The organism is Amycolatopsis sp. NPDC104775 (genome assembly GCF_055583325.1).
The window spans coordinates 85,670-140,450 of the sequence record NZ_JBVJOE010000013.1 but is presented as its reverse complement, the minus strand read 5'-3'; the positions used below and the strand labels follow the sequence as shown (position 1 = coordinate 140,450).

General features: G+C 68.1%; 54 protein-coding genes and 2 pseudogenes (1 of these 56 only partly in view). 29 read left to right on the top strand and 27 right to left on the bottom strand.

The window, feature by feature from the left end:
• The 4 genes from ACZ63D_RS38925 to ACZ63D_RS38910 form a co-directional block, all read right to left on the bottom strand.
• A protein-coding gene (locus ACZ63D_RS38925; RefSeq protein WP_465359334.1) for a PDR/VanB family oxidoreductase crosses the window boundary here: on the bottom strand, positions 1-520 show its 5' portion. The gene continues 479 nt to the left of window position 1, outside the view; only the first 520 of its 999 coding nucleotides appear in the window; the start codon lies at positions 518-520; its stop codon lies off the left edge, out of view.
• Positions 517-1,377: a metal-dependent hydrolase gene (locus ACZ63D_RS38920; protein WP_465359333.1), complete on the bottom strand. Its 861-nt coding sequence runs from the start codon at positions 1,375-1,377 to the stop codon at positions 517-519. Before ACZ63D_RS38920 ends, ACZ63D_RS38925 begins: the two co-directional genes overlap by 4 nt.
• Positions 1,374-2,843, bottom strand: a complete 1,470-nt coding sequence (locus ACZ63D_RS38915; protein WP_465359332.1) for a flavin-containing monooxygenase — start codon at positions 2,841-2,843, stop codon at positions 1,374-1,376. The genes ACZ63D_RS38920 and ACZ63D_RS38915 overlap by 4 nt, the downstream gene beginning before the upstream one ends.
• 75 nt (positions 2,844-2,918) lie before the next feature.
• The gene (locus ACZ63D_RS38910; RefSeq protein WP_465359331.1) at positions 2,919-3,686 is read right to left on the bottom strand and encodes a helix-turn-helix transcriptional regulator; all 768 of its coding nucleotides are present in this window, start codon (positions 3,684-3,686) and stop codon (positions 2,919-2,921) included.
• Between the two features lie 68 nt (positions 3,687-3,754).
• Between ACZ63D_RS38910 and ACZ63D_RS38905 the strand changes: the two genes are divergently transcribed.
• Positions 3,755-4,804, top strand: coding sequence for a zinc-binding dehydrogenase (locus ACZ63D_RS38905; protein WP_465359330.1), 1,050 nt, complete (start codon positions 3,755-3,757; stop codon positions 4,802-4,804).
• Here the strand turns inward: ACZ63D_RS38905 and ACZ63D_RS38900 are convergent.
• The 3 genes from ACZ63D_RS38900 to ACZ63D_RS38890 all read right to left on the bottom strand — a co-directional run bounded on the left by ACZ63D_RS38900 (position 4,801) and on the right by ACZ63D_RS38890 (position 7,170).
• On the bottom strand, positions 4,801-5,274 hold the full coding sequence (locus ACZ63D_RS38900; RefSeq protein ID WP_465359329.1) for a pyridoxamine 5'-phosphate oxidase family protein: 474 nt from the start codon (positions 5,272-5,274) through the stop codon (positions 4,801-4,803). The two genes, ACZ63D_RS38905 and ACZ63D_RS38900, sit on opposite strands and share 4 nt — an antisense overlap.
• A gap of 8 nt (positions 5,275-5,282) precedes the next feature.
• Positions 5,283-6,176 carry an SDR family oxidoreductase gene (locus ACZ63D_RS38895; protein ID WP_465359328.1) on the bottom strand — a complete coding sequence of 298 codons (894 nt, stop codon included), beginning with the start codon at positions 6,174-6,176 and terminating at the stop codon, positions 5,283-5,285.
• An 82-nt stretch (positions 6,177-6,258) separates the two neighbouring features.
• Positions 6,259-7,170, bottom strand: coding sequence for an aldo/keto reductase (locus ACZ63D_RS38890; RefSeq protein WP_465359327.1), 912 nt, complete (start codon positions 7,168-7,170; stop codon positions 6,259-6,261).
• 62 nt (positions 7,171-7,232) lie between these two features.
• Between ACZ63D_RS38890 and ACZ63D_RS38885 the strand changes: the two genes are divergently transcribed.
• From ACZ63D_RS38885 to ACZ63D_RS38875, 3 genes and pseudogenes are all read left to right on the top strand, one after another.
• Positions 7,233-8,054 (top strand): LLM class F420-dependent oxidoreductase, encoded by an 822-nt coding sequence (locus ACZ63D_RS38885; protein WP_465359326.1) that lies wholly within the window; start codon positions 7,233-7,235, stop codon positions 8,052-8,054.
• 104 nt (positions 8,055-8,158) lie between these two features.
• Positions 8,159-9,190 (top strand): class II fructose-bisphosphate aldolase, encoded by a 1,032-nt coding sequence (gene fbaA / locus ACZ63D_RS38880; RefSeq protein ID WP_465359325.1) that lies wholly within the window; start codon positions 8,159-8,161, stop codon positions 9,188-9,190.
• An 89-nt stretch (positions 9,191-9,279) separates the two neighbouring features.
• Positions 9,280-9,932: pseudogene (locus ACZ63D_RS38875) on the top strand (MBL fold metallo-hydrolase).
• A 43-nt stretch (positions 9,933-9,975) separates the two neighbouring features.
• Here the strand turns inward: ACZ63D_RS38875 and ACZ63D_RS38870 are convergent.
• Positions 9,976-10,869: a DUF4365 domain-containing protein gene (locus tag ACZ63D_RS38870; protein WP_465359324.1), complete on the bottom strand. Its 894-nt coding sequence runs from the start codon at positions 10,867-10,869 to the stop codon at positions 9,976-9,978.
• Positions 10,870-11,227: 358 nt separating this feature from the next.
• Between ACZ63D_RS38870 and ACZ63D_RS38865 the strand changes: the two are divergent.
• Positions 11,228-11,437, top strand: a pseudogene (locus tag ACZ63D_RS38865) (MBL fold metallo-hydrolase); the annotation flags it as partial.
• A gap of 40 nt (positions 11,438-11,477) precedes the next feature.
• Here the strand turns inward: ACZ63D_RS38865 and ACZ63D_RS38860 are convergent.
• Both ACZ63D_RS38860 and ACZ63D_RS38855 read right to left on the bottom strand, forming a co-directional pair.
• Entirely contained in the window at positions 11,478-13,349 is a 1,872-nt protein-coding gene (locus ACZ63D_RS38860) for a UvrD-helicase domain-containing protein (RefSeq protein WP_465359323.1), read from the bottom strand.
• A 143-nt stretch (positions 13,350-13,492) separates the two neighbouring features.
• Positions 13,493-14,662 (bottom strand): hypothetical protein, encoded by a 1,170-nt coding sequence (locus ACZ63D_RS38855; protein WP_465359322.1) that lies wholly within the window; start codon positions 14,660-14,662, stop codon positions 13,493-13,495.
• A gap of 234 nt (positions 14,663-14,896) precedes the next feature.
• Between ACZ63D_RS38855 and ACZ63D_RS38850 the strand changes: the two genes are divergently transcribed.
• Both ACZ63D_RS38850 and ACZ63D_RS38845 read left to right on the top strand, forming a co-directional pair.
• Positions 14,897-15,307 carry a DUF3151 domain-containing protein gene (locus tag ACZ63D_RS38850; RefSeq protein ID WP_465359321.1) on the top strand — a complete coding sequence of 137 codons (411 nt, stop codon included), beginning with the start codon at positions 14,897-14,899 and terminating at the stop codon, positions 15,305-15,307.
• 108 nt (positions 15,308-15,415) lie between these two features.
• The gene (locus ACZ63D_RS38845; protein WP_465359320.1) at positions 15,416-16,312 is read left to right on the top strand and encodes a helix-turn-helix domain-containing protein; all 897 of its coding nucleotides are present in this window, start codon (positions 15,416-15,418) and stop codon (positions 16,310-16,312) included.
• Here the strand turns inward: ACZ63D_RS38845 and ACZ63D_RS38840 are convergent.
• The 3 genes from ACZ63D_RS38840 to ACZ63D_RS38830 all read right to left on the bottom strand — a co-directional run bounded on the left by ACZ63D_RS38840 (position 16,293) and on the right by ACZ63D_RS38830 (position 19,639).
• Entirely contained in the window at positions 16,293-16,790 is a 498-nt protein-coding gene (locus ACZ63D_RS38840) for a GNAT family N-acetyltransferase (RefSeq protein WP_465359319.1), read from the bottom strand. The genes ACZ63D_RS38845 and ACZ63D_RS38840 overlap by 20 nt on opposite strands.
• Before the next feature lie 81 nt (positions 16,791-16,871).
• On the bottom strand, positions 16,872-18,056 hold the full coding sequence (locus ACZ63D_RS38835) for a GGDEF domain-containing protein (protein WP_465359318.1): 1,185 nt from the start codon (positions 18,054-18,056) through the stop codon (positions 16,872-16,874).
• A gap of 323 nt (positions 18,057-18,379) precedes the next feature.
• On the bottom strand, positions 18,380-19,639 hold the full coding sequence (locus ACZ63D_RS38830; protein WP_465359317.1) for an MFS transporter: 1,260 nt from the start codon (positions 19,637-19,639) through the stop codon (positions 18,380-18,382).
• Positions 19,640-19,955: 316 nt separating this feature from the next.
• Between ACZ63D_RS38830 and ACZ63D_RS38825 the strand changes: the two genes are divergently transcribed.
• Positions 19,956-21,833: an FAD/NAD(P)-binding protein gene (locus ACZ63D_RS38825; protein ID WP_465359316.1), complete on the top strand. Its 1,878-nt coding sequence runs from the start codon at positions 19,956-19,958 to the stop codon at positions 21,831-21,833.
• Here ACZ63D_RS38825 and ACZ63D_RS38820 read toward each other — a convergent pair.
• The 3 genes from ACZ63D_RS38820 to ACZ63D_RS38810 form a co-directional block, all read right to left on the bottom strand.
• Positions 21,823-22,722 (bottom strand): glycosyl hydrolase family 18 protein, encoded by a 900-nt coding sequence (locus ACZ63D_RS38820; protein WP_465359315.1) that lies wholly within the window; start codon positions 22,720-22,722, stop codon positions 21,823-21,825. The genes ACZ63D_RS38825 and ACZ63D_RS38820 overlap by 11 nt on opposite strands.
• A gap of 49 nt (positions 22,723-22,771) precedes the next feature.
• A complete protein-coding gene (locus tag ACZ63D_RS38815; RefSeq protein WP_465359314.1) occupies positions 22,772-23,410 on the bottom strand; it encodes an HNH endonuclease family protein in 639 nt (212 codons plus the stop codon).
• A 152-nt stretch (positions 23,411-23,562) separates the two neighbouring features.
• The gene (locus tag ACZ63D_RS38810) at positions 23,563-24,234 is read right to left on the bottom strand and encodes a hypothetical protein (protein WP_465359313.1); all 672 of its coding nucleotides are present in this window, start codon (positions 24,232-24,234) and stop codon (positions 23,563-23,565) included.
• 76 nt (positions 24,235-24,310) lie between these two features.
• Between ACZ63D_RS38810 and ACZ63D_RS38805 the strand changes: the two genes are divergently transcribed.
• Together ACZ63D_RS38805 and ACZ63D_RS38800 are read left to right on the top strand one after the other, a co-directional pair.
• A complete protein-coding gene (locus ACZ63D_RS38805) occupies positions 24,311-25,597 on the top strand; it encodes an adenylosuccinate synthase (RefSeq protein WP_465359312.1) in 1,287 nt (428 codons plus the stop codon).
• A gap of 39 nt (positions 25,598-25,636) precedes the next feature.
• Positions 25,637-26,860: a pentapeptide repeat-containing protein gene (locus tag ACZ63D_RS38800; protein ID WP_465359311.1), complete on the top strand. Its 1,224-nt coding sequence runs from the start codon at positions 25,637-25,639 to the stop codon at positions 26,858-26,860.
• A 10-nt stretch (positions 26,861-26,870) separates the two neighbouring features.
• Here the strand turns inward: ACZ63D_RS38800 and ACZ63D_RS38795 are convergent, their stop codons facing one another.
• On the bottom strand, positions 26,871-27,368 hold the full coding sequence (locus tag ACZ63D_RS38795; RefSeq protein ID WP_465359310.1) for an OsmC family protein: 498 nt from the start codon (positions 27,366-27,368) through the stop codon (positions 26,871-26,873).
• 149 nt (positions 27,369-27,517) lie between these two features.
• Here ACZ63D_RS38795 and ACZ63D_RS38790 point away from each other — a divergent pair, with 149 nt between their 5' ends.
• Complete coding sequence (locus ACZ63D_RS38790; protein ID WP_465359309.1) at positions 27,518-28,420, top strand: TIGR03564 family F420-dependent LLM class oxidoreductase; 903 nt, start codon at positions 27,518-27,520, stop codon at positions 28,418-28,420.
• On the opposite strand, the gene ACZ63D_RS38785 is transcribed toward ACZ63D_RS38790, so the two are convergent.
• Both ACZ63D_RS38785 and ACZ63D_RS38780 read right to left on the bottom strand, forming a co-directional pair.
• A complete protein-coding gene (locus ACZ63D_RS38785) occupies positions 28,401-30,038 on the bottom strand; it encodes a Na+/H+ antiporter (RefSeq protein ID WP_465359308.1) in 1,638 nt (545 codons plus the stop codon). The two genes, ACZ63D_RS38790 and ACZ63D_RS38785, sit on opposite strands and share 20 nt — an antisense overlap.
• 880 nt (positions 30,039-30,918) lie before the next feature.
• Positions 30,919-32,454: an amino acid permease gene (locus ACZ63D_RS38780; protein WP_465359307.1), complete on the bottom strand. Its 1,536-nt coding sequence runs from the start codon at positions 32,452-32,454 to the stop codon at positions 30,919-30,921.
• Positions 32,455-32,691: 237 nt separating this feature from the next.
• Between ACZ63D_RS38780 and ACZ63D_RS38775 the strand changes: the two genes are divergently transcribed.
• On the top strand, positions 32,692-33,075 hold the full coding sequence (locus tag ACZ63D_RS38775) for a hypothetical protein (RefSeq protein ID WP_465359306.1): 384 nt from the start codon (positions 32,692-32,694) through the stop codon (positions 33,073-33,075).
• A 136-nt stretch (positions 33,076-33,211) separates the two neighbouring features.
• Here the strand turns inward: ACZ63D_RS38775 and ACZ63D_RS38770 are convergent, their stop codons facing one another.
• Positions 33,212-34,348 (bottom strand): glycerophosphodiester phosphodiesterase, encoded by a 1,137-nt coding sequence (locus ACZ63D_RS38770; protein WP_465359305.1) that lies wholly within the window; start codon positions 34,346-34,348, stop codon positions 33,212-33,214.
• A gap of 253 nt (positions 34,349-34,601) precedes the next feature.
• Here ACZ63D_RS38770 and purD point away from each other — a divergent pair, with 253 nt between their 5' ends.
• The 10 genes from purD (at position 34,602) to ACZ63D_RS38720 (ending at position 43,189) form a co-directional block, all read left to right on the top strand.
• Positions 34,602-35,861, top strand: a complete 1,260-nt coding sequence (purD, locus tag ACZ63D_RS38765; RefSeq protein WP_465359304.1) for a phosphoribosylamine--glycine ligase — start codon at positions 34,602-34,604, stop codon at positions 35,859-35,861.
• Positions 35,862-35,960: 99 nt separating this feature from the next.
• Complete coding sequence (locus ACZ63D_RS38760) at positions 35,961-36,350, top strand: PE domain-containing protein (RefSeq protein WP_465359303.1); 390 nt, start codon at positions 35,961-35,963, stop codon at positions 36,348-36,350.
• Positions 36,331-36,933 (top strand): DUF3558 domain-containing protein, encoded by a 603-nt coding sequence (locus ACZ63D_RS38755; protein ID WP_465359302.1) that lies wholly within the window; start codon positions 36,331-36,333, stop codon positions 36,931-36,933. The genes ACZ63D_RS38760 and ACZ63D_RS38755 overlap by 20 nt, the downstream gene beginning before the upstream one ends.
• 9 nt (positions 36,934-36,942) lie before the next feature.
• The gene (locus tag ACZ63D_RS38750; protein ID WP_465359301.1) at positions 36,943-38,559 is read left to right on the top strand and encodes a PPE domain-containing protein; all 1,617 of its coding nucleotides are present in this window, start codon (positions 36,943-36,945) and stop codon (positions 38,557-38,559) included.
• Entirely contained in the window at positions 38,556-39,314 is a 759-nt protein-coding gene (locus ACZ63D_RS38745) for an ESX secretion-associated protein EspG (protein ID WP_465359300.1), read from the top strand. Before ACZ63D_RS38750 ends, ACZ63D_RS38745 begins: the two co-directional genes overlap by 4 nt.
• A gap of 212 nt (positions 39,315-39,526) precedes the next feature.
• Complete coding sequence (locus ACZ63D_RS38740; protein WP_202506357.1) at positions 39,527-39,814, top strand: hypothetical protein; 288 nt, start codon at positions 39,527-39,529, stop codon at positions 39,812-39,814.
• 22 nt (positions 39,815-39,836) lie between these two features.
• Complete coding sequence (locus ACZ63D_RS38735) at positions 39,837-40,973, top strand: transglycosylase SLT domain-containing protein (RefSeq protein WP_465359299.1); 1,137 nt, start codon at positions 39,837-39,839, stop codon at positions 40,971-40,973.
• A 41-nt stretch (positions 40,974-41,014) separates the two neighbouring features.
• Entirely contained in the window at positions 41,015-42,181 is a 1,167-nt protein-coding gene (locus tag ACZ63D_RS38730) for a pyridoxal phosphate-dependent aminotransferase (protein WP_465359298.1), read from the top strand.
• A gap of 94 nt (positions 42,182-42,275) precedes the next feature.
• Positions 42,276-42,869 carry a VOC family protein gene (locus tag ACZ63D_RS38725; RefSeq protein WP_465359297.1) on the top strand — a complete coding sequence of 198 codons (594 nt, stop codon included), beginning with the start codon at positions 42,276-42,278 and terminating at the stop codon, positions 42,867-42,869.
• A 134-nt stretch (positions 42,870-43,003) separates the two neighbouring features.
• Positions 43,004-43,189, top strand: coding sequence for a hypothetical protein (locus ACZ63D_RS38720; protein ID WP_409184305.1), 186 nt, complete (start codon positions 43,004-43,006; stop codon positions 43,187-43,189).
• A 70-nt stretch (positions 43,190-43,259) separates the two neighbouring features.
• Here ACZ63D_RS38720 and ACZ63D_RS38715 read toward each other — a convergent pair whose 3' ends face one another.
• Complete coding sequence (locus tag ACZ63D_RS38715) at positions 43,260-43,841, bottom strand: HAD family hydrolase (protein ID WP_465359296.1); 582 nt, start codon at positions 43,839-43,841, stop codon at positions 43,260-43,262.
• Between the two features lie 16 nt (positions 43,842-43,857).
• The gene (locus ACZ63D_RS38710; RefSeq protein WP_465359295.1) at positions 43,858-44,874 is read right to left on the bottom strand and encodes a threonine aldolase family protein; all 1,017 of its coding nucleotides are present in this window, start codon (positions 44,872-44,874) and stop codon (positions 43,858-43,860) included.
• Between the two features lie 141 nt (positions 44,875-45,015).
• On the opposite strand from ACZ63D_RS38710, the gene ACZ63D_RS38705 reads away from it, so the two are divergent.
• Genes ACZ63D_RS38705 through ACZ63D_RS38695 form a run of 3 tightly spaced genes read left to right on the top strand, consistent with a single transcriptional unit; the run spans position 45,016 to position 46,856 of the window.
• Complete coding sequence (locus ACZ63D_RS38705; RefSeq protein ID WP_465359294.1) at positions 45,016-45,525, top strand: SigE family RNA polymerase sigma factor; 510 nt, start codon at positions 45,016-45,018, stop codon at positions 45,523-45,525.
• Entirely contained in the window at positions 45,518-46,207 is a 690-nt protein-coding gene (locus ACZ63D_RS38700; RefSeq protein ID WP_465359293.1) for a hypothetical protein, read from the top strand. The genes ACZ63D_RS38705 and ACZ63D_RS38700 overlap by 8 nt, the downstream gene beginning before the upstream one ends.
• Before the next feature lie 37 nt (positions 46,208-46,244).
• Entirely contained in the window at positions 46,245-46,856 is a 612-nt protein-coding gene (locus tag ACZ63D_RS38695) for a TetR/AcrR family transcriptional regulator (RefSeq protein ID WP_465359292.1), read from the top strand.
• A gap of 6 nt (positions 46,857-46,862) precedes the next feature.
• Here the strand turns inward: ACZ63D_RS38695 and ACZ63D_RS38690 are convergent, their stop codons facing one another.
• Both ACZ63D_RS38690 and ACZ63D_RS38685 read right to left on the bottom strand, forming a co-directional pair.
• Positions 46,863-47,276 carry a RidA family protein gene (locus tag ACZ63D_RS38690; protein ID WP_465359291.1) on the bottom strand — a complete coding sequence of 138 codons (414 nt, stop codon included), beginning with the start codon at positions 47,274-47,276 and terminating at the stop codon, positions 46,863-46,865.
• A 13-nt stretch (positions 47,277-47,289) separates the two neighbouring features.
• Positions 47,290-47,946 (bottom strand): HD domain-containing protein, encoded by a 657-nt coding sequence (locus ACZ63D_RS38685; protein ID WP_465359290.1) that lies wholly within the window; start codon positions 47,944-47,946, stop codon positions 47,290-47,292.
• A gap of 72 nt (positions 47,947-48,018) precedes the next feature.
• On the opposite strand from ACZ63D_RS38685, the gene ACZ63D_RS38680 reads away from it, so the two are divergent.
• Positions 48,019-48,951, top strand: coding sequence for a GlxA family transcriptional regulator (locus ACZ63D_RS38680; protein WP_465359289.1), 933 nt, complete (start codon positions 48,019-48,021; stop codon positions 48,949-48,951).
• On the opposite strand, the gene ACZ63D_RS38675 is transcribed toward ACZ63D_RS38680, so the two are convergent.
• From ACZ63D_RS38675 to ACZ63D_RS38665, 3 genes are read right to left on the bottom strand one after another with little or no spacing between them, the layout of a single operon-like run.
• The gene (locus tag ACZ63D_RS38675; protein ID WP_465359375.1) at positions 48,927-49,637 is read right to left on the bottom strand and encodes a FadR/GntR family transcriptional regulator; all 711 of its coding nucleotides are present in this window, start codon (positions 49,635-49,637) and stop codon (positions 48,927-48,929) included. The genes ACZ63D_RS38680 and ACZ63D_RS38675 overlap by 25 nt on opposite strands.
• The gene (locus tag ACZ63D_RS38670) at positions 49,634-50,620 is read right to left on the bottom strand and encodes a lactonase family protein (protein ID WP_465359288.1); all 987 of its coding nucleotides are present in this window, start codon (positions 50,618-50,620) and stop codon (positions 49,634-49,636) included. Before ACZ63D_RS38670 ends, ACZ63D_RS38675 begins: the two co-directional genes overlap by 4 nt.
• On the bottom strand, positions 50,617-51,231 hold the full coding sequence (locus ACZ63D_RS38665; RefSeq protein ID WP_465359287.1) for a bifunctional 4-hydroxy-2-oxoglutarate aldolase/2-dehydro-3-deoxy-phosphogluconate aldolase: 615 nt from the start codon (positions 51,229-51,231) through the stop codon (positions 50,617-50,619). Before ACZ63D_RS38665 ends, ACZ63D_RS38670 begins: the two co-directional genes overlap by 4 nt.
• Before the next feature lie 79 nt (positions 51,232-51,310).
• On the opposite strand from ACZ63D_RS38665, the gene ACZ63D_RS38660 reads away from it, so the two are divergent.
• The 3 genes from ACZ63D_RS38660 to purB are packed head-to-tail and all read left to right on the top strand — an operon-like array spanning position 51,311 to position 54,610.
• On the top strand, positions 51,311-51,991 hold the full coding sequence (locus ACZ63D_RS38660) for an SDR family NAD(P)-dependent oxidoreductase (RefSeq protein WP_465359286.1): 681 nt from the start codon (positions 51,311-51,313) through the stop codon (positions 51,989-51,991).
• Between the two features lie 8 nt (positions 51,992-51,999).
• Positions 52,000-53,148 (top strand): galactonate dehydratase, encoded by a 1,149-nt coding sequence (gene dgoD / locus ACZ63D_RS38655; RefSeq protein ID WP_465359285.1) that lies wholly within the window; start codon positions 52,000-52,002, stop codon positions 53,146-53,148.
• A 34-nt stretch (positions 53,149-53,182) separates the two neighbouring features.
• The gene (gene purB / locus ACZ63D_RS38650) at positions 53,183-54,610 is read left to right on the top strand and encodes an adenylosuccinate lyase (protein WP_465359284.1); all 1,428 of its coding nucleotides are present in this window, start codon (positions 53,183-53,185) and stop codon (positions 54,608-54,610) included.
• Positions 54,611-54,781: the final 171 nt, after the last annotated feature.

The window sequence follows — 54,781 nt, the reverse complement described above, 5'->3', positions numbered from 1 at the left end:
CGTTCGCTTCCGCGCGATGGACCATCGGCAGGATGGGCGTGATCCCGATTCCGCCCGCGACGAAGTGGTACGCGGGCGCTGAGACGAACGGAAAAGCATTGCGCGGCCCGCGAACCGTGACGCGGGTTCCGGCGGTGAGCGCGTGTACCTCAGCGGACGCGGAACCGATGCGCCGCACCGCAATCCGGTAGTGCGAGAGGTCCGAAGGCGAACCGCACAGCGAGTATTGCCGCACCATTCCCGAAGGCAGCATCAGATCGATATGCGCGCCGGGACGCCAGGCTGGCAACGGTGTCGAGTCGGGTCGCGTCAGGCGAAGGCTCACCACGCCGTCGGCCTCGGTGCGCACAGCTTCGACGACCAACGGCAGCCGACGATCGACGTCCTGCACTGGCGGACGTCGTCGGCCGGAAATCTCCGCCAGCCGCCGGTAAGCCGCGCCGACCGCGACCAAAGTGGACATCAGCCGGTCGCGTCGCCCGCTGCCGTCGAGCTTGGGCGGAAACTGCGGTGCGGTCATCGCGGAGCGTCGGCGGCCTGGGCCGCGGGCGAACTCGCCAGGTACGCCACCGCCTGGTCGGTGTTGCCGGTTTCGGTGGGGTGATAGGACTTCCGGAAGTACGGCCGGATCTCGCGCAGCAGCTCGCGCGGACCCGGCAGCAGGCCCTGTCGAGCGGCGCGCCGGTAAGCCCGCCAGCTGGTGCGGCCGGGGCGCGTCGGGTCGTTCTTCATCAGGAATCGGGTGCCGCGCAGGAAAATCCACGCCAGCACCGGTGTCACCACGAGCATCGAACGCACTCGCCGGCCGTACCGGCCGTCCAGGTGACAGAACAGGTCGTACGCCACCGAACGGTGCTCGACTTCCTCCGCGCCGTGCCAGCGAAGGAGATCCAGCATCGTCTCGTCGGCGCCGGCCGCGTCGAGTTCCTTCGCGTCGAGGATCCACTGGCCGAGAAACGCCGTGTAGTGTTCGATCGCCGCGACTAGAGCGAGCCGTTCGATCAGCCATTCCCGGCTCGATCCGGGACGGTCGCCGAGCAGCCGCCGGAACATCCACTCCATCTGCGCGATGTACGGCCGCACCTCGAGTCCGGCGGATTCCAGGTGTTCGGCCGCGCCGTCATGCGCCTGCGCGTGCATCGCCTCCTGGCCGATGAACCCGAGCACGTCCTCCTTGAGCCGCTCGTCGCGGATCAGCGGGACGGCCTGCTTGAACACTTCGACGAACCAGCGTTCGCCCTCGGGCAGCGCGAGATGCAGCACGTTGATGCTGTGCGTGGCCTGCGGCTGCCCGGGAATCCAGTGCATCGGCAGCTTCGAGAAATCGAACTCCACGTCGCGCGCGTGGAGCACGATCTGCTCGTGGTCGGCACTCATGACCGGCCGCTCAGCTCGTAGTCGCTCGGCTCGACGCGCCGCGTCTCCAGCCAGTACCGCCAGGTGAAGCCGGGCCAGATCGTCCGGTTGACGCCCTTGGCGTCGAGGTACCAGCTCTTGCAGCCGCCCTGGGTCCACACGCCCTTGACGAGTTTTTCCTGGATCTGCTGCTGGAATTCGTCCTGCACCGACGGCCGCACGTCGAGCGCCGCCGCGCCGCGGGAATCGGCCAGCCGGATCGCGTCGACCACGTAGCGGGACTGCGATTCGATCATGAACACCACGGAGTTGTGGCCGAGCGCGGTGTTCGGGCCGAGCAGGAAGAACAGGTTCGGGAATCCGGACACGGTGATCCCCTTGTGCGTCTGGATCCCTTCGGTGGCCCAGGTTTTCGCGAGATCGCGGCCGCCGATGCCGGTGATGTCGAGGTACTCCAGCGCGTCGGTCACCTTGAAGCCGGTGCCGTAGATGATCGCGTCGACCTCGTGCTCGACCCCGGCGGTGTCGACGATGCTGTGCGCGCGGACCTCGGCGACGCCGTCGGTGACGACATCGACGTTCGGCCGGTCCAGCGCCGGGAAATAGTCATTCGACAGCAGGACGCGTTTGCAGCCCATCGTGTAGTCCGGCGTGACTTTCCGGCGCAGCGCGGGGTCCTTGATGCCCTTCGCGATGTGCCGGCGCGCGAGGATTTCGGCGGCCTGCATGAGTTTCGGATGCCCGTTGAACCCGATCGCGCGGGATTCGAGCATCCAGTACAAGGCGTTGCGGTACAACCGCTGCGTGCCTGGCACGCGCTTGAACAGCTGCCTGGCCCAGCCCGGCATCGCGTGGTCCGGCTTCGGCATGATCCACGGCGGCGTCCGCTGGAAGAGCGTCAGTTCGCCGACCTCGGGCGCGATCTTCGGCACGAACTGCACCGCGCTCGCGCCGGTGCCGATCACCGCGACCCGCTTGCCCGCCAGGTCGAACTCGTGGTTCCACTGCGCCGAATGCCAGGTCTGGCCCTTGAACTTCGAGATCCCGGGCAGTTTCGGGATCTGCGGGATGTGCAGCCCGCCGACGCCGGCGACGAGGAACTGCGCGGAGAACTCGGCGCCGCCCTTGGTTTCCACCGTCCAGCGGCGTTCGCCCTCGTCCCAGTGCGCGCCGGTGATCTCGGTGCCGAACCGGATCCGGTCCCGCAGCCGGTACTTGTCGGCGACGCCCTTGAGGTAGTCGAAGATCTCCGGCTGCGGCGAGAACGACCGGCTCCAGTCCGGGTTCTGCGCGTAGGAGAACGAGTACATGTGCGACTGCACGTCGCACGCGCAGCCCGGGTACGAGTTGTCCCGCCAGGTGCCGCCGACCTCGTCGGCCTTCTCCAGGATCACGTAGTCCCGGATGCCCGCTTTTTCGAGCTGGATCGCCTGGCCGAGCCCGGAAAACCCGGTGCCCACGATCACGACCTTGAACCGCTCGGTCATCTTGTCGGCCTCCGCTGCGCTGGGGGTCTGGCAGCGTTGATGTTACCTCAGGTAACAGTTACTCGAAAGTACTTCCTACTCGTCAGTACCACTTGGCAGCCGGTAGACCACCAACGTCTGTTCCGGCCGTTCGGCGACGTGGAACGCCGTGTGTGTCGCGGTGACGACGCCCAGCCGGGGATGCCGAAAGCGCTTCTGACCTGCGTGACTGAACTGGATTTCGTACTGCGGCCACCACTCGCGCACCTCGGGACTCGCCTCGGTCAGCTCGGCCACCAGACGAGTCACTCGCGGGTGGTCGGGATGCCGTCCGGCGATCGCGCGCAGCCGGGCCAGGATGTTGCGCGCCTCCTGCTCCCAGTCGACGAGGACCTCGCGGGCGGCCGGTTCGGTGAACATCCAGCGGACGACGTTGGTCCGCGGCTCGATGTTCCGAAACAGCTCCGCGGCGGCGTCGTTGTACGCGAGCAGGTCGTAACAGATGCCGGTGACGTACGCCGGGTTGTCGCCCAGCATCGCCGGGACGCCCGCGACCTCGGGCGCGGCTTCCTCCGGGGTGTCCTCGGGAGACTCGCCGCCGCCAGCGAGGCGGTGCAGGTGTTCCTGCTCGGCGCTGGTCAACCGCAAGGCCCGGGCCAGCGCGTCGAGCACCTGGCCGGACGGGCGGACGTCGCGGCCCTGCTCCAGGTAAGTGAGCCAGGTGGCGCTGATCCCGGCGAGCAAGGCCAGTTCCTCGCGGCGCAAGCCGGGCGTGCGGCGGCGTCCGGTGACCGGCAGGCCCGCGTCGGCCGGGGCGATCCGCTCGCGGCGGCTGCGCAGGAAGGTGCCCAGTTCGACGCTCACCCTAGAACCTCCAGTACCAGAATAAAGCGATTCTGGATACCAGCTTAATGGCGCGCGAGGCTGGATTCATGCGAGCTTGGACTGTTGCTTCACAAGACGAAGATCTGCGGCTTTCCGACGTGCCGGAACCCGCTTTGCAGGGTGGCGGCGTAGTAGTGGAGGTGCTCGCCGCGCACGTCCCGGCCTACACGAAGGTGGTGGTGACGGGCGGTCGCGGTGGCCTGCTGACCCCGCTGATCCTTGGCCCGTCATGCATCGGACGCGTGACCGACGTGGCACCGGATGTCTTCCACGTCGCCCCGGGCGACATCGTGCTGGACACCGCGTTGCTCAACGCGGGCGACGGCGACGAGATCCTGGTCGGCTGGGTCGGCCTTGGCGGTGCTGGCGCGAGCGAGCGCACCGACCGCATGCACGAGGTGTGGCGGGACGGTGTTTTCGCGGAGAAAGCGTTGTGCGCCAAGGAAGCCATGGTCAAACTGCCTGGAGCTGAGAACTACCCGGACCCAGCGCGGCTGGCGTTTCTGCCGTGGCTTTGCGTTGCCGCCGCGGGATTGCGCACGGCTGGCCCGCTGGCCGGACGTGACGTCGCGGTGATCGGCGCGACCGGTCAGATGGGCGGTGCCGCGGTGCTGCTGGCGCTGGCGGAAGGCGCGGCGACGGTGACGGCGGTGGGCCGCAACAAGGTTGCGCTCGACCGGCTGGCTGAACTCAGTCCGCGCGTGCGCACCCACCAGCTGACCGGTGATCGCGCGACGGACGCGGCGGCGATCGGCCCGATCGACGTGGCCCTCGATGCTCTCGGAGCCACCCCGACGGCGGACGCGACGATGGCCGCCTACGACAGCCTGCGAGTGCGCGGCACCCTGGTGCTCGTCGGCGGCGTACGCCAGGACCTGGCCATTCCGTACGGCGACTTCATGCACCGCAGGCTTACCCTGCGCGGCTCCTGGATGAGCGACGACGAGACGGTGCGGACGGTGTGGAACCTGATCCGCTCGGGCGCGCTGGACCTCTGCGCCGTCGAGCTGCTCAAGGTCGGCCTTGACGACCCGGAGAGCGCTCTCGACCTGGCGGAACGCACGTCGGGACTGAGCTTCGTCGCACTCGTCCCCTAGTAAGTGCCGCCGAGTTTCGAGTGGTCCCAGCTCGCGATCTTCGTCGGACGCAGGATCAGCCCGACCCGCTTGGGCGCCTGCCGTTCGATGAAGGTCCGCAGCTCGTCCGGCACCGGCGCGCCCGGCTCGGCTCCGGAGTAGCGCATCATCAGCGCGATCCCCATGGCCGTGACCTGTTCGGTGTCCTCGACGAACTCGACGTCCGCTTCGAAGGAAAGCCCGCGCAGCTGATCGTACGAATCGCCGCTTTCGATCAGCACGGTCGCCTCGGGCAGCCGACGCAGGTTTTTCGCTTTCTGCGAGGTGCCATAGGTCCACGTCGCGACCCCGCCCTCGTGCGGGTAGTACCAGAGGGCGGTGAGGTGCGGCCTGCCGTTCGGGCCGATCGAGGCCACGTTGATGACCTTCTGCTCGGCGAGATAGGCCTGCACCTCGTCCGGTGTCATCCGGATCTGGTCGCGACGGGACATGGCGTTCCTCAGCTTCGCTTCGTGGCCGCGCGTCCGCCGTGGCCGTTGACCGACGATTCGAACGCGCCGCGCTCTTCGACGTCCTTCAGCGCGGCCCGGTCGGCTGCCGGGACCCGGCTCCGCGCGCCGAATTCGACGATCGGCGGCAGGAACGAGCGCAGCAGCTTCAGCCCGCCGACCCAGCGTGGCACGTGGATCGTCCTGGCGCGGCGCAGAATCCCGGCCTCCAGGTCGTCGAGCGCGACGTTCAGCGGGTAGGTCTTGCCGATCAGCCCCGGCATCCCGGAGCGCAGTTTGCCGAACACCGGATGCGCGTCGGCGCTTTCGACCAGGTCGGTGCGGATCCAGGTCGGGTGCGCGACGCCGACTCGCACGCCGAGGTGCGCGACCTCCGCGCGCAGGCTGTTGCAGAACGCCTCGACGCCCGCCTTCGCCGCGGCGTAGTTCGCCATGCCGGGCGCGTGCGTGATCGCGGCGAGCGAGGAGATGCCGAGCAGGTAGCCGCGGCGTTCGATCACGTGTGGCAGCGTGACGCGGAACGTGCGCCACACGCCGAGCAGATCGACCTCGATCACCCGCTCGAACGCGGCGGGGTCCACCGAGCGCACGAACCCGGCGGTCGCGATGCCCGCGTTGGCGATGACGATGTCGATCCCGCCGAAGTGCTCGACCACGCCCGCGGTGACGCGTTCGAGGTCGTCCCAGCTGGTCACGTCGGCTTCCCAGGACTTCGCGTTCGCCCCGATCCGCTTGGCGACCGCTTCCTGTTCGCCGGCCTCGAGCCCGACGAGCGCGACCTTGGCTCCGCGCGCGGCGAGCCGCTCGGCCAGGCCGGCTCCGATCCCGCGGGCGGCTCCGGTGATGAGCACGACCTTGCCGTCGACCTGCTTCTGCTGAGCCACGGTGCCCTCCTGAGCCGGTTTTCGCCTGTTCGGAGGGCACCGTACAACAACCTACCCGCAGTAAGCTACTACTCGGTAAGTATCAGTTCGACGCTTCGCTCAAAGCGGTGAGTTCGGCGTCGGTCAGAGTCAGCTCGACGGACGCGAGCAGATCGACGAGCTGTTCGGGGTTGCGCGCGCTGGCGATCGGCGCGGCGACCGTCGGCTGCTGGCGGAGCCAAGCGAGCGAGACGCTGGCGACCGCGACCTGGTGCGCGGCGGCCACTTCGTCCAGCGCGGCGAGCACTCGTTCGCCTCGGGCGTCGAGGTAGGCCAGCGCCCGCGGAGCGCGCGGCGAGTCGCCCGGCTCGTCCTTAGACCGGTACTTGCCGGTGAGGAATCCCAAGGCCAGGCTGAAATACGGCAGCGTCACCAGGTTCTCGCGGGCGACGAGCGGTGCCAGCTCCCGCTCGTAATCGCGCTCGACGAGGTTGTAATGCGGTTGCAGGGCAACGTATCGGGCGAGCTTGTTCTCGTCCGAAATGGACAGTGCGGAGGAGAGCCGGTCCGGTTCGTAGTTGGACGCCGCGATGTAGCGGACCTTGCCCGCGCGCACGAGCTGGTCGAACGCCGCGAGGGTTTCTTCCAGCGGGGTGTCGGGATCGTCCTTGTGCGCGTAGTACAGGTCGATGTGGTCGGTTCGCAGCCGACGCAACGAATCCTCGGCCGCCGCGGCGATGTTCTTCGCCGAAAGGCCCGGCTGCTGATCTCCGGCGCCGACCTTGGTGGCGATGACAATGTCGTCGCGGCGGCCGCGCTTGGCGAGCCAGTTGCCGATGATCGTCTCGGAAGCGCCTCCGCCGTAGATGTTGGCGGTGTCGAGGAAGTTGCCCCCGGCCGCGGTGTACGCGTCGAGAACAGTGAATGAAGTGGATTCGTCCGCGGTGAAGCCGAAGACGTTGCAGCCGAGGTTGAGGCCGTAAATGTCCAGATCCGTGGTACCGAGCTTGGTCATGCTTTCGAACCTAATCCGGCCGGGGCGGGAGGAAAACCGGGTTCCCGTGCGTTGGGCGGGACATGGCTATCGAATTGGGCAAGCTCGGCGTGTGGCGGATGTCGGCTCAGGTGGACGGCGCGTTCGCCGCCGAGGTGGAGAAACTGGGCTACGGCACGATCTGGCTCGGTGGTTCGCCCGGCGGCGACCTGGCGATCGTCGACGAGGTGCTGGCCGCGACCGACCGGATCAAGGTCGCCACCGGAATCGTCAACATCTGGGCCGACGCGCCCGAGGGCATCGCGGAGGCGTTTCACCGCATCGAGGGCAAGCACCCGGGACGGTTCGTGCTCGGCGTCGGCGCGGGCCACCGCGAGCACACGCAGGAGTACAAGAAGCCGTACGCGGCGCTGGTCGAATACCTGGACGCGCTCGACGCGGCCGGAGTGCCCAAGGAGTCGCGCGCGCTGGCCGCGCTCGGCCCGAAGGTGCTCGAACTCGCTCGCGACCGCACCGCCGCCGCGCACCCGTACCTGACCACGCCGGAACACACCCGGTCCGCGCGGGAGATCCTCGGCGCTGGAGCCTTGCTCGCGCCGGAGCAGAAGGTCGTCTTCGACACCGATCCGGAGCGGGCGCGCGCGACCGGCCGCCCGACCGTGCAGTTCTACCTCGGCCTGACCAACTACACCTCGAACCTGCGCAAGCACGGCTTCTCCGAAGAGGACCTGGCCGACGGCGGCAGCGACCGGCTGATCGACGCCCTCGCCATCCACGGCGACGGAAAAGCCCTGGCCAAGGGCCTGCAGGCGCACCTCGACGCGGGGGCCGACCATGTCAGCGTGCAGTCGCTGGACGAGGATCCGTTCCCTGCCTACCGGGCAATCGCGGCCGAGCTGCTCTGAATCGCTCCAGTCGGTTTCGTCTCGTGTGAGGTAGGACCGGTCGGCCTGGCCGGTCCACCTCGTACGATGCCGCTGTAGAAGCCAGTCGTCTCGAGGAGGAACCGATGCCCATCGCCACCCCCGAGGTCTACGCGGAGATGCTCGACCGGGCGAAGAAGGACGAATTCGCCTACCCGGCCATCAACGTGACCTCGTCGGAAACCGTGAACGCCGCGATCCGCGGGTTCGCCGAGGCGGAGAGCGACGGGATCATCCAGTTCTCCACCGGCGGCGCGGAGTTCGCGTCCGGGCAGAAGGTGAAGGACATGGTTGTCGGCGCGACCGCGCTGGCCGAGTTCGCTCAGGTGGTGGCGGCGAAGTACGACGTCAACGTCGCGCTGCACACCGACCACTGCCCGAAGGACAAGCTGGACGGCTTCGTCCGCCCGCTGATCGAGATCTCCGCCGAACGCGTCCGCGGCGGCGGGCTGCCGCTGTTCCAGTCCCACATGTGGGACGGTTCGGCGATCGACCTGGACGAGAACCTGCAGATCGCGCAGGAACTGCTCGCCAAGGCCGCGGCGGCGAAGATCATCCTCGAGGTCGAGATCGGCGTTGTCGGCGGCGAGGAAGACGGCGTCGCGCACGACATCAACGAGAAGCTGTACACCGCCGAAGGCGACTTCGTGAAGACGGTCGACGCGCTCGGCGCCGGCGAGAAGGGCCGCTACCTGCTGGCCGCGACCTTCGGCAACGTGCACGGCGTGTACAAGCCGGGCAACGTGCAGCTGCGCCCGGACGTGCTCAAGCGCGGCCAGGAAGTGGTGTCCGAGAAGCTCGGCCTGCCGTCCGGCTCGAAGCCCTTCGAACTGGTCTTCCACGGCGGCTCGGGCTCGCTCCCGGAGGAAATCCGCGAGGCGGTGTCCTACGGCGTGGTGAAGATGAACGTGGACACCGACACGCAGTACGCGTTCACCCGCCCGATCGCGGACCACTTCTTCAAGAACTATGACGGCGTCTTGAAGATCGACGGCGAGGTCGGCAACAAGAAGGTCTACGACCCGCGCAGCTACCTCAAGGCCGCGGAGGCCGGAATGGCGGCCCGCGTGGTCGAGGCGACGCAGGCACTGGGCTCGGCGGGCAAGAAGCTGGGCTAAGAAGGTTTTCTGGTGGAGAGGCCGTCCCGGCTTGGCGCCGGGGCGGCCTTTCTGTTTGTCTCCGGAGTCGTAACGAGGGAGGAACTCCATTGACCTACACCGGGGTAGTGACCACCGGCGGCCCCGCTGACGTGCGGGAGACCAGCGGCCTGATCATCTCGAAAGTCTCCGTAGGCACGATCGACAACAACGCCTACCTGCTGCGCTGCCGCGCCACCGGCGAACAACTGCTGATCGACGCGGCAGCCGACCCGCAAACCCTGCTCGCCCTGATCGGCGACGGCGGCATTGCGTCGATCGTGACGACACATCAGCACTGGGACCACTGGATCGCACTGGAGGAAGTCGCCGAGGCGACCGGTGCCCGCACTTATGCCGGACGCGACGACATCGCCGGGATCAAGGCCCGCATCGACGTCCCGGTGGACGACGGCGACACCATCCGCGTCGGCGAGGTCGAACTGACGGCCCGGCATCTCGTCGGCCATTCGCCCGGCAGCATCGCGCTCGTTTATCGCGACCCGGAAGGCATTCCGCACGTCTTTACTGGGGATTCGCTGTTTCCGGGCGGGGTCGGGAAGACGTCGTCGCCGGAGGACTTCACGTCGCTGCTGGATGATGTGGAGACGCGGATTTTCGACCAGCTGCCAGATGACACGTGGTTCTACCCGGGACACGGGACGATTCGACGCTGGGCGAGCAGCGGCCGCACCTGGCGGAGTGGCGCGAACGCGGCTGGTGATCACCTGGACGGACTGCGTGGTCGGAGCCCGCAGTTCGTCCTTCTAAATCCAATATATCGACGCATCTGACCGCAAATCGATCTCCACATCGTAGCCATCATTGTAACCATCAACCGAGCTTTTCAATTCCGGTGCTTCGCGCCACCAGGCGCTCGCGTGAACGCACAATCGGACCCACATGCGTTCCTCAACTGAGAACACGACACGGCCTGGAATGCCATGATTGCGAAGGAAGTCACCGACCATACGTCCTCCATCCGCCCACGCCGCTTGATCGTAGTCGATCTCCTTCTTCGACCCAAAGTCCACAATGACGAACGGTTTTCCATCTCCTCCACTGTGATACAGCACAGCCCATGGCGCGCCGAGGCGCTGCTGAAATAACAAAACTTCACCAAACTTGTTGACAAAATGTGATACATAGTCCGTCGCCTCAACGCCAACTCCGGTCAGGTCGGCAAGCGCGTGCATGATATTGGTACGCCTGGAGAGATACAATTGAAGCGCCGCGACGAAACCAGGTAACGTTTGGTCACTGAGAACCGCAGTCCGAGGAATCGGGACCGAGCAGACCTTCTTTCCGAATCGACCGACGTTGCGAAGGTAACTTGTAGCGTTGGCCCAGTGCAGCGTGTCAAATTCAGGATCATGCACAACGCAAACAACTGGGATATTTGGCTTCCCCCAGTCATTTTGATGCATGCCAATTGGTACTCGATACCCGGTCTTCGACCGATAGGATTTTCCCGCTTTCACCTGAAGCGCGATCGTATCTCCGGTTGTTTCAAAGTCTGAAACGAAGGTGACATACATATCGACGCCAAAGTCATTTCCACCGTCAACCACCTGAACGATGTGATGGTGACGTTCAAATAGCTCAGTTACACGATTGACCCCTGTACGTCCCGTACGACGATTTGGACTCACGCCTGCCATCGGCGATCCCTACTGCTACGCCACATTCATAGGCCATCCGAGGTTCTGATCTTGCCACGGCTCCACATCATATTGACAGGACACCGACCCGGATTGCACCGGACCGATGAAGCAGGACCACCACGGCGAGCACGGGAGCGGACCTGCCAGCCCGGTGTCCCGCAACGGACCCAAGCTGCCCGCTTCCCGTAAATGCACGAGCTAGCACCGGCGTTCCAACACTTCGTATTTTACCACCTACATCGCAAGGTTGACGTATTGTGCAAAACTCTCCCTATGCTGCGGTGGACTATCGCTCGCTGGAAACCGGTCTAGTTGGCGCGCCCCGCAAGGGCTAACATCTGCCACCGAGGAGGTGCACGTCTTCACCGGGGATTCGCTGTTCCCGGGCGGAATCGGAAACACGGAGAAAGACCCGGCTCGGTTCACGTCGTTGCTGAGAGACGTGGAGGAGAAGATCTTCGGGGAGCTGCCGGACGAGACTTGGGTTTATCCCGGGCACGGCAAGGACGCGACGCTGGGTGCGGAGCGGCCGAGCCTGCCGGAGTGGCGCGAAGGTGGTTGGTGAGCGTCAGCCCTGCCTCGGTTGACCGCCACCTTCTGTCCAATTAGGACCGAACAGTAGCCCACCAGAGAAAGTCGCGGGCGCGGGTCGCGGCGACCAACCGCTGCCGGTTCCGCAGTTCGCGTTTTTCTTGTTCAGTAGCAGGGTCTTCCGGTTCAGGGTGCAGGAAATCCACCACCAGAACCGCGCGGAAATCCAATCCTTTCGCCTTATGCACAGTCCCCGCGTACAGCCGGTCGCCGGTTTCGCCGGTGTGTTGTTCGATCGGCCGGGTGGCGACGCCAGCCGCGTCCAATAGTTTCCGGCACCGCAAGGCATCCTTGTTGCTGAAGGTGATGAGCGCGGTTTCGCCGTGCGGAATGTCGAGGTCCCGCACCGCGGCGGTCAATGCTTCCGGCAGTTCGGATTCGGTGCCCTCCCAGGACTTCGCGACTCCGCCCTCGTTGACCGCGGACGCGTCGCGCAGTGCGACGCCCGCCGCTCCGTCGAGGTCGTCGACCTCGTTGAGGGCGGCGATCCGTCGGGCGAAGTCCAGGATGCCGGTGCGGTTGCGGTAGTTGACCTTGAGCACCTCGCCCCGGCCTTGAATGGGGATCCCGGCGTCGGAAAGCCGCCAGCCGCCCGGGTAGACCTGTTGCTGGCCGTCTCCGACGAGCAGCAGTTGGTTCGGTCCGTCGCCAGCGATCGCGAGTAACAGCCGCAGGCCGGTCAGCGTCATGTCCTGCACTTCGTCGACGACCACGGCGGCGTACGGCTCTTCGAGCGGCTGCCGTTCCAGCTCTTCCAGCGCACGGGTCAGCAGATCGTCGAAGTCGTGCGCGTTTCGCTCCGCCAGGTTTTTCTGATAGTCCTGGTACACCTGCCAGACCGTCGCGCGTTGGCGGTTGTCGAGACGTCGCCGCCGCCCGCGCCGGATCACCCGCTGGTACTCGGCGAGGGTCTTGATGCCCCGGCCCTTGATCACCCGGTGCACCTCGTCCGCCCAATAGTTCGGCACCTCGTCTTGGAGCGCGCCGCTGTGTGCTTTCCAGGCGAGGTTGAACGAGGTTTCGAACGAGATGTTCAGCCGGATTCCCCGGCTGGCGAGGAACGCGCTCGCCCAAGAGTGCAGGCTGACGAACTCCGCCCGGTCCGCCATCTCCGGTGCCAGCCGCCGGAACGCGGTCTTGCTCACCGGCGGCAGATTCCGCACGAACGTCGTGAATAGCAGCGGGCCGGTGCTCTGCCGCCCCGCGTGCCGGAGCCGGTGCAGCGCCACGACGGTTTTGCCCGTGCCAGCCGGTCCGCTGATCCGGGCTGGGCCGCCGTAGTTCCGCGTCGCCAGCGTCGCCTGGTCCGGATGCAGGAACGTCATCCAGGTGTCGAAGGGCCGCTCCACCGCCGCCGCCAGCTGATTTTCGGCGACGCTTTCCGCGGAGAGCAGCTCGAAGGGCTCTGCTTTCGCAGCTGGCACTTCAATCTTCGGCCAGTCGTATCCGGACAGCAGCGGGCGCAGCCCGTCGGCGATCCGCGCGACCTGTTTCGCGGTCAGATGCACCGCGTCGCGCCGGAACAGCTGATCGAGCCGCGAAGCGGGAAGCGACCAGAACGGCCCGGCATTGCGCGGTCCGGCCGGGGAATCCGGTCCGCCGACCACGACCGGCGTGACCGCGCTCGCGGCGATGCGCGACCCGCCGGGAAACGAGAGCCTGGCGAACTGTTCGTCGACCTGGCGCAGCACCGCCCGCATCGTCCCGGGATCCGGCGCTGGATCAGCGACAACAATGGCGAACACTCCGACCCGGCCGATCAGGTAAGCGTCCGCGGCCGATGCCGGTCCGGTGCGCACCGCGAGCCGCCAGCCTTCCGCGGTGCGGGCGACCAGCTCGGTGAAAACGTTGCGCTGCGAGGAAGTCAGCCCGGGATACCGCTGCACTACCAAGTTTGCGGCGAGCTGTCGCTTTCGGACATGCGAACTGAGCGCCACGGAACCCCCTCCCCGAGGTTACTGCCGGTGTCCGCAGTATTCCGGAAAGAAACCGGGCATGCTCGCGAATCACTCGAATGGCAGCGCCGGAACTACGCCGCGACTGTCCGCCGCGAAGCCCACCATTCCTTCGCCGGACCAGCCCCAGCCCACAACGCGAACACCGCCGCCACCGCGACCAAAGCCGTCCAATACGCCACCGGCGGCGCGGATTCCGTCTGCTGGTCCCCGAGCAGCCAAGGCCGCAACTGAGACTGCACCCAGAACGCGCCATACCCCAGCACCGTCACCAAAACCGCCCCCGTCACCGCGGGGCGCGGCAGGAGGAAGGCCAGATCCACCGCGACCCCGACGGCCAGCAGGTAGAACGGCACCGTCGACACCGGGAAGCCCAGCGCCAGCAGCAGCGGCCACATCACGCACCGGTAGGCGACATACGCACCGGCCACGGTCAGCCCGGCCCAGCGTTTTCCGACGGTTTTCCTGGCCAGCACGAGGATCAGCGCCGAGACCCCGATACCCCACAGCGGGTACACCCACTCCGGGATCGGCATCGTGAAGTGCACCACCGCGGCCCGGTCGACCGGGTGGCCGATCTGGTTGGCGGCGAAGGAAAGCAGGGTCGGCTCCGCCTCGGGCGTGCCGCGTTCCCAGGCTCGCAGGCCGAGGATTCCGTACTCCTGCTGGCCGTTCGGGAAGAACGTGTTCTCCAGGAAGAACGCCCACAGCGCGAGCAGCACCCCGGTGCGGAAGCGGCCCGGCGGGGACAGCCGCAGCCAGCCGAGCAGGACGCCGGCCTGCATGATGCCGGTGCCGAGATACAGCATCATGTGCGACGGGCTCCACGCGGTCAGGTCGAGGCCGTTCACGCGGTGGTTGATCACGTCGAGCGGCGCGGCGACCAGGAACACGATCAGCCCGGCCTGCATCAGCCGCAGCGAACGCCGGTCGCAGCCGAGGCCGGTGTAGCTGTGGATGGCCACCAGCACGATGATGATCACCGTGCCGACGGTGTTGATCAGGTGCGGCGGGGCGAGGTCGTCGCGCAGCCACTTGAAATGCCACGACATGTCCCACGAGGACCCGACGAGCTTGAACGCGAAAGCGGTCAGCCACATGCCGTAACAGAACCGCAGAACCCACGCTGGCGTCGGCTGTCCCGGCGCGCCGCGGTGCCAGTGCGTCGCGAAGAAAAGCCTGGTCTTGCCTACCGGTCCGCGCGGGACCGGGTGGCTCGCGACGCCTTCAACCGCCTTCGTCATAGGCGCCATCATCCCCTGCCGCAAGAGCGCGCGGCGCGAGAAGGGGCGAAAACCGGGGTTCACCCCTACGGGTGGCGGAGTTGCCCGCGCCCGGCCCGGCACGGCAAGGTGTCGGCCCATGATGCCGAAACGAGCCGTCGCCGCCGTGCTGATCGCCGCACTCGTTCTGGCCGGCGGAGGCGTGCTGACCAGCCTGTTCCTCTGACCCGGGGGCAGCGTGGGCACAATGGCGGCATGACGCACAACCTGCTGGGCCCCGAGCCCACGCTGCTGCCCGAGCACACCGAAGCGCAGGCCGCGCTCGACTCCGGGACGGACCCGACCGCGGTCGCCGCCGAACACCCCGACTACAGCGAGGCCTGGGCCGCGCTCGCCGAACGCGCGCTCGCCGACGGCGAGACCGTCGCCGCGTACGCCTACGCCCGCACCGGCTACCACCGCGGCCTCGACCAGCTTCGCCGCGCCGGCTGGAAGGGCTTCGGCCCGGTGCCGTGGGCACACCGGCCGAACCAGGGTTTCCTGCGCGCGCTCGCCGCGCTCGGCACCGCCGCGGGCCGCATCGGCGAGTCTGAAGAGCACGAGCGCTGCAAGACGTTCCTCGCCGATTCCGACCCGGCCGCGGCCGAGGCGACCGGCCTCAAGTGATCCGGGCCCCCGGTCGCACCCCGGAAAACCCGGGCGCGACCGGGGCGTTGCCCACCTTCGGGTGACAGCTAGAGGTGTCCGCATTTGGTGACACCTACAAAGACGGCCATGCGAGGCACGGCCATGCTCACCCCCCGAATCCGCACCCTCGGCACCGCACTGCGCGAGGCCAGGGTCGACGCCCGTTTCGGACTCCGCGAACTCGCCCGGCGAGTCGGCACCAATCCCGCTCTGGTGTCGAACTGGGAGCTGGGACAACGGGTTCCCGCACTGGAGGACGTCGCGGGCATTCTCGGCGCGCTCGGTGTCGTGGGTGCGGAGAAACAACGAATCCTGCAACTGGCGCGCGGCACCGCCGAACCGGGCTGGGTCGCCAGGGGCAAACAGTCCGATCCGGACCATCTCGGCGGGCTGCTCGCCTGCGAACGCGCCGCGACGTCGGTCGTCGAATGGCAGCCGCTGCTCGTGCCGGGACTGCTGCAGATCCCGGATTACGCGCGAGCGCTGTTCCTCGCCGACGGATTGCCGCTCAAGGACGCGGAACGCCAGGCGGAGATCCGGATGATGCGCCGTCCGCTGGTGGTCGGCCCCGGCGCGATCCCGTGCGAGGTGCTGCTGGGCGAGGCGGCGTTGCGCAATCCGGTCGGCGGTCCCGCGACGATGGCCCGGCAGCTGCGGTTCCTCGCCGACCTGATGGCGACGTCGGCGAAGCTGTCGGTCCGCGTCGTGCCCGCCAGCAACGGCGGGCATCCGGGACTGGCGGGCCGGTTTTGCGTGTACTACGTCGAGGTCGGCGACCCGATCGTCTACTTCGAGCACCAGCACGCGGGAGCTTTCCTCCTGGACGAGGGGAACGACACCTACCGCGAGGTCGCGGACCGGATCCGCGCGATCTCTTTGGACTCCCGCGCGTCGGCGGCGTTCGTGCAGCGCACCGCGCAGGAGTTCCGGGAGATCGCGCAGCAAGGGAAAAGCTCGGAGGGGCCTAGGAATACGTTCGGTTAGCCGGCTCGTCGACGGCGATCCGCAGTTCGCGTTGCAGGAGTTTCTTCGACACCGAGAATCCGTACCGCAGGTAGGCCGGGATCGCGCGATCCGAGGAATGCACGGTCACCCGCTCCAGCCCGAGTTCCGCGGCCATCCGCAGCGTAGCCTCGATCAAGAGCCCGCCGACGCCGCTGTCCCGGGCTTCCGGAACGACGTACACGCATTGCACGTCTCCACAGACTCGCGAAAAGTCGTGCGGCGTCGGCACTCTGGGGGTAAGCGCGAGGAACGCCATCCCGAGCACCTGCTCGTCCCGCACCGCCACCAGACAGCGATGCGTTTCGGCGTGTGCCCGGGCCCAAGCGGCGAACTCGCGCACGAACTCGGCGCGATCGTGATCCGGCGGGCCGTCTTGGTCAGCGACCCACTGCCAGCGCAACGCGGCGACGGCGGCGAATTCGTCGGCGCGGGCGGGGCGGATTCCGATGACTGGCACAGGTGTCGCTCCCGAATTCCCAGTTGTCGCGAAGGATGGACCCGGCCGGCCGGGGGAGGGTGCCGGCCGGGTCCGAGGTCGTCAGGCGACCGCCGCGAGTTCCCGGGTTGGCGTGACCGAGCCGACGACCCGGTTGCGGCCGCTGTTCTTCGCCGCGTACACCGCGGCGTCGGCCGCGGCCATCACTTCCTCGATGCTTGTCCCGTCCAGCGGGAACGCCGCCACCCCGATCGACGCGGTGCGGTTTTCGATCGAGACCGCTTCGCCTTCGTTCGTCTGCGTCGGGATCACCAGCTCGCTGATGCGCTGCCGGATCCGTTCCGCCGTCACGATCGCGTCTTCCTTCGACGTCGACGGCAGCAGCGCGACGAACTCCTCGCCGCCGAACCGGCCGACCAGGTCGTGCGCGCGGGTCTCCTGTTTCACCACCGCGGCAACGGCTTTGAGCACGTCGTCGCCCGCGAGGTGGCCGAACGTGTCGTTGATCCGCTTGAAGTGGTCGAGGTCGATCATCAGCGCGCCGAAGCTGCCGTTCTCGCGCTCGGCACGGGAGATCTCGCGCTGCGCGCCGTCCTGCCAGGTGGTGGCGTTGAGCAGCTGCGTTTTCTGGTCCGTGGTCGCGAGTTCCTCGAGCCGCTTGATCAGCATCGAGCGCTGCAGCACGTACAGCGGAAGAATCACCAGCACCGACAGCAGCGGTTCGTGGCTCAGCACCATCACGAGCAGTCCGCCGACGCACAGGGTCGCCAGTTCCAGCAGGTTGTCGTCCATCGTGCCGAGGCACGATTCGGCCGTCGCCTTCGCCGGGTCGGTCAGGTACAGACCAAGGCCGGTCAGCGCGGTGTTGACCAGGAAATAACCGAGCGCGCCCGCGACGACGGTGCTGACGCTGTGGCCGTCCGCGAGGTGTCCGGCCAGCGCGGCGCCGAAGCCGGACAGGATCATCGTGGTCGCGTTGGCCGCGACGCGGTGCGCCTCGCCGGGGCGCGTGCCGTTCCAGCTGCGGAACGCCAGGTAGACGTAGATGATCACGCCGAGGGCGGCCACCAGCTGCGGCGGCACCAGCAGCGCCGCCGGAAGCAGCCACACCGAGGTGACGGTGATGTGCGGGCCCTGGCTCAGCATCCGGCGCTGCCGCTCGATCTGCCGCGTGACCTCGGTTTGCGCGATGGCGAGGCCAGCGAGCATGCCGAGGATCCCGATCTGGCTGAGATTGACCGGAAACACCAGCGTGCTCACCACGGTGAGCACCACCGTGACGGCCATGCTCGTCAGCGTGACCGCGACCCACTGCCGCGGTCGCGACCAGAGCGACCACCGGGAAACCGCATCGCGCAGCCCCATACGTGAAAATTCCCCCAATGTGACCATTCTTCCCCCCGGGTCTTGCGCGGATCGACAGTGACACTCGCCTTACGCACAGTTTCAGACCGTTTGCCGCCTGTCCACAAGGGCCTTAGGTGTGTACATTTTTCCCGAACACGCCGGATGAAGGGTGACCAGCGATGCGCAGCAAGGAACAGTGACCGCGTAGCAGCACCGCAAGGTCGCGCAGGTCAGAGCCTCACGCGCGGGGCATGTCGGGGTATTCAGGCATGTTCGGCGCGTGTGGCTTCCTTCGCGGACCCCTCTTCGGCCTGCCCGGAAACGCTGCGCTGCCACGCGATCGCGAGCGGAATCGTGATCAGCAGGCCGGCCAATCCGAAGATCCCGACCGTCGTCTGGGCGCTCACGTGGTCCGCGATGACCCCGCCGATCAACGGCGTCACGCCCATCGTCGTGGTCAATCCGGTGTTCGACAGCCCCATCGTCTGCGCCCGGCTCTCGTCCGGAACCGCGACCGTCAGCGAAGCGGTCGCCTGCAGCAGCGCGATCGTGCCGAAGCCGCCGGAGATGACGAACAGAACCACCGAGACGATCGGACCTGGCTGCAGGAAGCACAGCAGCAGCGGGATCGCGGCGAGCGCGGTCATCGGGCCGATCAGCTTCGGCCGGATCCCGGCGGGCACCCAGCGCGTGTAGATGAACGTGAAGATCACGCTGCCCACCGGGTCGGCGGCGAGCAGGAAGCCGATCATTTCGGACCCGCCGCCCGAGGACGCGACGTAAGGCGCGGCGATGCCCTCGTACACCGGCATCAGCCCGGCGAGCCACGTGAAGATCATCAGCGAACGCAGCGCAGAGGTCGCGAAGGCGACCCGGCCGCCCGCGCTCAGCGACGAGAAGAACGGCTTGCGCTTTTCCCCGCTGGCCGCCGCGGGGCGGGCCTTGAGTCCGAAGCGGAGGAAGAGCGCGGAGAGCAGGAAGGTGCCCGCGTCGAGCACCAGGGCGAGGCGGGCGTCCATCGTGAGCAGCAGCGCGCCGCCGCCGGCGAACCCGAGCAGCTGCGCGGATTGGACGGTCATGCTCCGGATGCCCATGCCGACCACGAACCGGTCGCCCTCGAGCACCTGCGGCAGCAACGCCAGCTGAGACGCCTTGAACGGCGGATTCAGCAGCGAAACACAGCCGACGAGTACGCATAGCGCCCAGAACGGCAGTCCGGGAATGGCTACGCACAGAATCAGTGCCGCGCGAGTGAGGTCGACGGTGACCATGACCGCCCGGCGAGGGAAGCGGTCGGCGAAGCCGGTGAGGAAGATCCCGCCCAGCAGCGACGGGAAGAACGTGAGCGCGTAGGTGAGACCGGTCAGCGTCGCGGAACCGGTGTTGGCGTAGACCAGAACGGACAACGCGACCCGGGCAAGCTGGTCACCGGCGATCGACAGCAGTTCGCCGAACCACATCGCGCGGAACTCGGCGACTCCGAACACCTCGCGGAACGTGACCCGGTGTGGTGCTGTCGTCATGCGTGTTCTCCCCGCTGCTGTGCGCGGACTGTGCCGCACTGGTGACCAACGGGTGACCCTAGATCCTCCTGGTCACGGGCCGGTCACACGAAGTGAGTTGTCAAGCTCAGTGTCTCGTGACTGTTGGTGATTCTCTAGGTTCTTTCGCCGGTATCCGACCGGACACGATCAGTTCGCCACGTGTCCAAACGATAGCGCTCCGCACTCTCCGCTGGGGCCGGTTCGATCTTTGTGGTTTGTGCCACATCCGTTCGGGTGGAAGTCCGCAGTGTGGAACGGCCGCCGCCCGGCCGTCCAGCCGCGTAGCTTCGCCCGGGTGACCGCTCTCCCGCCGTTCACGCTCGCCATCGTGGGCGCCGGGCCTCGTGGGGTCGGCGTCCTCGAACGGCTGTCCGCGAACGCCGGTGGCCTGCTCGGCGACCGGCGGATCGAAGTCCACCTCATCGACCCGTTCCCGCCCGGCCCCGGCCGCGTGTGGCGGTACGAGCAGTCGCCGCTGCTGCGGATGAACTCGATGCCCGAGGACGTCACCGTGTTCACCGACGACACCGTCCGGATCGACGGTCCGGTGCGGCCGGGTCCGTCGCTGATCGAGTGGGTGCGGCAAGTCCGCGCGGGCACGCTCGCTTATCCAGTGCCGGACGACGTCCGCGCCGAATTCGAGACGCTCGCGTCCACGGATTTCCCGACCCGGCGGCTGCAGAGCCGGTACCTGGAGTGGTTCTACCGCAAGGTGGTGGCCGAACTGCCGCCCGGCATCACCGTGGTCGAACATCTCGCCACGGCCGAGAGCATCGACCACGACGAGACGGTGCGGCTTTCCGACGGCACGACCGTGGCCGCCGACGCCGTAGTGCTGACTGTCGGCCACCTCGACGCGGTGCCCGACGCGCGCGAACGCGAACTTGAGGCTTTCGCGGAGCAGCACGAGCTGTCGTACTACCCCGCCGGCTACACCGCCGACGTCGACTACTCCGGGGTGCCCGCCGGAGAACCGGTGCTAGTGCGCGGTTTCGGGCTCGCCTTCGTGGACCTGATGCTGTTGCTCACGGAGGGCCGCGGCGGCCGGTTCGAGGAGCTGCCGTGCGGCGGTCTGCGCTACCACCCGAGCGGTGCGGAGCCGGTGCTGCACGTCGGTTCGCGGCGTGGGGTTCCGTACCACGCGAAGACCGGCTACCGAATGCGCGGGAAACCGTTGCAGCTGCCCAGATTTTTCGATCAGCGAGCGATCGACGGACTGATCGGCCCGCTCGACTTCCGTGCGGACGTGTGGCCGCTCATCGCGAAGGAACTCGCCTGGGCGTATTACACCGAGCTGTTCACCGGGCATCCGGATCGCGTGCGCATGGATTTCGCGGTGTTCGCGGACAAATTCGTCGACCTGCCGTGGTTCTCGTCCGAAATGGACGCTTTGCTCACGGCCGCGGTGCCCGCGCTGGAAGATCGGCTCGACTTGGAGCGGCTGGATCGCCCGTTCGCTGACCGCCGTTTCGATTCGGGCGAAGAGTTCGGGAAAGCGGTACGCGAATACATCGAGTCCGACCTTGCCCGCCGGGCGGATGTGCATCACAGCGCGGACCTCGGAGCCTTCATGGCCCTGCTGTCAGTGATCGGCCAGTTGCCCGCACTGCTCGCGACCGGACGGCTGACCGCCGCGTCGCAAGTGTCCGATATGGACGGCTGGTTCCATGGCTTCTTCTCGTACTACGCAAGCGGTCCGCCGCCGCGTCGGCTCGATGAGTTGCTCGCCCTCGAAGACGCTGGCGTCGTCTCCTTCCTCGGGGCGGACATCTCGATCACCGCGGATGAGACGGCCGGGATGTTCGTCGCGTCGAGCACGAGCCACCCAGACACCGTCGCCGCACGTACGCTGATCGAGGCGCGGCTGCCGGTCGCGAGCGTCCCGAGAGTGTCCGACCCGCTGATGCGCAGCCTGCGGGACACCGGAGCATTGGTGGAGGAAACCGTGCCGGATGTCGACGGTTCAACGTTGCCGTCGGGCCGGATTGCCACGTCGCTGAACGACTTCCGATTGATCACTGTGGACGGAGCGAAGCATTCGCGACGGTTCGCGGTCGGCCCGCACACGAGCGTCCGCTCGGCGGCCGCCTTCACCCGGCCGCGCACGAATGCGCTCTCGTTCCGGCAGAATGACGCGCTGGCAAGGGAAATCCTGCGGCTGGCTAACCCTTGACCGTCGGTGCGATCTGCTGTGCCCACTCCCACGGTGCGGCGGTGTCGCCGGGCAGCGAGTTGAAGTACTCCCAGCCGTCGATGCCGCCGAAGTCCGGATACTTCTGGACAAGGCTGCCGACGGTGTTCTTGAGCGTCGGCAGATCGACGTAACCGCTGCAGTTGGCGGGATTCGTGACCGTTCCGGCGACGACTTTGCTCGCCGGGACAACGCCGCGGCCGATGATCTGGTCGTACCCCGAGGTATCGGCCAGCGAACCCCAGCCGCAGTAGAACTGGGTGTTGAACCAGGAAATCTGGTCGCCGCGCTCGCGGTAGAGCCGGTCGTAGTCGAGGCCGGAAAGACCGCCCCCGCCGCTGAGTTCGGTCGCGACCGGCGCAAGGGTGATCAGGAAGTCCGGGCCGAAGTCGTTGCGCAGCGCGTCGATCACCCGGTTCAGCGCGTCGTTCGACATCTGTTCCTCGACGTCGAGGTCGATGCCGGACAGCGAATGGTCGCGAATCAGGCTGCGCAGCAACGGATAGTAAGTGTCGAAATCCTGCTCCAGACGCTGGAAGCTGCCCTTCGCCGCGCCGCCGACGAAAGCGAGCGCGTGCACGCCTTTGCCTTGCATTGTGGCCAGGTCGGCCCACATCTGCGTGAATTTGGCGTCCGACGGCGGATCGTCGTTGAGCGTCATGGTTCCGCCGTCGTTGAGGTGCACGGCCCCGACGATCACGTCAGTGACGCCGGTGTCGTGGTCGGTGAGCCCCAACGGGGAGATGTACGACCCGTTTTGGTGCGCTGTCTGGTAGTAGACAACGACTCTGCGTCCGGTGGCCGCCGTCGCCGGGACCGCTCCGCAGAGCACCAGGAACACCGCCAGCACCGCCGCCGTGATCTTCCGCATGGGTTCGGACCCTAGGACGGCGACGGTGCCCGCGATAGGGCCGAAAGCGTCAGCAGCGCCCCAGCATGTCCGTCAGCGCAGATTTCTCCGCCGAATTCACGGTGAGCTTGAACTTGTACTTGACCGTCACCCACATTTTGGCGTAGGTGCACCAGTAGCCGGTGGACGGCGGCTTCCACTGGTCCGGCGACTTGTCGCCCTTTTCCTGGTTCACGTTGTCGGTCACCGCGATCAGCTGCGGATCGGACAGGTCATTGGCGTAGGCTTGGCGCTGGTCCTGGGTCCAGGAGGAGGCTCCGGTGCGCCATGCGTCGGCGAGCGGCACCACGTGGTCGATGTCCACATCGGACGGAGAGCTCCAGGTCGCCCCGTCGTAGGGCGAGGTCCACTTGCCGGACGTCGGATAACAGTCGGAGCCGACCTGGACGTTCGTGCCGTCCCGCTTGAGCACCAGCTCGCGCGTGTTGCAGCTGTTGCCCTGGTCGATCCAATGCGGGAATTTGTCGCGGCTGTAGCCGCTTTGCGAACCGTCCGGTTTCACGGTGAGACCGGCGAGCTGGCTTTTCGCGGTGTCCGCCGACGGGATGCCCGGCGGGGTGGCGTCGGCGACGCCGACCGTGACCGAGCCGAGCAGCGCGACGCCGGCCAGGACGGTCAAAGAGTTGCGAACTGTACGAGTGGTCGGCATATTTCTGCCTCCCTGGTCAGGTGCGGGACTGGTTCACCTTTGACCACGAAAGTGGCGTGCGCAACACCGTCAGGTGACAGGAAACCGACCTTCTGTAAACGGAAAGTCACCGAGAGTCCAAGTTCGTTTGACTCTTGCCCGGCGCTGGCGGGTCAGCCGCGGACTGCCCGGAGGTCGGCCGTATGCCGGTACCAGGTCCGCCTCGTGATCTCGCGTTCCTGCGGAACACCGTCGATGACCAGCGAAGACGTCGGAACGCAGCCGAGCTGGAAGGCGCGTCCGCGCACCGTCGAAGATCGCTTGAGGAACTTGCCGCGGGTGATTCGGGCGGTCACTCCGGACTCGTCCGGTGCGACCTCGATGCCGGAAACCAAGCCGTCGAAAGCCACCTGTTCGTCGCAATACGCCTGGCCCTTGACATCGCGCAGGGTCGCGTGCCCGAGCAGCACGCCGCCGGTGTCGTCGCGCACGAGCGGGATCTCGGTGTCATCACCCTTCCAGGCGAGCGCGAGCGCCTCGTCCGGGTCTGAGGGCAGCCGCCAGTGCACGGCGACGCGAGAGGCGGACTCCGCGGGCACGAAACCGACTGACACGCCCGGGAGGAGGTCGCGGCGCATGAGACGCACCACCACGGCGGCGAGGTCGGCGTCGGTGCCCAGCACGACGAGCCGGTCGTGTTCCCCCAGCAAGGGGTCGATTTCCGCCTTGCCGGGACGGCGTCCGGCATGCACCAGCGGGACGTCGCCGAGCCGCGCGGGCAGATCCGCCGCGGCACCGCAGGCCACCACTATTCCGCGCACCCCGGCGTCCTCCGTTAAAGTCATGCACCGGCATTTACCAGCGCCACCCGTGCCCCCGTCCGGGGTCACTATTCCTATTGCCGAACACCTGGAGTGTCACATGCCGGCCATCGTGCTGATCGGTGCCCAGTGGGGGGACGAGGGCAAGGGCAAGGCCACCGACCTGCTCGGCGACCGCGTCCAGTGGGTCGTCCGCTACCAGGGCGGCAACAACGCGGGCCACACGGTCGTGCTGCCGAACGGCGAGAACTTCGCGCTGCACCTCATCCCGTCCGGGATCCTGACGCCGGGGGTGACGAACGTCATCGGCAACGGCGTGGTCATCGACCCGGGCGTGCTGCTGGACGAACTGGCCGGCCTCGAAGAGCGCGACGTCGACACCAGCAAGCTGCTGATCTCGGCCGACGCGCATTTGATCATGCCCTACCACGTGGCGATCGACAAAGTCACCGAGCGCTATCTGGGCAGCCGCAAGATCGGCACCACCGGCCGCGGCATCGGGCCGTGCTACCAGGACAAGATCGCCCGCGTCGGCGTCCGCGTGCAGGACCTGCTGGACGAGAAGATCTTCCGGCAGAAGGTCGAGGCGGCACTGGAGTTCAAGAACCAGGTGCTGGTCAAGGTCTACAACCGCAAGGCGCTCGACGCCGACCAGGTCGCCGACGAGGTGCTCGCGGCGGGCGAGAAGTTCGCGCACCGCATCGCCGACACCCGGCTGCAGCTGAACCAGGCGCTGGAGCGCGGCGAGACGGTGCTGCTGGAGGGTTCGCAGGGCACGCTGCTCGACGTCGACCACGGCACGTACCCGTTCGTCACGTCGTCGAACCCGACCTCCGGCGGCGCGGGCTCGGGCTCGGGCATCGGCCCGGGCCGCATCACGACCGTGCTGGGCATCCTCAAGGCCTACACGACCCGCGTCGGCTCCGGTCCGTTCCCGACCGAACTGGACGACGAGTTCGGCGAGTACCTGCGCAAGCAGGGCGGCGAGTTCGGCGTCACCACCGGCCGCTCCCGGCGCACCGGCTGGTTCGACGCGGTGATCGCCCGCTACGCGGTGCGGGTCAACGGAATCACCGACTACTTCCTGACCAAGCTGGACGTGCTGTCCGGCCTGGAGAAGGTCCCGGTGTGCGTCGGCTACGAGGTGGACGGCTTCCGGACCTCGGACATGCCGATGACCCAGACCGACGTGCACCACGCGGTCCCGATCTACGAAGAGCTGCCGGGCTGGTTCGAGGACATCTCGAACTGCCGTACTTACGACGAGCTGCCCGCCAACGCGCGGGCTTACGTCGAGCGGATCGAGGAACTGTCGGGCGCGCGGGTTTCGGCGATCGGCGTCGGGCCGGGCCGGGAGCAGACGATCGTGCGGCACGAGTTCGCCTGATCTTGTTGCGTCCGCCGTCGGCCGTTCGATAAGAGCGGGATGACGACAGAGGGCGCTGCCGGGCCGGACCGGCCGCAGAAGCTGCCGGAGCTGCGGTGGTGGTGGGTAGCCGCTGCCGCCGCGGCGACCGCGATCCTGATCGCTGTCGCCACTTGGCTGCTGGTGCACCAAGTCGCGACGGCACCGACGGCGGACGCGGCCAGGGCCGAACTGGACGCCATCCGCACGGCGCTGAGCCTTGCGGTCGGCTCGGGCGGCGCGTTCGCGCTGTGGCTCGCGGCGCGGCGGCAGCGGTCGACGGAAATCCAGATCAAAGAGACGATCGCCGCCACCGCCGCGGACCAGCGGTACCGGGAACGGGTCCAGGTCGCGACCGAGTTCGACCTGACCGAGCGGCGGATCACCGAGCTGTACGCCAAGGCTGTCGAGCAGATCGGTTCGGACAAGGCCCCGGTGCGGCTCGGCGGGTTGTATGCGCTTGAACGGCTGGCCAACGCGAATCCGACGCTTCGGCAGGCGGTGGTCAACGTGATCTGCGCGTATCTGCGGATGCCGTTTCCGGAACCTTCGTGGGATTACGACCGGTCGCGAGCGGCCGATCTGGAAAACGGCATGTCGGAGGTCGAGCGACAGGAACGTGAGGAACTTCAGGTACGGCTTGCCGGGCAGCAGATGCTGGCGGACCACCTCCGGGAGGCGGACGGCTCTCCGGAGAAATGGGGTGCCCTTGATATCGATCTGAGCCGCGCGGTCTTGATCGACTTCCGGCCCGAGCGGTGCTCCGTAGGCAAAGCCGAGTTCAGCGGAACTCAGTTTTTGGTAGTGGCCAGGTTCGACCAGACCGTCTTTCACGGGGAAACCTGGTTCTACCAGTCCAATTTCGACCGGCTGGCGACCTTCTCCGGCGCGAAGTTTCTCGATCGGGCCGTCTTCACCGGCACGCGGTTCGGCTGGCGTCTCCTGGCGAAAGGCACGAGGTTTCTCGGCGGAGTCGCGTTCTATCGCGCGGAGTTCTGCGGGACGGGCGATTTCCGCGACGGGGAGTTCGCTCAATGCATCGAATTCGACCAGCCACCGAAGCTGATCGAACCGAGCGCCGAGTCTCTCGATGATACGTTGTCGTGGGACGAATTTCCCGGTACCCGCTTCAACTTCCAGGGTGCGAAGGCCGGGCAGCTGGCCACCGAACCGACGCTGCCCGACCGGTGGAGCGTTTCCGCTGACGGGACTTTCGCCTATCGCGGCGAACTAAATCCGTCGTGATCGGTGCCGTTCAGCGAACCGTGGTGCTGACTGGAGTTTGGTTGCGAAACAGGTCGAGCACCGGGCAGTGTTCGTCCACCGCGCGGCGGAGTTGTTCGTAGGCCTCGGGCGTGGCGGGGCCGTCGAGTTCCACGGACACTCGCACGTCGCTGAATCCGGGCCGGGTCGATTCGTCGAAGCCGAAGAAGCCGTGCAAGTCCAGGTCGCCGTCCACCTTCACGCGCACCGCCTCCAGCGGGATGCCGAGCCGGGCGGCCCAGAACTGGTACGTGATCACCTGGCAGGACCCGAGCGCGGCCAGCGCATACTCGACCGGGTTCGCCGCCTGGTCGGTGCCACCGAGGGCAGGCGGCTCGTCCACGGTGAACGCGTGGTCGCGCACCCGGACGTCCACCACTGTTGCGGTGTTCGGGGCCAGCGCGTGGTCGACGCTGAACGACACGGCCGCGTTGTGCCGGTCCGTCTGCACGGCTTGGCGGGTGCCGTCGATGACGTCGGTCAGTGACATCGATCCTCCTGGAGTCGTCGGGCGTCCAGGGTGCGGGTCCGCCGCGGCGCGGGCAGGGGCTCTCGTCGGCTGAGAACGCGACTGGCACAAAGTGGCGGGGTTGTTTCGGCTGGTGAGAAACCAGTAGTGCGCCTGAATAATTTGAAGGTATGAGCGTCGGACTGACCTTGCCCGCCCTTCCGCAGGCGAACATCACGGTGACCGAAGTGCTGGACCAGGCGCGCGAGGCCGAAGAGGCAGGCGCGGCATCGATCTGGTTCGCCCAATTGCCCTTGGCGCACGACGCGCTGACGGTGGCCGCGCTGGCCGGTCAGGTGACCTCGCGCATTGAGATCGGCACCTCCGTCGTGCCGATTTATCCACGGCACCCACTGGTGCTGGCCACCGCCGCGCGCACCGCGAGCGAGGCGTCCGGCGGGCGGTTCACGCTGGGCATCGGTCTTGGCGCGAAGAACTTCCTCGAACCCGTCTATGGCACGCCGTATCCGCCGCCGGTGCGGCACCTGCGCGAGTATCTGACCGCCTTGCGTGCGTTGTTTGCCGGGGAACAAGTCGACTTCACCGGTTCGACGGTGGAAGTGCACCTCTCGGAGCCAGCGCCAGCCGCGCCGGTCTCGGTGATCGTCGCCGCGATGGGACCGCAGGCGTTGCGGGTCACTGGTGAACTGGCCGATGGCACGCTGCCGTATCTGGCCAGCCCGCAGGCGATTTCGAAGCTGATCGTGCCCGGGATCGGTCCTGGCAAGCGGGTGATCGCCGCCGTTCCCGCCGTGGTGACCAATGACGTCGACGCGGTGCGCGAACTCGCGGCGAAGGAACTCGGTTTCTACGGTTCGATCCCGTCGTACCAGCGCATCCTGAAGGAGGGCGGCGTCGAGAGCGCGGCGGACTTGGTGTTGATCGGCGACGAGGAGACTGTCGCCGCCGGTGTGCAGCGCTACTTCGACGCCGGCGCGACCGACGTGCTGCTCACCCAGACCGCCCTGCACACCGACGAGGACCGGCGACGCACCTGGCGGTTGACCGGCGAGCTCAACTCATCCGGTTCATAAGGGTTGTCGTTACCGACATTTCCTCCAGATCGAGTTCGTGCAGCACCTTTTGCAGGACGTCGTCGTCAAGGCGGCCGGCGCGGTTCTCCTCGATCATCGCCGCACGCTGGGTGATGAGGAGTTCCCGCCGCGCCTTGGCGAACTGCGCCTGCGGACTGTCGCGGCGTTCCTCCCCGGACAACGTGATCGCGGCCTGCGCGAACCGGTAACGGGCGTCCACCATGCGTTCCAGCCGTTGTTCGAGCCGCTTCATCTTCTCCGGCTCAATGTCTAATGTGGACAGTTGGTTGCGGGCGAGCTCGCGCAGCCGTTCGTGCGCGGCCTTCTGCGCGACCTCGCGCGCGGCCAGCTCCTCGGCCTGATCGCGGGCGGCTTCATCCGGGTCCTGGACCTTGAGCAGCCGAATCAGCGGAGGCAGCGTGAGGCCTTGGATGAGCACGGTCCCGACCGCGACGGCGAACGCGAACAGCTGAATCTCGGCGCGCCCCGGAGTGTCCGCGGGAACACCGGACGCGGCCGCGATGGTGACCACGCCGCGCATGCCCGTCCAGGAGATCACCGCCAGCGAACGCCAAGCTGGCGGATCGTGCTTGGTGCGCCTGAGAAGTTGCAGCGACCGGGGCAGGTAGCTGGACAGGAAGACAGCGGGAATCCGCACGAACATCGTCGCGAACAACACGATGATCGCGGACAAGGCGAGCGTCCCATTGTCCCGCGCGGCATGCTGCGCCCCGTCGAGCACGAACGGCAGTTGCAGTGCCATCAACGCGAACACCAGTGCCTCGAGCATGACGTCGATCGAGGCCCAGACAGACCGATCCTGTACCCGCGTCGCCGGCGACGCCCGCAACGACCGATGCCCGAGGAACAACCCCGCCGTGACGACCGCCAGCACCCCGGACCCGCTGAACTCCGCCCCGAACGGATGCAGATGCTCCGCGGTGACGTACGCCGCGAACGGCACCACGATCCCGAACGCCGATTCGAGCAGCGGATCGTCCAGCCTCGCGCGGATCAGCTCGACGACCCCGCCCGCGACCAGCCCGACCAGAATGCCGACCACCGTCGCGACGGCGAAGACCGCGAACCCGTGCCCGAGCGACCCCGCCGTCCCGGCCACCGCCGCGAGCGCGACCTTGTACAGCGTCAGCGCGGCCGCGTCGTTGACCAGGCTTTCGCCGGTGAGCACCGTCATCACGCCCCGCGGCAACCCAAGCCGCCGCCCGATCGCGACCGCCGTCACCGCGTCCGGCGGAGACACGACCGCCCCGAGCACCAGCGCCGACGCCCACGGCAAATCGGGCAGCAGCAGATGCACGACGAAGGCGATCACGAACGCGGTCGCCACCACGAGCAGCACGCCGAGCGTGATGATCGGCCGCAGATTCGCACGAAAGTGGGAGATCGAACTCTCCAGCGACGTCGAGTACAGCAGCGGCGGCAACACGACGGTCAGGATCAGCTCGGGCTCCAGCTCGACCCGCGGAACGCCGGGAATCAACGCGATCCCCAGCCCGACCACCACGATGAGCAGCGGCGCGGACAGGTTGAACCGCCGGGCGACCGCGGTCAGCCCCAGCGACCCGGCGAGCACGCCGACCAGCGTCAAGGTCTCCATGCTTCGCATCTTGACTCATGAATCCGGTGTGGCCCGGATGTCGTGGGTTCGTGTCGGGACTCCTTTCGGGGTGAGGCGGGCGGAGGGGATCGCGGGCGGTGGGTGGTTCGTGGGTGGGCTGCGTGGGGCGTTCGTGCGTGGGCCTTTCCGGATCGGGCAGCGGTTGCCGGGTGGTGGGTGGAGCGACGGTGGGGCCTGGGACTCGCTGTTGGGCGTGGCTTGCGGCGCCCATGGGGTTAGTCGGTCGGACAGTGGCCTGACATGGGCGTGGCGGTTGGCGGACGGCGGCGGGTGGGCAGGGTGCTGCCCGGGCCGGGTCGCAGGCGGACGGGAACAAGCGGGCCGCGGCACGGCGGTGGTTGGCGGCGTGCCGCTCGGGCGAGACGCGGGTGGATGGGCGGTGGGTTGCGTCGACGCGATAGTCGTTGGCGGACAGGGAGTGGGCAGTGTGCTGTTACAGGGTTCGAGGGCGGGTGGGATGGCCGCTTGGCGTTGACGCGGCGGCAGGTTGCGAACGCGTCCGGTGGCCGGGAGGGCTGCCTGGCGTTGACGCGGAGGCGGGGCGCGAATGCGGTCGGTGGATGGGATGGCGCTTGGCGTGGACGCGAAGGCGGGTTGCGAACGCGGCCGGTGGCGGAGCGGGTGTCGCCGTGGAGCCGGTTGGTGAGCGGGTGCCTCGCCTCGGCGCGGAGGAACGTGATCGTTGGTCCACCCCTCGGCGCGGTGCGGAGGTGCCGGGATGGCGGTTCGGTGAACGGCCGACCCTGGCTCCCGTTCGCGGGCACCAGTCAGGCACGCGGTGGAGCGAAACCGGACAGCGCGAAACTGGACAGCGCGAAACCGGGCGGAGAACGATCGGCCGTCTCGAGAACCTCCGGGACTACCCGAGTTCCTTGAGTTCCTTTTCCACCGCGGCCAATTCCTCCGCCGATCCCTGCACCTTCGGGCCGGTGAACCACTTCCGTGCCGACAAGGCCCACCATAGGGCCGCGCCGCCCAGGACTACCAGGAAGGCGATTGGCGTGTAGTTGAACGTGTCCACGGTGATGGGACTCGCTTGCGGCAGCATGAAGAGCACGAAGATCACCACGACCCACGCTGTCGCGACGATGCCGATCGGTTTGCCCCAGCGGCCCAGGTTCCACGGGCCTTTCTCGAAGCTGTCGCCGCGGCGGACGCGGAGGAAGACAGGGATCACGTACGCGACATACAAACCCACTGTCGCGATCGACGTGACTGCCGCGTAAGCCGTCGCGCTCCACAGGTACGGCAGTGCCAGCACCAGTGCGCCGCCCGTTGCCAGCCATACTGCGTTGGTCGGCGTTTGGGTTCGTTTGTTGATGCTGTGCCACATCTTCGAGCCCGGGATCGCGCCGTCTCGGGCGAAGGCGTAGATCATGCGGGAGTTCGCGGTCACTGAGGCCATGCCGCAGAACAGCTGTGCGCCGATGCAGATCAGGAGCAGGAATTTGCCGGTGACCGCACCGGTCGCGTCGATGAAGATCTGCGCTGGCGGCACGCCAGTGGCCGAGTTGACGGCTCCGTCGTAGTTCTGGATCGCGAACGTCAGGCCGATCAGCAGGATCCAGCCCGCGACCAGCGAGACGAGAATCGAGTTGATGATTCCGCGCGGACCCGCCTTCGCGGCGTTCTTGGTTTCCTCCGTCATGTGCGCCGAGGCGTCGTAGCCAGTGAGGGTGTACTGCGCCAGCAGCAAACCGAGCAAGAACACGTAGGGCGCGGAACCCCAGCCGGTCTGGTTCACGAAGCTGCCGAATACGAACGACGCGCTTTGATGCTTCGCCGGCACGAACACGAGCACGCCCACGATCACCAGCACGCCCAGCAGATGCCACCACACGCTGACGCTGTTCAGCACCGCCACCACTCGCACGCCGAAGGTGTTCAGCACCCCGTGCACGACGAGAATGATGGCCAGCAGCAAAATCGTGTGGCCCGGCGTCGCGGTGAAGCCCCACTGCAAATCGAGGAACGCGTTGAGGAAGAGCGCGGCGCCGAAATCGATGCCGGCGGTGACCGCGATCTGCCCGATCAGGTTGAACCAGCCGGTGAACCACGACCACGCCGGGCCGTTGCGGGTCGCCAGTTTCGCGGCCCAGTAGTAGAGCCCGCCCGCGGTCGGGTAGCTCGAGCACACCTCCGCCATGCCCAGCCCGACCAGCACCACGAACACCCCGACCAGCGGCCAGCCCCAGATCATCGCCGCGGGGCCGCCGGTCTTCATGCCGAAGCCGTACAGCGTCAGGCAGCCGGAGAGGATCGAGATGATCGTGAACGACACGGCGAAGTTCGAGAACGCCGACATCGTGCGTTTGAGTTCTTGCGCGTAGCCGAGCGCGTGCAGGCGAGCGCTGTCTTCGTCGGGTTGTCCGGTCTGCTGGTCGGAGACATCCATCGGGCACCCACCTGAAAGGTATGCGGACAGACCATTGAGAGTGCGCAGAAGTTAGCCCTCCCGGTTCACGGGTGTCAAGGTTTCGCTGGTGGCTGGGCGAAAGCTCCTCCGAACGGCGCAGGGCGGCCCGGGTTTCGGTGATCACCATAAGTCCAGTATGTCGAACGAATGTTCGAGAGCGCATCACTCGAACCGGTCGTCTGCGGGATGGGTGAGCACGCGGGCCATGATTCGCCGGTGAACGCCGAAGAAGTGGTGGCGATTGAACTCGCTGAGGATGAGCGCGAGGTGCTGCGGTGCGGACTGGCTGAATGGGGCGGACCAGCGCACTGCACCGAGGCGCTCGCGGTGGCGATGGATTTTCGGAGCGTGGCTGATCTGCACGAGGAGAGGCTTCGTCTGCGAGCGGCGCTCGTCGCTGGTGCTCCGCTCAGTCCTCGGGACTGGCGGCGGCTGGTGGTGGCTACCGAAATCGTGTTCGCCAGCGACGTGTTCGGTTCCGGGATGGATTGGCCGATCACGACCGGATTCTCGGATGAGGAGACGATCAAGATCCTGCGGCGGTTGCAACGGACGATCGCCCGCGCGCTCCGCGGAGCGCTGCATCGTCAGGATGACTGAGTATCTCGTCCTGGACGGTACGACGATGTCGACGGGCACCTTGTCCGCCGCTTCCCGGTCCAGATGTGAAAAGGCCCGCCGATGACACGAATGTCACCGGCGGGCCGGAAAGAAAACCTAATCCTGCAAAGGAAAATCAGCGACCGGTGAAGTCCCGCACCGACTCCAGCGCGGTGTCCGGCTGGTCGGCGAAGAACCCGTCGACCCCGGCCTTGAGGAACGCCGCTTCCTCCGCGAACACGTTGCCGAACGCGCTCGGGCTGGCCGAGGAGCGCAGGTTCGCCGGAAGGAACGGGTTTTCGTTGCGGAAGGTGTAGGGCTGCACCTCAAGCCCGGCGCGGTGCGCGTCGGCGATCAGCGTGGTCGGCTTGCCGAGGTTGTCCTGCGCGTCCCGCGGGATGATCTGCCCCTTCTCCGGGCCGAGGTACTTCGCGTACTTCGCGATCTCGCGCAGGCCGGCGGGCGTGACCAGGTCGGCGTAGGTGCGCTTGTCGCCCTTCGCGACGAAGTCGGCCGGAGCGCCCTTCGCCTCGGTCAGCTGCAGCAGCGGCACTCGCACCTGCTTGTGCAGCTCCTGCAGGTTCGACACCTCGAACGACTGGATGATCACCGGCGCGTTCGGCCGGTTCAGGCCGTTGCGATTGAGAATCGACACCAGCTTCGGCTCGGTCGTGTTGCCGATCGACGAGAAGTACGTCGAGTGCTTGACCTCCGGGTAGGTGCCCAGCGTCCGGTGCAGCTCGTGGCCGAGCCGCCGGGTCAGGTCGAGCACCTCCTGGTACGTCGCGATCCGGTAGCGGCCGTCGTAGAGCTGGTTGTTCGGCCGGTTCTGCGGGATCCGCTCCTTGGCGTAGAGCGTTTTCAGCTCGGCCAGGGTGAAGTCCTCGGTGAACCAGCCGGTCATCTTGGTTCCGTCGATGACCTTCGTGGTCTTGCGCGAGGCGAACTCCGGATGGGCCGCGACGTCGGTGGTGCCGCTGATTTCCGGTTCGTGCCGGGCGACGAGCTGGCCGTCCTTGGTCGGCACCAGGTCGACGTCGACGTAGTCCACCCCCATCCGCCAGGCGAGTTCGTACGACGCGAGCGTGTGCTCCGGGCGGTAGCCGGGCGCGCCCCGGTGTCCGACGATCACCGGGCCATCGTGCCGGGGACCGTGCGCGGCCGCACCCGCGGCCGTGTCCTCGCTCGCGGCCGCCGGGCCGATCGCGAGACCGGCGACGCCGAGCAGGGCCAGGCCGGACAGGGCGAGCACGCCGAGGCGTTTGCGCTTCATGGGGGGACCTTTCTCTACCGGGCGATCCGCAGTTCGCCACGACTACCGCGTCACCCTCACCGTCGCAAGCGTCGCGCGCGCGGCACCAGCCGGACGGGCGGTTGACAACCGGGTAAACGGTGGATGGCGGCCGAATCCGGACACCGTTCTCCCAGGGCTGAGCACCCACCGGACCAGTCGCGTACCTGGTCTGGGCCGGGGGTCGCGGACGGCGCGCTCCCGTGGCGCGACACGCACCGTTACGCTGTCCGGCGTGCGCGTACTGGTAATCGGCTCCGGCGCCCGGGAGCATGCACTCGTCCTCGCGGTGGCAGGCGACCCCGCGGTCACGGCGCTCGCTTGCGCCCCCGGCAATGCCGGCACGACTGCGGTCGCGGAGCAGCTCGGGGTCGAGCTCGCCGAGCCGGAGGCGGTCGCGGCCCTGGCCAAGGAGTGGAAGGCCGACCTCGTCGTGATCGGGCCGGAGGTGCCGCTCGTCGCGGGCGTCGCCGATGCGGTGCGCGAAGCGGGCATCGCCTGCTTCGGACCGTCTGCCGCCGCCGCGCGCATCGAGGGATCGAAGGCGTTCGCGAAGGACGTCATGGCGGCCGCGAAGGTGCCGACTGCCCGCAGTGAGGTCGTCGACACTCCCGCGCGCCTCGACGCCGCGCTTCACCGCTTCGGACCCACCTGGGTGGTGAAGGACGACGGTCTCGCGGCTGGCAAGGGCGTGGTCGTGACCGAGGACGTCGAGGTCGCGCGCAAGCACGCGCTGATGCTGCTCGACGGCGGGCACCCGGTCCTCCTGGAGTCCTTTTTGGACGGCCCGGAGGCCTCGCTGTTCTGCTTCGTCGACGGCCGCACTGTGGTGCCGATGCTGCCCGCGCAGGACTTCAAGCGCGTCGGCGACGGCGACACCGGCCCGAACACCGGCGGCATGGGCGCGTACGCACCGCTGCCGTGGGCGCCCGAGAACCTGGTGGACGACGTCGTCGCGCGGATCGTGCAGCCGGTGGTGGACGAACTCGCCGACCGGGGCAGCCCGTTCTCCGGCCTGCTCTACGCCGGTCTCGCGCTCACCTCGGAAGGCCCGCAGGTGATCGAGTTCAACTGCCGTTTCGGCGACCCCGAGACGCAGGTCGTCCTGGCGCTGCTGCGTACGTCGCTCGCGACCGTGCTGAACGCGACGGCTACCGGGAAGCTGGCTGAGCTGCCGCCGCTGGAGTGGTCGGGCGGTGCCGCGGTCACCGTCGTGATCGCTGCGGACGGGTACCCGGGCAAGCCGCGTACCGGTGACGTCATCACCGGCGGAGAGATCGAAGGCGTGCTTCACGCGGGTACGCGGCGTCGCGACGACGGTGCGGTGATCTCGGCCGGCGGACGTGTGCTGTCCGTCGTCGGCACTGGTAAGACGCTTAAGGCGGCGCGTAAGCACGCGTACGAGACTGTCGAGCGCGTGCACCTCGCTGGCTCGCACCATCGCACCGATATCGCACTGCGCGCGGCCAATGGGGAAGTAAGCGCTCCAGCCTGAGCAGCTTCTCCACGAAGTTCGCCTCGGGTTCACGTGCCGGTTGGTAGCCTCGAAACGGGTCCGTACGGTCACCGTCCGTATCACGGGAGGGGTTAGCGCATGCCGGGAAGCACACCGCTCACCGACCTGGCTTCGTCGGTACCGGCAGCGCCGGGCGTGGCGGACATCGTGGTCGAGCCGGCGAAGCTGCTTGAGGTCGCGCGGGTGGTCGACGAGCAGGTCAGCGCGCTCGAAGACAAGCTCCTCACGCGGCTGGGCGAGCTGCGCGTCGACGCTCCTTCGTCAGACACCGTGAGCGTGAACGCGATGGCCGCGTGGAACACGGTTGTCGCGGAAGGTGATCAGTCGTACGCCGCGCAGGTGCGCGCGTACGTCGCCAATCTGCACAAGCTTGTCGGACAGCTGCGCGAAGCAGCGAAAACGTACGAGGCCAGCGACGCGGACAAGGCCGCGGCGTTCGGGGACCGCGGTGCGCACGGCATCCACTAAGCCAGTTATCGCCGTTGTCGCGGTACTCGGTGTCGCGGGCTGCTCGTCGGGCGCGCAAGGGACCGCGTACCCCGTACAGCCCGCGATGAGTTCCCTGGCGCAGCAGACGAAAGCGGCCGCACTGCCGCCGCGGCCGTCGGACTTGCCGATCGCCGGGACCGATCCGTGCGATCTGCTCGGACAGGCGCAGCTCGACCTGCTGAAAGTCACGAGCGTGCCGCGCAAGGCCGCCGAGGCGAAGGACGGGCCCACCTGCGTGTTCGATTCGGACAAGACCGAGCCGTTCCACGCGCTGCACCTGCGGATCGTCAGCGCGGACGTCCAGGAGTGGCTCACCGGCGCGCGCCGCAAGAACAGCATGACCACCGCGCCGACCAGCGTCGAGGGCTATCCGGCGATCACGAACTACCGCGCGGCCGGCACGCCCGCCGACTGCGAGGTGCTCGTCGGCGTCGCCGCGGGACAGACCATGGCGGCGCAGGAGTTCGCGGTCACCGTGGGCGCGTTCAGCCAGCCGCAGTTGTGCGAAATCGCCACCCAGGCCGCCGGCCTGGCCGTGCAGGGCCTCAAGAACCGGACCTAGGGAGGGCGCGTGGAGATCTCCGAACTCGCGGGCAGGATCCGCGACCACCGTTTCGACGGGTGGACCGACACCGCCATCGCCGACGAGATCGAGAAGTTCGGCACCGGCGACGGAATCGCCAGCATCGCCACCGCGGTCGAGGCGCTGCGAGAAATCGCGAGCGCGCTCGCGAGCACCGACCACACGCTGCGTGATCAGCTGGCGAAGCTCGGCGTCGAATGGCAAAGCCAGGCGGGCGGACAGGCTGGCCAGGTGCTGTCCGATCAAGCGGGCTTCTCCAGCGACGCGATGCAGAAGGTCGCGCACACCGCGGAAATGCTTTTCGCGCAAGGAGAAGCGTTCAACCGCACCAAGTACAAGCTGCCCGACCCGGCCGCGGTGCGCAAAGGCGCGGAGAGCCTCACGCTCCTCGATTCGGTGGCGAGCTTCCTCGGGTTCGAGACTGATCACGCCGCGCAGGTGCAGGCCGCGGACAACGCGCGCGGCCAAGCGGTCGAGGCGTTGAACTCCTACGCCCAGCAGAGCGGGGAAAACCTGCTGTCCACCGAACCGTTGAGCCAGCCGCAATCGCTCACGATGGTCCAGCCCGGCAGCGGGCCGAGCCCGGTCGACCGCGCGGCCGCGGCGGTCGAGGTGACGCCGGACGGCCAGGTGCGGCCCGCCGCGGCGTCGGTGAAGTCGCAGTACGTTCCCCCGCCGCCACCACCCCCGGCGGCTCCGATGGATCCGCCGACGCCCGCGTACGGCACGGCTTCGCAGGCACCGGCTGCCCGGCAGAATGCGCCAGTGGTCGCGGCCAGCTACGTGCCGCCGTCTTCGCCTCCGCCGCAGGGGTGGGAGAAGGCACCGGGGAGCGCGCCTCAGGGCAGGGTGCCGGAATCCCCTGGCGTGCCTCGACCGGGCGGTTCCACGCCGGGAATCCCTGGCGGGCCAAGCACTTCGGGCGGGACGCGGGTTCCTGGCGGGGCGCGGCCTGGAGAGTCCGGCACGTTTCTGCCGACTGGTCCGAAGGGGACGAGCGGCGGAATCGAGAGCGGTGGTCCGGTTAATCGCGGAACTGTGGGAAGTTCCGAAAGTCTTGGCGGCACAAGCGGATCCGGTCGTTCCGCGGTCGGCGGCAGTCCGGGAGGCGGCAGCAACCCTGGCAGCGGTCACGAAAACCAAGCGCTGCAACGAGGTCGTCTGGTCGGCAGCGTCCCGCAGGCACCGGCAGCCCCCGCCGCCGAACCCTCCGGCAACGCTCCGGTCCCGCGCGGAGCAGGAGCGTCGCCCGGCGAAATCGGCGCGGGCGCTGCCGCCTTGGGCGCGGGAGTAGCCGGTGGCGCGCTTTCCGGCGACCGGGAACGGCAAGGCCGGGCCCAAGACGGTCAGCAGAAAGGCTTGGCCCGGCCGTTGCCGGTGGACGAGCTTCCCGAGGAAGAAGCCGTCGCACTGCGGAAAGCCGAGCAGATCGCGCCGAAATCAGGCAGCGGCGACGCCAAGTACCTCTCCGAAGCCGCGCCGCAGGAAGGCGACGACGAGCACGTGCGCCGCTTCGGCGTCGACGACAAGGATCTGTTCGCCGACGGCCGGATGGTCGCGCGCGACGTCCTCGGCGACGGCACGGGAGACGTGCGCCGGCCGTGAACCTGGTACTGACCGCCCTCGAATTCGACGTGCTGTGGGAATCGCTGGACCTGGGCGGACGTCCGCCCGCGCTCGCCGTTCCGTCGCCGGGACGCACGCACACCGAACGGGCCGAGCTGATCGAGTCCGTCTGGGATTCGCTGGCACAGCGCAGGCTGGCGCGCGGCCGTCGTCCATCCGGGACAGTGCTGGACCAGTTGCATTTGCTGGCCAGCCCGCGGGAAGCGGTGGACGTCTGGGTGTGGGCCGACCGCGAGATCCACGGCCGCGCGGTGAGCCGGGGCAGCCAGGCCGTGCTCGCCGTGGTCGACCGGGACGAGGTGTGGCTGATCCCCGCCGACGCCGGCGCGCTCGCCGACGCCGTGGTCTCGGTGGCCGGTTCGCTCGACCCCGGGATCGGGCAGTCGGTTTCGGTGCCGCACAGCACGCTGGTCGCCGCCGACGCGGCCGCCGGTGGCGACCCGAAGGCGCTGGTCACGGCCTTGGAGGACCGGGGCGTGGCGCTGTGGGAAGCGCAGGAACTGGCGGGCATGCTGATGGGACAGGCGGCGCGCGGCCAGTTCTGCGCGGAACGAGTCCTGCGGGACGGGACGGTGCGCCGGTCGCCGCACGTGGCGGCGTTTTACGACACCGATTCCGGGCGGTATCTGTTCCAGCTCACCGACGATTCGGACGGGCATACCTGGGCGACGGTGAGCCCGGCGGACAACGCGGTGCTCGCGGAGCGGGTGCGGGAGTTGCAGGCCGCGATTTGACCCCTTGGCGCAGACCGTTTTCTCCCCTTTCGCCCCCGCGATAACCCGGTCCGGGGGTTCGCGGGTGGAAGTCCGGGAGAACTGCACACGGCACGCGTCCGAAGTCTTAGAGTAAGCAGGGAACCGACCTGGTGCGCGGAACGTCCGAACTGGTCGGGAAGCGAGTGTCGCGAAGGGGATGACGAACGGTGCCTGTCTACGATCCGGATTCCATGGCTATCGCCGCCAGGAACGTGGAGAAGCTGAAGGACGAGTTCGAAAAGTCCAAGAAGCACCTCACCGGCGTCGACGACGAGCCGGAAAGCCCGTTCGGCACGATGGGCGGCTCCAAGGACGTGCACGGCGCGGTCGGCACGTTCAAACAGGGCGTGCACAGCGAGTTCGACGCGGCCGGGAAGCTGATGGAGGCGACCAGCTTCATTCTCAAGAAGGCCGCCGGGCTGATCCAGGAGACCGACCAGGTCCACAAGACCGACCTGACCGTCCACGAAGACCGCTGAGCAGGCACGAGGGGGCTAGAGCATGGCGCTGATCGACTATCCGCCGAACTGGCAGGGCGTTGTCACCAAGGCCCAGAAGGTCGACAAGATCAACCCGGACGCGATCAGCAAAGCCGGGCAGCAGTTCACTGAAGCTGCGAAGCGAGCGGGCGACCACAGTCAAGAGCTGAAGTCGTCCACCGATGCTTTGGCCGGTGGGGTGTGGGAAGGTCCGGCGGCGGACTCCTTCGTCGAGTACGTCCGGCAGATCACCACGGCGGGTGCCAAGGTGCAGGGGCATCTTGACGACGTCGGCAAGGACCTGACGCAGCTGTCCAGCGACCTCGGCGGGATCAAGAGCAAGGTCACCGAGGCCTTCAACACCGCCAAGTCGGCGATCGACAAGCGGATCAAGGAAGAGTCGGACAAAGCGCAGAAGGCGCAGGCCGCCGAGGCGGATTACGCCAAGTCGGACAAGAAGGGCCCGGCGCCAAGCCCGACGTCGCAGTCGATCATCGAAGCCGCGAACAAGGCCAACCAAACGGACGCCACGAACGCCGAACAGACCATCGACCCGCTGCTGACCCAGGCCGACGACATGGTCAAGAAGTCGCAGCAGTTGATGCAGACCCAGATCACCGGCGGCTATTCGGAGGTCCCGCTTCCCAACTCGGACGGCACCATCCCGCAGAGCACCGGTGGCCTGCACACCGGGCACGGCGGTGGCGGCGGCGGCGGTCACCACGGCGGCGGTGGCGGGGGCGCCAGCGGAGGCGGCGGCGGTCTCGGCCCGAGCGGCGGTCCGCCTTCCTCGCCTCCGCCCGGCAACGTTCAGCAGTGGATCCAGGAAGCGATCAAGGAACTGCAGGCCGCGGGCGTGAACGTGACCGAGGCGGACATCAAGAACATCTGGGCGATCATCCAGCACGAGTCCGGCGGCAATCCGAACGCGATCAACAACTGGGATTCGAACGCCGCGGCCGGGCATCCGTCCAAGGGCTTGATGCAGTGCATCGACTCGACGTTCAACGCGCACAAGCTGCCCGGGCACGACAACATCTACAACCCGGTCGACAACATCATCGCCGGGGTGCGGTACTCGATCGACCGGTACGGCTCGATCGGCAACGTGCCGGGCATCCAGGCGATGGCGCACGGCGGCGCGTACCGCGGTTACTGACGGCACACCCCGCACGCGGTTCCGCCGGTTAGCCTGGCCGCATGGTCGACATCGGTGCTTTCGGCGGGCCCGCGCTGCGGGCAGGCGTGCCTCCTTTTCACGTGATGGACGTGCTGTCCGCGGCGCAGGCCCGGCAGCGCAGCCACGGCGACCTCATCTCCTTGGCCGCCGGGCAGCCGTCCGTGCCCGCTCCGGCGGCGGTGCTGCGCGCGGCGCGGGAAGCGCTGAGCCAGCACACGCTCGGCTACACCGAGCAGCTCGGCATTCCTGAGCTGCGCGAAGCCGTCGCCGGGCACTACCGGCGCACCTACGACATCGACGTGACTGCCTCCGACGTCGTGCTGACCACCGGCTCCTCCGGCGGTTTTCTGCTGTCGTTCCTCAGCGCGTTCGACCCGGGCGCGCGGGTCGCGATGGCCCGCCCGGGTTACCCGGCGTACCGGAATCTGCTGAGCGTCCTCGGCTGCGAGGTTGTCGAGTTCGCGACCACGGCCGAGACGAACTTCCAGCCGACCGTCGAACAGCTCGACCGGCTCGGGCCGATCGACGGGCTGATCGTCGCGAGTCCCAGCAACCCGACCGGGACCGTGTTGCCGCCGGGTGAGCTGGCTGCGATCTCCGGCTGGTGCGCGTCGCACGGCGTGCAGCTGATCAGCGACGAGATCTACCACGGCATCTCGTACGGCAAGCAGCTCGATTGCGCCTGGCAGTACGGCCGGGAAGCGTTGGTGCTCGGGTCGTTCTCGAAGTATTTCGCGATGACCGGCTGGCGGCTCGGCTGGATGCTGGTGCCGCAGCGGCTGCATCGCGCGGTCGACGTCCTCACCGGCAACTTCACCATCTGCCCGCCCGCAGTCTCGCAGTACGCGGCGGTCGCGGCGTTCACGCCGGAGTCGTACGCCGAAGCGGACGCGCACGTCGAGCATTACCGGCGCAACCGCGACCTGCTCTTCGCCGGTCTGCGCGAGATCGGTCTGGACAAGCTGGCCCCAGCCGACGGCGCGTTCTACGCCTACGCCGACGTCTCCGACCACACCACGGACAGCCTGAGCTGGTGCCAGCGGCTGCTCGCCGACACCGGCCTCGCGATCACCCCGGGAATCGACTTCGACCCGGTCGACGGCGGCCGTTACGTGCGGTTTTCCTTCGCGGGCGCGACCGAGGACGTGACCGAGGGGCTGCGCCGGCTCGGCGGCTGGCTGGGCTGAATTCGCGACTTCGCCGGACGCTGGAGCCAGATTGTCGTTCGCATGAGCAAATAGCTCCGTGTCGTTTCGGCCGATTCGGGCTTACGTTCGGGCGATGGCGAACGAATTGACCATTCCGCTCCTGCCCTGCCGGGACATCGACGAGATCGCGTCGTTTTACGAGATGCTCGGCTTCGAGATCACCTCTCGGCAGGCACGGCCGTACTCGCACGTCGCGGTGCGGCGGGAAGACCTCAACCTGCACTTCTTCGGGATGGACGGCTACGACCCGGCGCAGTCGTACAGCACCTGCCTCGTCATCGTGGAGGACACCAGCGAATTGTTCGAGGCATTCGCGGCGGGAATGCGCTCTGTGCACGGAAAACTGCTCGTCTCCGGCATTCCGCGGATGACCCGTCCTCGGCTGCGCAACGACCGCTACACCGGATTCACCGTCGTCGATCCGGGCGGCAACTGGATCCGGATCAACCAGCGTGCCAAGGAACCGGAAGCGACCACGAAGCTCGCGAAAGCCGTGGAAAACGCCGCGAGACAGGCGGATTCGCACGGTGACGAACGCCAGGGGCTCAAGATTCTGGAAGGCGCGTTGAAGCGGGCGACCGGCGACGAACCGGAGTTCCAGGCGGCGCGGGAGTTCCGCGACGAGCTCGTCGAACGGATCAAGGGTTCGGACCGGGAGAGGCCCTGACCACAGGGGGGAGCCCCTGAGGGGAACCCGGAGATATCCCTGAACGTTGGGCTGGCATAGAGAGTTTCCGTCGCACGGATGGCACGCTGGAGGGCACCGGGCCGACGTGGCGCGGAAACGGCATCGGAGGAGCCATGTTCTGGAAGATCGTCGGAGCGCTCGTCGTGGCCTGGATCGCCTTCATGGTGATCGGGTCCGTGATCGGCTTCCTGTTCAAGGCCGTGCTGTGGATCGGCATCATCGGCGGGGTGCTGTTCCTGGGCACCGCGGCCTACGGGGCGATCACCGGGAAGAAGCAGTCGAAGCGGATCACCCGCTGACCGGCGCCGAACCATACTGAGCGGACGAGACGGGCTCCCGCACCGGGAAGGTGCGGGAGCCGTTCGCCGTTCAGGCCAGTGCCGCTCGGGCGGCCTCGGCGCCGTCCCACAGGTGTGCGCGGATTCCGACCGCGCGGGCGCCGTCGATGTTGACCTGGCGGTCGTCGAAGAACAGGCACTCGTCCGGTTCGGCACCCAGTTTGTCCAGCAGCAGCCGGAAAATCTCGGCGTCCGGCTTCGCGGCCTTGACGTCGCCGGAGAACAGCGTGTGCTTGAACAGCTTCGACCATTCCTGTTCGCGCACCCAGACGCCGAACGCCGACGGCGCGTTCGACAGCAGCGCGAGCGAGGCCCCGGCCTCGGACAGTGATTGCAGCAGGTCCACCGAGCCCGGCGCGAGCTGTCCCCAGCCCGCGACGTCGAGCGCGGTCAGTTCGGCCGACAGCGCGTCGTCCACCTTCGCGCCTACCTGGTCGCCGATGGACGTCCAGTACTTCAGATCCGTGCAGCCGCGGTCGTACGCGTCGCGCACGCTCCAGTACACCGGCTCGAACGTCTCGTGCGGGACGCCCATCGCGGCCGCCAGCTTCGGTATCGCGGTGGTGCGGTGGCTGAGCACCTCGCCGTAGTCGAACACGATCCAGTTGGTCACCCGAGTCCCCCAGGGTTCAGGCACCGGCTTTGATCCGGTGCAGTGCTTCGGCGATGTCGGCGGACGAAAGGTCGCGGTGTGTCACGAACCGGACCTTGCCCGCCATGGGCAGGGCTTGAATGCCGAGCGAGCCGAGCCAGTTCAGCGCGGTCGGCACGTCCGGCACTCCGGCCAGAACGATATTGGTGTCCGGCGTCCGCACGTCCCAGCCGTGCTCGGAAAGGCCGTCGGCCAGCCGCTTCGCGAACTCGTGCGTCTCGGCCAGTTCGTCGACGCGATCCAGCGCCACCAGGCAAGCCGCAGCGAGCACGCCGCCCTGACGCACGCCGCCGCCGAGCATCTGCCGCATCCGGCGGGCCTGTTCGACGAACTCGACGCTCCCCGCGACGACCGAGCCGACCGGTGCGCCGAGGCCCTTGCTGAAACAGGCCGAGACGGTGTCCACGCCGACGGTCAGCGCGGCGGGCGGCACCTGCAGCGCGACAGCCGCGTGCCAGATCCGTGCGCCGTCGAGGTGCACAGTGAGCCCGGCCTGCTTCGCGACGGACAGCAGTTGCGCGTGCTCGTCGGGCGGAGTGACCGCGCCACCAGCCGCGTTGTGCGTGTTTTCCAGGCACAACAGCGAGGTGCGGAGCGTGAAGTACGGGCCGGGATTGCCGATCGCGGCTTCGAGCGTTTCCGGCAGGCAGCGCCCGGGTCCAGCGTCGTGTTCGAGGATGTCCGGCATGCCGCCGGCCAGCCAGGCCGCCGAGCCGAGTTCGTTGGTGAGCACGTGCGCGCCGCGCGTGGCGAGGAACCGGTCGCCGCGCCGCAGGTGGACGCTCAGCGCGATGAGGTTCGCCATCGTCCCGCTCGGCGTCCACAGCGCGGCGGGCATCCCGAGGGTCTGCGCGGCCCGGCGCTCCAGTTCGGCGATGGTCGGGTCGGTGCCGATGACGTTGTCGTCGACCTCCGCCTCGGCCATGGCCGCGCGCATGATCGCGTCCGGGCGGGTGACGGTGTCGGAACGGAAGTCGATCAGCTGCCCAGTCATGGTCACAGTCCGATCACATCACACTGGCGGGCGCGGCATCAATGCGACGGGGGGTGGAACGTTTCCGGCCGGACGTGCAACCGTGGACGCCCCCGGATCCGTCCCTTCACCGGACATGGCCAGAGCGGAGCTGCAAAGCGCGTGGACCAGCGCGACGAACAAGAGTTCGCGGAGTACTTCGCCGCGAGGAGGGACGCCGTGCGCCGGACCGCGTATTTGCTGTGCGGGGATTGGCACAAGGCCGACGACCTCGCGCAGACGGCGTTCGTCGCACTGCACCGGAGGTGGAAGAAGATCAGAGACCGCGCGGCGACCGACGCGTACGTGCGCAAGACGCTGGTGCGCGCGGTCATCGACGAGTCGCGCCGTCCGTGGCGGCGCGAGCGCCAGACCGAAGTGCTGCCGGAACCGGTGGACGACAGCCCTGGCCTCGCCGAACGCGTCGCGACTCGCGAGGACTTGCTCGCGGCGTTGAAGGAAGTGCCGCCGAAGCAACGGGCGGTGCTGGTGCTGCGGTTCTTCGACGGCCTGGACGTCGGTGCCGCGGCGACGGCGCTGGGCTGCAGCGAAGGCAATGTGAAGAGCCAGACCGCGCGCGGGCTGGCGAATCTGCGTCAGGTGCTGGAACGGGAGGTGGAGACCAATGGATGAGCGGGAAGCCGAGACGTTGTTCTCCGCCGTTCCCGGCGACGTGCCGCCTCCGACGTTCTCGGTGGAAGACGTGGTGCGCCGCTCGAAGCGCGAGACGCTGCGCCGGCGTCACCGGATCACCGCCGGCGCGGCGGCCGTGCTCGTGGCCGCGGGCTTCGGCACCTGGGGCATTGTGGGCATTTCGAGCGAAAAGTCTGATTCTGGCGCGAATTCCGCGGCCGCACCCGTGCAACCCGGCGGACCGGCGGCGCGTCCTTTCAGCAATGGGGATGACTTCCCGGGTGAGCCGTCTCGGCAGGGAGCCGGCGAAACCGGGAGGACCGGCCCTCGGGTCGAAGGCACCTCCGGGTGCGGACGGGTGGACTGGGAGCTCGCCACTGCCCTCGCTGGCGAGCTCCCAGGCCACTTGACCGCCGCGCAGGCTTCCCCAGGCAGCGTTTGTACGACGTCGTCGCGCGGCGCGGGGTTCCCGCTTCCGGACGGGATGATCGGCGCGGCGGTGTTCCCTCGCGGCACCGCGGTGACTGTGCCCACGCAACCGGCCGGAGCGGTCACCGTGCGTCAGCAAACCGGCAGCGGGGGGACTCTCGTGCTGGTCAGCGTTCCGGGGACTTCCGGGCACCCGGCACCGTACGCGACCGACCTGGCGCGCTTCGCCGCTTCGCTGGCTGCCCGGTTCTGATCGGCGGCCTCGGGCGCGGCTGGCAGAATATCCGGGCATGACGGCAGCAGCCACCACTCCCAAGGGCGAGCGACGACGGGCAGCGCTCGTCGAAGCCGCCGCTGAGCTGCTGGCCGAGGGCGGTTTCGACGCGATCCGGCACCGGGCTGTCGCCGAACGGGCCGGCCTGCCGCTGGCGTCCACGACGTACTACTTCGACTCGCTGGAAGAGCTCGTCACCGCCGCCGTGGAACACCACGGGCAGACCGAACTGGCCAACGGACGCCGCCAGCTGGAGGACCTGACGACCCGCAACCGGGGCGTGCAGGCGACCGTGGAACTCGTGCTGGACATGCTGCTCGGTCCGCAGAGCGGCGACCCGGAAGCCGACGCCGAGGCAGTTCTGCTGCGCTACGAACGCCTGGTCGCGACCGGGCGGCGGCCGTACCTGCGGCCGTTGATGCGCACGTTGTCCCAGCAGCTCAACGAACTGCTGACGGAGATCCTCGCCCGGTCCGGGACGCCGGTGGGCAAGGACGAACTGGACCGGCTGGTCGCGCTGGTGGACGGCGCGGTGGTCAACGCGCTGATCGCGGTCGACCCGGCTCCGCGCGCCGCGGCCGGGCGGATGCTGCGGACCGCGCTCGCGGAGTCGGCGACCGTCCACTGAGGACAGTCACTCCGAATACGCCGCGGTGGCGCGGATTTCGATCAGCAGTCCCGGGCTGGCGAGCCCACTGACGCCGATCATCGACCACGCCGGGTAAGGCTCAGCCGTCACGAGACGCTTCTTGGCTTCCAGGAAACCGGGCAAATGCTGGTGGATGTCGACGTGATAGCTCGTGAGGTCGACCAGCGCGGACAGGTCGAGTCCTTCCAGCCGAAGGATTTCTTCGATCCGGCGGAGCGCGATCTCGGTCTGCTCCTCGATGGTTTCCGCGATCGCGCCATCCGGGCGGCGGCCGATCGTGCCCGCGATGAAGAGGAGGTTGCCAGCGCGGACGGCGGCGGAGTAGCCGAAGCGGGCGAACGCGGACGCCCCGGACGGTCCGAAAACCTCGGAATCCTCGGGGATGGTGACGGAGTGCATGTGGTTCCCTTTCTCAGTTGCCCCAGCGGGACGTGCGCGCGGCGCGTTCCAGCCGGGTTTCGCCGTCGGCCGCGCGTTCGCGCAGGAAATCGGCGGGTACGGACGGGACGGGTGCGTTTTTCGGGTTTTTCGCTGCCTGCGCGACGATCGCGTCGGTGAGTGAGCGGACCATCTCCAGCCGGGGGTAAGCGGCGTGGATCGTCGCGGCCTGCTCGTCGGTGACCGCCGCGAGGTACTCGGCACCGACCGGGCCGCCGAAATCGACGGCGACCCCGGCTCGGACGAGCACGCACAACGGACCTCGGTGTTCCGCGATGCCCGCGGTGGTGTGCAGGGCGATGGCCTGCCAGACCGCGTCGGCGTCTGTCGGGGAAACCCCTTGCTGGACAAGGAATCTGGCGGCGCGTTCGGCTCCCTCGACCTCGAAGCGTTCCACGTGCGGGCCATCCGGTGCCGTGCCGAGGTCGTGCATGACGCACGCGGCGAACAGCAGGTCGTCGTCGTAACCGGACAGAGCCAGCCGGTCCGCGACCAGCCGGGCGAACAGGTAGGTACGGACGCTGTGGTTGAACACCGACGGCGATTCCACCGGGCGGACGACCTCGAGCACGGCGTCTGCCAGCGGAGTCGCGGGGAGTGCGACCACCGGGTCCGAAAGGAGTTCGGTCATGGCTTCCAGGGTGCCCTGCGGGCCGCTGACCTGGTGAGTGGCAAGTTTGCCGTACTTCGATAGAATCTTGCCATGACGGTGCATCGGGTCGCGGTGCTGGCGCTCGACGGAGTACTTCCGCTGGACCTGGCGATCCCCGCGCAGGTGTTCCACCGCCGGCCGCAGACGCATTACGAGATGACGTTGTGCGCACTCGGCCCGGCAGTCTCCACCAGTGCTGGATTCGAGCTGGCTGCCGAAGGCGGGATCGACGAGCTGCGCGCGGCGGACACGGTGATCGTGCCGGGATACGACCCGATCGGCGAGACGCCGGAAGCGGCGGTCGAGCTGCTGGCCGAGGCACGCGACCGGGGACGGCGGGTGGTGTCCATCTGCACGGGCGCGTTCGCGCTGGCCGCGGCGGGAGTGCTGGACGGTTTGCACGCCACGACGCATTGGGAATATATCGACGAATTCGAACGGGACTTCCCCTCGGTGCACGTCGACCGCGACGTCCTCTACGTCGACGAGGGCGACGTGCTCACCTCAGCTGGCGTGTGCTGTGGCATCGACCTGTGCCTGCACATCGTGCGCCGAGACCTGGGCACCGCGGTCGCCAACCGGATCGCCCGCGGCCTGGTCGCCGCCCCGCATCGCGAAGGCGGGCAAGCCCAATACGTGCCCGCTCCGCTCGCGGACGCTGGCGATGCGTCGTTGTCGGCCACGCGGGAATGGGCGTTGCGGCGACTGGGCGAATCGCTCAGCATCCGCCTGCTCGCCCGGCACGCGGAGATGTCGCAGCGGACTTTCCTGCGCCGGTTCGCCGAGGAAACCGGGACGACCCCGTTGCAGTGGCTGCTCAACGCTCGGCTCGGCAAAGCGCGGGAACTGCTGGAAACCACGGACTATTCAGTGGACCGGGTGGCGCGGGATTGCGGCCTGGGCACCCCGGCCAACCTGCGGCTGCACTTCCGGCGTGCGCTCGGGACCACGCCGACCGCTTACCGGCGGGCCTTCACTTCCTGACCCGTCCGTTTGGCGTCGGCGGCTGATTTCGCCAGCAGTTCCAGCATCGCGTTCTCCGCCGCCACCGGGTCGTGCGCGGCGATCGCGTCCAGCACCCGGCGATGGCTCGGCACGGGGTCGTCGGTGGGGCCGGCGCTGTGGACCAATTTGTCCCGCTCCGCCAGGCCGATCGCGATGACGCGTTCGATCTGGAGCAGGAAGTTGTTGTGCGCGGCCGACAGCAGGCTGCGGTGAAACGCCAGATCCGCCTCGATACTGGCTTCCAGATCCGGTGCGGCCACCATCGCGTCGAGTGCCGACGCCATCGCGGCGAGGTCGTCCTCGGTCGCGCGCTCCGCGGCCATCCGCGCGGCCGCTGGTTCGACCACGGCACGGACCTCGGCCAACTCGTCCAGCAGGCCGGCGTTTCCTCGCGCGGTGGTTTGCCAGCGCATCACGTCGGCGTCGAGAAGCTGCCAGTTCTCCCGGGGTCGCACGAACGTGCCGTGCTTCTGCCGCGCGCCGATCATTCCCTTAGCGGCCAGCACTTTCAACGCTTCCCGCAATGCGGTGAGACTGATATCCAGCTCTTCGCGCAGCGCGGGAAGGTCCAGCACCATGCCCTCGGGCCATTCGCCGGACAGAATGCGCGCGGCGAGGGTTTCCACGGTCAGGCCGTGCAGGCCGCGAGGGCGGTGGTCGGTCACCGGAGCGGGAGCACGCACGTCGGCGAGCCGGTCGGGTAATTGCGGACCTCCGCGTTTCCGAAGTCCTGCAACGAGAACACCGAGATCGAGTCGTCTTTGAATGCCGCGGTGTAACAGATCCCGTCTGCCACGGCGAAGTTCCACGGGTAAGCCCCGCACGGCTGGTCGGCGGTCGCGCGCAGCGGAGTACCGGCGAACGAAGTGATGCATTCGGGGCCGCGGTTCGACAGATAAATGCCGGATTCGAACACTTCCAGGTGTGCTACCAGGGATTCGCCGCCGGCCAGTGTCGAAGGAGTCGCCTCGACGAACTCGAACGCACCCGGTGAGGTCTCCCGCATGGTGATCAGTTCCCCGGACAATTCTCCTGCCACGTAAGCGATTCCGTCCGCACCGCGCACGAGCTGCCGCGGCCCCGTGCCCGGCGGGAGCGACGAAACGGCCAGCGGGGTGAGCTTTCCTTTCGGCGACAACGTGTAGCTGCGGATCTCGTCAGTGCCCAGATCGACCGCACTCACCACCGAACTGTCCGCTGACGACACCGCCATGTGGACGTGCGGACCTTCCTGCCGGTCAGCGCGCGGCCCGCTTCCGGTGTGCTGCACCAGGTCCGTGCGCCCGTCGATCCGGCCGTCCTCGCGCAGGGCGAACACGGCGAGGCTGCCGCCGCCATAGTTGGCGCACAACAGAAACCGCGCGTCCGGCGTCACCGCGAGGTGGCACGGGCTGGCCCCGCCGGACTCGACCACGTCGAGCGCGACCAGGTCGCCGTCGACCGAAACGGAGGTGACCTCGCCGTAGCTCGTCTCGTTGACCGCGTACACCATCGGCAGCGTGGGATGCTGGGCCAGCCAGGTCGGCGACACCATCGGCAACGTCGAATCCGCCGTCAGCTCGCTTCCCGAGCGCCGGAAAACCGCGATCCCCATGCCGTTCCCGCCGGTTTCGGCAGTGCGGCAGCCGACGAGTACGACGTCGCTCACGAGCGCTCCTTCACTAATGCGGCCACTCTGGCCCGGATGTCCTCAGACGAACCTCGGGTCAGCGCCGACCCGATCCCGCAGGCGACCGCGCCCGCGTCGAGCCAGCGTGGCACGTCCTCGGGAGCGATTCCACCCGTCGGCACGAGCGGAGCTTGCGGAAGCGCAGCGCGGACGTCCTTGATCCATTGCGGACCGAGCGCGGAGGCGGGAAAAACCTTTACGGCGTCAGCACCTTCCTCCATCGCGCGCACGATTTCGGTGACCGAACCGGTGCCTGGCAGTGCCGCGACGCCGTACCGATGAGCGGTACGCAAGACCTCGGTGTGCAGCGACGGGGACACGAGAAACTGAGCCCCCGCACGGATCGCGGCCGTCGCCGAGGACTCGTCCAGCACTGTTCCCGCTCCGATCGTGGCCTCCGGATACGCGGTGCTCAGCTCCTCGATCGCGACGAGCGCACCCGCGTTGGTGAGCGGGACTTCGACCGACTTCAACCCGGCGTCGAGCACTGCCCGGGCGGCGGCGACGGCCGAGGCGGCGTCCGCCGTCCGCACGATTCCGACGACGCCCTGGCGCACCGCTTCGCGCGTGATCTCCCACCGGTATCCCATGACGGGCAGTCTAGCAGGAAGATTATAAATTACTAATTATTCTTGACGCGGCTGAGAGCGTCCCGCATGCTTGCGGACCATGCGCACTGCTGTGGTGACCGGCGCGGCGTCCGGGATCGGAGCCGCGACCGCCCGTCAGCTCAACGCCGACGGCTACCGGGTGCTCGGCGTCGACCTCGCCCCGGTGCCCGGCGGCGTGCAGGGCGACGTAACGGACGACGAGACGTGGCACCGCGTTCTCGATCTGGCGGGCGAAGTCGACGCCGTGGTCAGCAACGCGTACCTGCCGAGTTCGGGTCCACTGCACGAAACCGGCCGCGCGCAATGGCAACGGCAGCTGGACGTGAACCTCACCGCGTCTTACCTGGCCGTGCGGACTTGCCTGCCGTCACTGCGGGCTCGGCACGGCTCCGTGGTGCTGGTTTCCTCGGTACACGCGCGATTCGGACTGCCGGGACATCCGGCGTACGCGGCCAGCAAAGGCGCGTTGGTGTCCCTGGCCCGGCAGTTGGCGGTGGAGTACGCGCCGGAAATACGGGTGAATTCGGTGCTCCCCGGTCCGGTCGAGACCGAGGCGTGGGGCCGGATCAGCGCGGAAGACCGCGAACGCAGCGTCCGCGCGACACCCGCCGGACGGCTCGGCGATCCGACCGAAGTCGCCGCGGTGATCGCGTTCCTGCTCTCGCCCGCGGCGTCGTTCGTCACGGGTGCCGAATTCACTGTCGATGGCGGCTGGTCGGCCGCGAAAGATTCCGCTTAGGGGGCAGGGTGCTGATCACTGGGATCGAGACGTTCCTCGTCGCGCCGCGCTGGTTGTTCCTCAAGGTCAGCACCGACGAGGGCATCACCGGCTGGGGCGAGCCGGTCGTGGAAGGCCGCGCCGGGACCGTCCGCGCGGCCGTGCACGAGCTGGCCGAACTGCTCATCGGGAAGGACCCGCTGCGCATCGAGGACCACTGGCAGGTGCTGCGGCGCGGCGGTTTCTACCGCGGCGGCCCGGTGCTCTCCAGCGCGCTCGCCGGGTTCGACCAGGCATTGTGGGACATCGCGGGCAAGGCCAGGAACGCTCCGGTGCACGAGTTGCTCGGCGGCCCGGTCCGCGATCGCGTCCGGGTGTATTCGTGGGTCGGCGGCGACCGTCCGTCCGGGATCTTCGACGCGGTGTCCGCGCAGGTCGAGCGGGGTTTCACCGCGGTGAAGATGAACGTCGCCGGTCCGCTCGGGCCGATCGCCACTCCTGCCGAGGCGCAGGCGGCGCTGGCTCGCGCCCGGCAGGCCCGGGAAGCGCTCGGACCCGACCGCGACCTGGCGATCGACTTCCACGGCCGCGTCTCGCCCGCGATGGCGCGGCGGCTGGTGAAGATGCTCGAAGAAGTGCAGCCGATGTTCGTCGAGGAACCGGTGCTGCCGGAGCTGCCCGCCGACGTGGTCAAGTCGGTGGTCGAGGCCTCGACCGTGCCGATCGCGCTCGGGGAACGGCTGTTCTCGCGCTGGGAGTTCAAGCCGGTGCTGGACGCGGGCGTCGCCGTGGTGCAACCGGACCCGTCGCACGCGGGCGGCATCTCGGAGCTGCGCCGGATCGCCGCGCTGGCCGAGGTGTACGGCGCGAACCTCGCCCCGCACTGCCCGCTCGGCCCGATCTCGCTGGCCGCCGCGCTGCAGGTGGCCTTCGCGACGCCGAACTTCCTGATCCAGGAACAAAGCCTCGGCATGCACTACCACGACGGCCGGGAACCGGTGGCTTATCTCGCCGACGACGCGTTGTTCCGCTTCGTCGACGGCTACGCCGCCCGGCCGACCGCCCCTGGCCTCGGCATCGAGGTGGACGAGGAAGCCGTCCGCCGCGCCGACGAGACCGGGCACACCTGGCGGTCGCCGGTGTGGCGGCTCGCGGACGGCAGCTTCACGGAGTGGTGACCGCCCCGCTGACCTGCGCAGGTATCGTGGCCGCGTGACGGACAAGCCCCGCATTCCGAACGTGCTCGCCGCCCGCTACGCCTCGCCTGAGCTGGTGGCGCTCTGGTCGCCCGAACGCAAGGTCGTGCTCGAGCGGCGGCTGTGGCTCGCCGTGCTGCGGGCTCAGGCCGAGCTGGGCGTCGAGGTGCCCGAAGGCGTCCTCGACGACTACGAGCGCGTGGTCGAGCAGGTCGACCTCGACTCGATCGCCGCCCGCGAACGCGTCACCCGGCACGACGTCAAGGCCCGGATCGAGGAGTTCAACGCCCTCGCCGGGCACGAGCACGTGCACAAGGGCATGACCTCGCGCGACCTCACCGAGAACGTCGAACAGCTGCAGCAGCTGCGTTCGCTGGAACTGGTCCGCAGCCGGGTCGCCGCGGTGCTGTCGCGGCTGGCCGCGCTCGCCGTCGAGCATTCCGACCTCGTGATGGCCGGCCGGTCGCACAACGTCGCCGCGCAGGCGACCACGCTCGGCAAGCGGTTCGCGACCGCCGCCGATGAGCTGCTCGTCGCGTTCTCCCGGCTGGACAACCTGATCGAGCGCTACCCGCTGCGCGGCATCAAGGGCCCGGTCGGCACCGCGCAGGACATGCTCGACCTGCTCGGCGACGAGTCCACTTTGGACCAGCTGGAAGCGCGGATCGCCGAGCACCTCGGCTTCGGCAACCGGTTCGTCAGCGTCGGCCAGGTGTACCCGCGCTCGCTCGACTTCGACGTGCTGTCCACTGTGGTCCAGCTCGCCGCCGCACCCTCCAGCCTCGCCAAGACGATCCGGCTGATGGCCGGGCACGAGCTGGTCACCGAGGGCTTCAAACCGGGCCAGGTCGGGTCGTCGGCCATGCCGCACAAGATGAACACCCGGTCGTGCGAGCGCGTCAACGGTCTCGCGGTGGTCCTGCGCGGCTACCTGTCGATGATCGGCGAACTGGCCGGCGACCAGTGGAACGAGGGCGACGTCTCGGATTCCGTGGTGCGCCGGGTCGCGCTGCCGGACGCGTTCTTCGCACTCGACGGCCTGCTCGAGACCTTCCTCACGGTGCTCGGCGAATTCGGCGCGTTCCCGGCCGTGGTTGAGCGTGAGCTTGATCGCTATCTCCCGTTCCTCGCGACGACGAAGGTGCTCATGGCGTCCGTGCGCCGGGGCGTCGGGCGTGAGACGGCTCACGAGGCCATCAAGGAGAATGCCGTCGGAGTCGCCCTCGCGATGCGCGAACGCGGCGCGGAGAACGACCTCCTCGACCGGCTCGCGGCCGACGAACGGCTCCCGCTCAACCGCGCTGACCTGGACGAACTCCTTGTCGACCGGATCTCGTTCACCGGCGTGGCACCGCGTCAGGTCGAAGAAGTAGCGGCGCGCGTCGAGGACGTGCTCAAGCGATTCCCGGACGCCGCGGCGTACGCGCCGCAGCCGATTCTGTGAGTGCGCGCACGCCGTCCACGTGCTGAGACGGCATTACTCGATCGGGCGAAACTCCTAATCTTCGTGCCGAACCCGGAAGCGGGGGGGGGGGGGGGGGGGGGGGGGGGGGGGGGGGGGGGGGGGGGAGAGGTGGGGGGGGGGGGGGGGGGAGGGGGGGGGAGGGGGGGGGAG

What these genes read in the sequence shown, in the direction of transcription:
- ACZ63D_RS38920 (WP_465359333.1), bottom strand. Translation starts at nt 1,377, where the DNA reads ATGAGTGCCGACCACGAGCAGATCGTGCTCCACGCGCGCGACGTGGAG.
- ACZ63D_RS38915 (WP_465359332.1), bottom strand. Translation starts at nt 2,843, where the DNA reads ATGACCGAGCGGTTCAAGGTCGTGATCGTGGGCACCGGGTTTTCCGGG.
- ACZ63D_RS38905 (WP_465359330.1), top strand. Translation starts at nt 3,755, where the DNA reads ATGCGAGCTTGGACTGTTGCTTCACAAGACGAAGATCTGCGGCTTTCC.
- ACZ63D_RS38900 (WP_465359329.1), bottom strand. Translation starts at nt 5,274, where the DNA reads ATGTCCCGTCGCGACCAGATCCGGATGACACCGGACGAGGTGCAGGCC.
- ACZ63D_RS38890 (WP_465359327.1), bottom strand. Translation starts at nt 7,170, where the DNA reads ATGACCAAGCTCGGTACCACGGATCTGGACATTTACGGCCTCAACCTC.
- ACZ63D_RS38885 (WP_465359326.1), top strand. Translation starts at nt 7,233, where the DNA reads ATGGCTATCGAATTGGGCAAGCTCGGCGTGTGGCGGATGTCGGCTCAG.
- fbaA (WP_465359325.1), top strand. Translation starts at nt 8,159, where the DNA reads ATGCCCATCGCCACCCCCGAGGTCTACGCGGAGATGCTCGACCGGGCG.
- ACZ63D_RS38870 (WP_465359324.1), bottom strand. Translation starts at nt 10,869, where the DNA reads ATGGCAGGCGTGAGTCCAAATCGTCGTACGGGACGTACAGGGGTCAAT.
- ACZ63D_RS38855 (WP_465359322.1), bottom strand. Translation starts at nt 14,662, where the DNA reads ATGACGAAGGCGGTTGAAGGCGTCGCGAGCCACCCGGTCCCGCGCGGA.
- ACZ63D_RS38850 (WP_465359321.1), top strand. Translation starts at nt 14,897, where the DNA reads ATGACGCACAACCTGCTGGGCCCCGAGCCCACGCTGCTGCCCGAGCAC.
- ACZ63D_RS38845 (WP_465359320.1), top strand. Translation starts at nt 15,416, where the DNA reads ATGCGAGGCACGGCCATGCTCACCCCCCGAATCCGCACCCTCGGCACC.
- ACZ63D_RS38835 (WP_465359318.1), bottom strand. Translation starts at nt 18,056, where the DNA reads ATGGCCGTCACGGTGGTGCTCACCGTGGTGAGCACGCTGGTGTTTCCG.
- ACZ63D_RS38830 (WP_465359317.1), bottom strand. Translation starts at nt 19,639, where the DNA reads ATGACGACAGCACCACACCGGGTCACGTTCCGCGAGGTGTTCGGAGTC.
- ACZ63D_RS38820 (WP_465359315.1), bottom strand. Translation starts at nt 22,722, where the DNA reads ATGCGGAAGATCACGGCGGCGGTGCTGGCGGTGTTCCTGGTGCTCTGC.
- ACZ63D_RS38815 (WP_465359314.1), bottom strand. Translation starts at nt 23,410, where the DNA reads ATGCCGACCACTCGTACAGTTCGCAACTCTTTGACCGTCCTGGCCGGC.
- ACZ63D_RS38810 (WP_465359313.1), bottom strand. Translation starts at nt 24,234, where the DNA reads ATGACTTTAACGGAGGACGCCGGGGTGCGCGGAATAGTGGTGGCCTGC.
- ACZ63D_RS38805 (WP_465359312.1), top strand. Translation starts at nt 24,311, where the DNA reads ATGCCGGCCATCGTGCTGATCGGTGCCCAGTGGGGGGACGAGGGCAAG.
- ACZ63D_RS38800 (WP_465359311.1), top strand. Translation starts at nt 25,637, where the DNA reads ATGACGACAGAGGGCGCTGCCGGGCCGGACCGGCCGCAGAAGCTGCCG.
- ACZ63D_RS38795 (WP_465359310.1), bottom strand. Translation starts at nt 27,368, where the DNA reads ATGTCACTGACCGACGTCATCGACGGCACCCGCCAAGCCGTGCAGACG.
- ACZ63D_RS38790 (WP_465359309.1), top strand. Translation starts at nt 27,518, where the DNA reads ATGAGCGTCGGACTGACCTTGCCCGCCCTTCCGCAGGCGAACATCACG.
- ACZ63D_RS38785 (WP_465359308.1), bottom strand. Translation starts at nt 30,038, where the DNA reads ATGGAGACCTTGACGCTGGTCGGCGTGCTCGCCGGGTCGCTGGGGCTG.
- ACZ63D_RS38780 (WP_465359307.1), bottom strand. Translation starts at nt 32,454, where the DNA reads ATGGATGTCTCCGACCAGCAGACCGGACAACCCGACGAAGACAGCGCT.
- ACZ63D_RS38770 (WP_465359305.1), bottom strand. Translation starts at nt 34,348, where the DNA reads ATGAAGCGCAAACGCCTCGGCGTGCTCGCCCTGTCCGGCCTGGCCCTG.
- ACZ63D_RS38760 (WP_465359303.1), top strand. Translation starts at nt 35,961, where the DNA reads ATGCCGGGAAGCACACCGCTCACCGACCTGGCTTCGTCGGTACCGGCA.
- ACZ63D_RS38740 (WP_202506357.1), top strand. Translation starts at nt 39,527, where the DNA reads ATGGCTATCGCCGCCAGGAACGTGGAGAAGCTGAAGGACGAGTTCGAA.
- ACZ63D_RS38735 (WP_465359299.1), top strand. Translation starts at nt 39,837, where the DNA reads ATGGCGCTGATCGACTATCCGCCGAACTGGCAGGGCGTTGTCACCAAG.
- ACZ63D_RS38730 (WP_465359298.1), top strand. Translation starts at nt 41,015, where the DNA reads ATGGTCGACATCGGTGCTTTCGGCGGGCCCGCGCTGCGGGCAGGCGTG.
- ACZ63D_RS38725 (WP_465359297.1), top strand. Translation starts at nt 42,276, where the DNA reads ATGGCGAACGAATTGACCATTCCGCTCCTGCCCTGCCGGGACATCGAC.
- ACZ63D_RS38720 (WP_409184305.1), top strand. Translation starts at nt 43,004, where the DNA reads ATGTTCTGGAAGATCGTCGGAGCGCTCGTCGTGGCCTGGATCGCCTTC.
- ACZ63D_RS38710 (WP_465359295.1), bottom strand. Translation starts at nt 44,874, where the DNA reads ATGACTGGGCAGCTGATCGACTTCCGTTCCGACACCGTCACCCGCCCG.
- ACZ63D_RS38700 (WP_465359293.1), top strand. Translation starts at nt 45,518, where the DNA reads ATGGATGAGCGGGAAGCCGAGACGTTGTTCTCCGCCGTTCCCGGCGAC.
- ACZ63D_RS38695 (WP_465359292.1), top strand. Translation starts at nt 46,245, where the DNA reads ATGACGGCAGCAGCCACCACTCCCAAGGGCGAGCGACGACGGGCAGCG.
- ACZ63D_RS38690 (WP_465359291.1), bottom strand. Translation starts at nt 47,276, where the DNA reads ATGCACTCCGTCACCATCCCCGAGGATTCCGAGGTTTTCGGACCGTCC.
- ACZ63D_RS38685 (WP_465359290.1), bottom strand. Translation starts at nt 47,946, where the DNA reads ATGACCGAACTCCTTTCGGACCCGGTGGTCGCACTCCCCGCGACTCCG.
- ACZ63D_RS38680 (WP_465359289.1), top strand. Translation starts at nt 48,019, where the DNA reads ATGACGGTGCATCGGGTCGCGGTGCTGGCGCTCGACGGAGTACTTCCG.
- ACZ63D_RS38665 (WP_465359287.1), bottom strand. Translation starts at nt 51,231, where the DNA reads ATGGGATACCGGTGGGAGATCACGCGCGAAGCGGTGCGCCAGGGCGTC.
- ACZ63D_RS38660 (WP_465359286.1), top strand. Translation starts at nt 51,311, where the DNA reads ATGCGCACTGCTGTGGTGACCGGCGCGGCGTCCGGGATCGGAGCCGCG.